Origin of the sequence: Desulfatibacillum alkenivorans DSM 16219 (assembly GCF_900142135.1) — a bacterium.
Classification (GTDB): Bacteria; Desulfobacterota; Desulfobacteria; order Desulfobacterales; family Desulfatibacillaceae; genus Desulfatibacillum; species Desulfatibacillum alkenivorans.
On sequence record NZ_FQZU01000047.1, the window covers coordinates 1 to 42,308 of the forward strand.

The window sequence follows — 42,308 nt, forward strand, 5'->3', positions numbered from 1 at the left end:
GGCGATCTTCTGGCTTGCGCCCGTTGCCGCACCATTGAAACTGTGTAAGAAAGGGCACGGGATCCAAAAGCTCCATGACGGAAACGAATTGGCGCTGTTTTTCCGTCAATGGGTCCAACTCTTCTTCCAGCCATGGAAAAAGAGTGTTTTGTATGCTATGCCACATCCTGGAGAGAGTATGCATGTTCACCTCGTTTCTTAGACCGTGAATCTAATTGAGGGAATAGCATATTCTCTCCACTTATTCAATTATTTCAGTGGATTATTTTCAAGAAAACTCAAGTTCAAACCCCGATTAATTCACACCCACTATGGGGTTTTGCAATTGGCTCTTTATGCATTAAAAAAGCCCGCTTTCGGACGAACCGAAACGGGCTGAAAACAATTGGGCGGGAGAAAGCCTCCCCCGCCCCAAACCATAAGGCATGTTTCCCATCAAACATGACGGATGTTCAGAGTAGGACTCCGGCTTTGGGATCAGACATAATCTCCGCGGCGGAACTTGAATGCCTCCACGCTGGCGTATACAGCCGCCTGATTGACGATCTTGCCCACGCCTTCGTTGGCGTCCACATGGCTTAGAACGCGTTTGGCCGTCGCAGCCTCCAACTCCATTTGGCCCACCATGGAGTCCATGGACTTGAGCGTGGCTTCCGGGTTTTCCAGGGCGGAGGCGTATTGCTCCAGCAAGCCAAGCAATTTATCCGCCTGTTGGGCCGCCATCATCTGATAGTCCGGCCCGGCCTGGACAGGCATAGGCGCCCTCAGGGGAGCCGTTTCTGTCACCTGCGAGGTCTGACTCTTCTGGGCTTGATCCAGAATGTTCCCGAAGCTGCCGTCCGATGTTCCGGACTTGTTCCGCTCCTTTTTGTCCGGCATGAAGTATCCGCCGATTTTTGTTACGTCAACCATGTCCTTCTCCTTCGATAGTCGCTTCCCGGAGGTTCCGGCGCTATCGGCCGGATTGGCTCCTCGCGCCCCCTGCCGCTCCGGCCTGCAGCCCAAGCCGAGCCGGAAGGAAGGGGCCTAGCCCCGGACTTATCCCAGGACTTTTTTCAGCTTTTCCTTTACGGCGTCTGCGGTAAAGGGTTTGACGATATAGTTGCTCACCCCTGCCTGGACCGCCTCCACCACTCTGGTTTTTTGCGCCTCGGCGGTGACCATGACAAAAGGCGTTGCTTTCAACTTTTCGTCGGCCCTGACGGCTTTCAGCAGATCCAGGCCCGACATGTTCGGCATATTCCAATCGCAAATAATCAAGTCAACCGGAGCGGCCTGCAACTGTTTGAGGGCTACGGCCCCGTCCTCCGCTTCCGAAATATTGGTAAAACCGATATCCTTCAGGATGTTTTTTACAATGCGCCGCATGGTGGCAAAGTCATCAACTACAAGCACTTTCAAATTCGGATCCATTGTTTGTTCTCTCCTTTGGAAAAAGTCCACATTCCCGACTTGCCCTTGGCCATCGGTTATGCAAGTTCTGTTCCTCACTATGAGGGGGAAGTAAAATTTCCTTCCGAACAGGTTAATGTGGAAGCGGCGAAGCCTTTTAGATGGATGGAAAAATGGCTGTTTTCCACCTCAAAGAACAGATTCAAGTCATGCGCATTGTTGCAGTCTTCCAAATCCATTCCCTTCCTGGCCACGGGTATGTCCGGAGAGACTTCGCCCGGAAAGGCGCACTCGTTGATCAGGTTGCCCGAAATAATGTTGGCGGCCTCCCGGAACACGTCTTCTACGTCTTTTTGGGTCAATTCCCTGTCTTCTCCAAACATTGCGCTTGCTATCTTTTCACATAACCCGGCGGATCCGGCTATGGTCACTTCCAGCCCGCCGTTTTTCAGGCCCACATTGGCAATGTAGGTTTCGTCTCCCTTGCATTCCAAAGCATCTTTCATGCCAACTTCCTGGGGAAACATGAAGTACATCTGTTCAAAAACGGTCAGGACCACTTGTCTGAGAGTTTCCTCGATAAACTTGTCAGGTTCCATGCTCGCACCTCCGGTATGCGTCTCAATGAGCCGAAACCGGGAAAAAAATTGGGGTCAAATTTTCCCGGCGGCACTTTTTTCCGTGTTGCGTTCAGAGCGCGGCATGCTCCGGCCATGCAGCCGGGTTTCAGGACAAAGAAAAATGCCGTCGCAAATTCTGAAATTGAGGGGCGTTCGGCGCCCCGGCGTCCATCCTTCCTGGGACGAAAAAGGCGCCGGGAGCAAAAAGAGGCGTCATTTCCGATACAAGGTGGGTTGGACGTAGGTAAAAGGATGCTCTATGCCCGTCAGGCTTTCGGCGTGGCCCACAAAAAGGCGCCCGCCTTTTCTCAAGTGCCGGTAAAAGCCGTTGACCAGGGTGTGCTGGGTGGCTTTATCAAAATAAATCATAACGTTCCGGCACATTATCAAATCAAAGGGCTCCAGAAAGGAGGCCTGCTCCATCAGGTTGTGCCGCTTGAAGGTCACCATATTCCTCAAGCGATCCTTCACCTGATAATATCCGTCCCGCCTGCCGAAGCCCTTACGGAAATACCGGCGCAACAGGGTGATGGGAATGCCCTGCACCTTGGACTCGGAATAAACGCCGTCGGCGGCCTGCTTCAGGATGGCCGTGGAAAGATCCGTCGCCAGAATCTTGGCGTCCAGGTACGGCGCGCTGCGAAAATACTCGCTGATGCAAATGGCCAGGCTGTATGGCTCCTCCCCGCTGGAACAGCCTGCGGACCAGCAGCGAATTTTTACCTTTTTCCGGTTCCGTTCCAGAATTTCGGGAAAAACAACCTGCTCCAGGTAATCGAAATGATTTTTCTCCCGAAAAAAACTGGTCTTGTTGGTGGTGAGCGCATCCAGCATTCTCACCAGCTCAACGCCCTCCTGCTCGTTGCGCAAAAGGTTGAAATACTCTTCAAAACTTTGACACCCCGTCGCCCGTAAACGCCTTCCCAAACGGGCCTTGACCAGTTCCTTTTTTCCGTGGTGCAGATTGATGCCGCTTTTGGCGTACACCAAGGTGCTGATGCGTTTAAAATCGTTGTCAGTCAGTTCAAGCGTCAAGATCGTTCCCCCCAAGCGGTTCCATCCTCCAGGCAGGGGGAATTGCTCAGCGGCGTCACGAGGCCGTCAGATAATCCGCCTGGCTTTCCACCAGGCTGAACAAGCCCGCAACGTCCAGAATCATCCCGACTCTGCCATTGGCCAAAATCGCCCCTCCGGCCAGCCCCACTACATTTTTCAGCATGGCGGAAAGGCTTTTAATCACCACTTCCTGTTTGCCGAGGATTTCATCCACCAGGATGCATTTTTGTTTGCCTTCGCTTTCGGCGATGACCACAATGGCGTCCCAGGGATCTCTGGTGTTGGGAGGGAAATCAAACAGCTCGTGAAGCCTGATCAGGGGATACAAACTTCCGCGGATTTTGATCATTTCCCCTTTGTTAACCACGGTGTGGCAGTCTTCCCTGTTGGGCCTGATGGACTCCAGAACGCTGATGGTGGGAATAACGTAAGACTGCTCCCCGGCCTTGACGATGATGCCATCAATTACAGCCAGGGTCAACGGCAACTTAAGCAAAATGGAAGTTCCCTGCCCTTTCCGGGACATGACCTCCACTTTTCCACGAAGCTTGTCCAGAACGCCTTTGACCACATCCATGCCCACGCCCCTGCCTGAAACGTCCGTCACCTTTTTGGCGGTGGAAAAGCCGGGGTGAAAAATCAGCCCGAAAATATCCTGATCGCTCATGCCTTCGGCTGACTGAATCAACCCTTTTTCCATGGCTTTGGCCGTCAGGGCCTCTTTGTCCAGGCCGCGTCCGTCGTCCGTCACCTCGATGATCATGTTGCCGCCCTTGTGATAGGCGTTCAATATGATGGTCCCGGCTTCGGGCTTGCCTGCGGCAAGGCGGTCTTCGGGGATTTCAATGCCGTGATCCGCAGAGTTGCGCACCATGTGGACCAGGGGGTCATAGATCATATCCACCACGTTGCGGTCGATCTCCGTGTCCTCTCCCCTCATTTCCAGGTTGACCTTTTTTCCCGCCTTGGACGCAAGATCCCGAACCAGGCGGATCATTTTCTGGAAGGTGTTTTTCATGGGAATCATGCGCATGGACATGGCGATGCGTTGAATTTCGGAGGTGATGCGCCCCAATTGGGCCAGGTCTCCCGCCAGTTCCCTGTCTTTGCCAGCCGCCATGCCCAGACGTTGTTTGAGGACGGCCTCGTTGATGACCAGTTCCCCCACCATATCCACCATGTTATCCAGCTTCAAGGTGTCCACCTTGATGAAGCCGCCGCCGTTGCCTCCGGCGGCTTTGGCAGGCTGGCGGTCGGTTTTTTGCTTGCGCAGCGCCTGAGCCACGTCTCTGGCTTTGGCCTTTTTTCCTTCTATGAGGATTTCACCGATCTTTTTGCCCTTGGATTCGCCGGCAGCCTGTTTGGCCAGGGCCTCTTCCAGATCCTCGGCCTGAACAACGCCTTTTTTCACCAGCAGTTCGCCGACATCGAGCCCGTCGCCCTCAGGAACATGCTCTCCCTCTACATCCTCCGAAGGCGCATCAGCTCCTTCCGCGATCGTGCGCAGGCGCTCCTGAAAAGGCCCAAGCTCAAGGTATTCCGGCTCCAAACGGCCGGTTTTCAAACGGTCGTCCACGTCGTCTATCAAACGGGTGACCAGATCCACTCCGTCCAGAACAATATCCACCAAACCGGGGCTTACGGAGATTTTTTTGCTGCGGGCGTCATCCAGAACGGTTTCAATCTGATGCGCCAGCTTGTTGATTTCCCTGAGATTTAAAAAGCCGGAGACGCCTTTGATGGTATGAAAGGGGCGAAAGATGGCGTCCACCAACTGAAGGTTGTCAGGCTCCTTTTCCAGTTCCAGAACATGAATTTCAATGCTGGAAAGGTGCTCCATGGACTCCTGAATGAACGACTCGATAAGCTCCCGATCCTGGCTTAAATCCAGGGGAGGGGATTGATCCTCCGTCTCTGCCGGTTCGGGGCCGGAGGCCCAAGGCGCCACGCATTCCATGGTCGAGTCCGTGTACGGGCACTCGCGCAAAAAGGCGCAAAGCCTTTCGATATCGCCTTGATCCTCCTCTACAGCTCTTTGCGTTTCCTGCAAAAGGGAAAGGCCTTTACCCAGTTCTTCCAAAGCCCTGGTCGGAGAGTCCACCTCAAAAAGGGCCATTTTTTCGGCGACCCCTTTCAAACCTGTGCATAGATCCAGCCACGCCTTGGGGGCCGTATCTTCAACAATTTTCTTCACTGCGTCAAAATTGTTGAGGATGTTACCCAAAGCCTGGATATCGTCCGGCTCCATTGTCACAACGCAGAGAGCGCTTTCATCCAGAATCTTTTGAACTTGGTCCCTGTCTTCCACCTCGGCTATTCCTTTCTTAATAAAACTAGCTGATTTTATAATAGATTCATAATTTCATCGGCTATTCTGTCCAAGGGGTACTGCTTTTCCACGGCGCCGGCCTTCCATGCCTCTTTGGGCATTCCGTAAACCACGCAAGAGGCCTCGTCCTGCCCTATGGTCCGGGCGCCCGCCTCCCTCATTTTAAGCAAGCCTTTTGCTCCGTCCGCCCCCATGCCGGTCAGAATGGCCCCCACGGCGTTGGCGCCGGCGTATTGGGCGGTGGAATTGAAGAGCACATCCACCGCCGGCCGCTGATGGCACACCATGGGGCCTGTCTTTACGTTGACGTAATAGCGGGCGCCGCTGCGTTTGAGGAGCATGTGGAAATTCCCCGGCGCAATAAGGGCCCGCCCCGGCAGAACCGCGTCGCCGTCCTCGGCCTCTTTAACGGCTATCTCGCAAAGTCCGTTCAGCCGCTCTGCAAAGGCGGTGGTGAAATTGGGGGGCATGTGCTGCACAACGACGATCCCGGGCATGGTGACGGGAAAACGCGTGAGGACGGCTTTCAGGGCCTCGGTGCCTCCTGTAGAAGCGCCAATGGCCACGACTTTATTGGTGGTTTCGGTCAGGGCTCTGGTGGAGGGTCTTGAAACGGGCGGAGCAGAGGCGGCCTGAGGTCTGGCCGCACTGACATTGACCCTTGCGGCCGCGCGGATTTTGTCGGCCAGTTGCTGTTTCATGTCGCCCACGGAGTATGAGGAGCCCGGCTTGGACAGAACTTCCACGGCGCCGATCTCCATGGCTTCCAGAGCCATTTTCCCCCCTTTGGTTGTCAAAGAACTGACGATAATCACGGGCAGGGGGTAGTACTTCATAATTTTTCTAAGAAAGGTAATGCCGTCCATTCGGGGCATTTCCACGTCCAGGGTGATGACGTCCGGCTTGAGGCTGACGATTTTATCCCGAGCTACGTAGGGGTCGGGCGCCGTGCCCACCACTTCAATCCCCGGTTCTTTGGACAGGGCTTCCGTGAAAATCTTTCGAACCACAGCGGAATCATCAACAACCAAAACGCGTATGTCGCTCATGCCTATCGCCTCTCAGGCCATCTCTCGTTACCAAGGGTTAAAAATCCATGTCATCGCCGTCGTCTTCGCCAAGCGCGTCCAGGGATTCCAGGCCAAGAGCGCGGACCAGGGTGTCCCGGATGACTTCCGGCTTGAACGGCTTCTTTATAAAAGCGGCGGCCCCCAGGCTCCGGAGTTGCTGCAGCTTTTCGTCCCGGCCTTCCGTAGTGACCACAATGACGGGAATTTCGGAAAACATGGGATTTTCTTGCAAAGCGGTTAAAAAGGCTTCTCCGTCCATGACCGGCATGTTCAGGTCGCTGAGGATCGCATCCACCCACTCATTATCCAGGATTTCCAGGGCCGTTTTTCCATTGTCGGCCTCGAAAAAATGCTCCACGTCAAACCCGGACATTTCCACGGTCCGCTTGACAATGGAGCGCATGGATGAGGAGTCATCCACAATCATTAGTCTGAATCCCATAGATCTCCTCGCATCCTACTTGCCTTGGGTTTCCGCAGCGCCTTGCACGCAAGGCCCGCTAACCCAGGTCGATAATATCCTGCACCTTCTGGTACTCATCCAAAAAGCCGGCCATGATGACCTGAAGGTCGTTGATGTCCATGCCGTGCTGTTCCAGAATTTCGTCCCTGCCCCGCACGTGAAGCCCCTGGCGCCCTACTCCGATGCCCAACATAAGACAAATGACGTTGCCCAGATACACCACCTGGGTGACCAGGTCGGACTCATCGCCTTCAGGCGGGGCGTGATGAAAACGGATGGCGTGGACGATTTCCTTGGGAAAGCCCCACAGCTCCCCCATTCTAGCCCCGATTTCCGCGTGATCCAACCCCAGGACCTCCTGCTCGGCTTCGGTGAAGGAATAGCCTTTCTCCCCCACCAGGGCGAACATCTGGTTGAAATACTCATCCACAACAGAATCCAGGATGGTCTTGCCCACGTCGTGCAGCAGGCCTGCGGTGAAAACCGCGCCTTCATCCACGCCCGGAAATCGTTTGGAGATGATCCGGGAAATGATGGCCGTGGATATGGCGTGCTTCCACAAATCGTGCTTGGACAGGGCGTATCCTTCCATGGCGTTTTTGTAGTATTTGACCACGGTTCCGGTCAGAATGATTTCCTTAAGCTGCTTGTTGCCCAGCCTGATGACCGCCTCCCGAAGGGAGCTCACCTTGCCGGGAAGGCCGAAATAGGCCGAGTTGCAGACCTTAAGCACATTGGCCGTAATCGCCTGGTCGTACTGGACCACCTTGACCACATCCATGGCTGATGAGTCCGGCGAGTCCAAAAGGGTCAAGGCCTGGGCGACCACTGTTGGAAACGGAGGCAATTGCTCCAAATCTTTGAGTATGGATTCTATGTCCATTATAGCAGCCCCTCCCCTTTGCCGGAGACTTTCATGATCAGCTCCCCGGTCCCGATATTAAGGCGAATGGTGCGGTTGACCATGCCGCCTATGTCCTCCGCCGCGACCATGACCTTGTTGCGCCAAAACATCTTGCGCAGCGCGGCGTAATTGCGTTTACCGATATTAAAAAAACCGGATTCGTCCATGAGCTGGGCGCCTCCGGCTACCTTGACGATCATGCGCTGCTTTTGGGCGCCCAGTTTGTAGCAGGCCTTGAATAAGGCCGGGATGCCCGTGTCAGCAAACATGGCCGGATTGGCCTTGGCCTTTTCCTGGGAGATGCTGGAGTCGGGAAGCATATAATGCAGCATGCCCCCCACCCGGACCTCAGGGTCCCAAACCGCCAAACCAATGCAAGAGCCCAAAGAGTACGTCACCAGGGTGACATCCGGGTTGTTGCTCACCTTGAGATCGGAGATATCCACGGTAATATTCAAATCATCACCCCGATGATTACTGCTTCCTTTTAGACCGCAAGGCCTCCCTCTGAACCCGGAAGGCGTAAGCCATGATTTCCTCCGTTGTCTGGCCGTCGAACTCATACAGGTTGGTGGCCACCTCGTACTGCTTCGACCCCTGGTCGTATACGGGAATCACCCGGGTCACCGTGCCGAGAATGTCCAGGCAAACAATGGGATAGCGGCTCACTACAAAGCGCATTTCAAGATGCTGCCCTTCCTCCAAGGGGCGGCTGGTGCGAAACTTGAGGCCCGAAGAGCTGATGTCAATGCCGGATCCCACCTCCATGCCGTTGCGGGATTTGTCTCCCAAAAGGCCCAAAATGCGATCCAGCTTGTCCTCCAGATGGAGCAGGAACCGGACCAGATTGGGATCTACGGCGGATTCCCCGGCCTTTTTGGCATCATCAAAGTTTTCCGAAATCAGGCCTCGATTCGTGTTTTCGCTCCAGTTTTCCTTTTCCTGGTACTGGGCCTGAAACTCGTCTTCGGTTAAGATGCGAAACGTCACGTTTCCTTTAAAAGGAACGCGCACATAGTCTCTTTTTTCGGATGCTTCGATATTGTTCATGGCAATCCTTCTCCTGATTATTGCAGTGTCATAACCATGGAAGCAACAAGCGTGCCATTAATGAACGCATAAAAAAGAATGGGATTGGAGTGCGGAAGCAGTGAAAAACATGAGAGCTCCGAGAAAGGAATCTCATAAACAACTATCTGTTTTAATGGCAAATTTAACTTAGCAAAAAAAGCAGTTCCAAGGCCTTCGCCGCCTTGCCCTGAGCCGCCGGATTAACAATGGCTGCGGAGAAGACCAGGCCGAAGGGAACGCCTGTATTATTTTTGACGATATTGCAGGAGGTTTATGTTTTCCGTGGTTCCTGTTTTTGCGGACTCGTTCCAAAGTTTTGGAGACGTCCGAATTGTTAATGAGAAACGGATTTGGAAAACAAATTAAGGACGACGACTCCCGCTACTATCAATGAAAGACCTATTATTGCAGGAAGATCTAACGCCTGACCAAAAAAAATCCAGGCGATAAGCGCAATAAGCGCAACCCCGCTGCCTGCCCAAACGGCATAAGCTATGCCAATAGGAATGGTTTTAAGCGTAAGCGATAAAAAGTAAAAAGCCGACATATAACCTATAGTAACGATAACCGACGGCCACAACCGCGAGAATCCCTCAGACGATTTGAGCGCCGATGTAGCGATTACCTCACTGACAATAGCTATGGTTAGAAATATCCATTGATACATTGTTTGATCCTTCTTTTTTGACGCCCAACAGCGGCAATAACCACATATGTTTTTGGGGCCATCCTGCAACGCTTCCTTCAACGCACTTTTTATATTTAATAACTATCATAAAATCAGATGGTTATATAAAAAAAACCAAGAACGCAACCGGATTAACGGGCGATTAAAGTTGTGTAAGGGGCGGACCTGCCAGGCCGACCCTTCTCCAACCTTGCCGCATTTCCATTCGAATGTCAAAGGCCCTGCCCAACACAGGGACTGGGGGAAAGCCCAAATCCGTAATAAAATTTGAAAAGTATGGAAGCATGCAACACCTTTTTCCGGTAGGCGTACGGAAAGGCAGCCCATTACAAAATGGAGCGCCGGCCATGCGGTTGATGGGGGATATTATGGAGTGACTACAAGGAGCTTGTGACCTTGCCCTGGGCCGCCAGGTCCAGAAAGGCTTCAGCGACGACCGGGTCGAATTGGGCGCCTGCATTTTTTTTGACGATTTCACAGGCGGCGGCGTCATCCACCTTTTTCCGGTAGGCCCTGTCGGAAGTCAAGGCGTCAAAAGCATCGGCGACTGTCATTATGCGGGATAAAAACGGGATGTCCTCTCCCCCGACCTTGTTGGGATAGCCCTCGCCGTCCCACCTTTCGTGGTGGTGGAGAATGACCTGGGTTTCCTCTTTTAACAGGCCCATGTGTCCGACGATATTGGCGCCGATTTCAGGATGGGTTTTGATGATGCGGAATTCTTCCTCGTCCAGTTGGGCTTCTTTGAGCAGTATCTTGTCCCGCACGCCTATTTTTCCGATGTCGTGGAGCTTGCCGGAAAAATCCAGGAGGTCCAATTCCCTTGCTGAGCATCCCAGGTGTTCGCCTATGATGCAGGATATATCGGCCACGCGTGCCGAATGCTGCTTGGTGTAGGGATCGCGGGCTTCGATGGCTTCCACGAAGGCGTACAGGGTGGAAAACAAATTCTGGCATAGGTTTTCGTACAAGGCAGTGTTTTCCACGACCAGAGCCGCCCGCTTGCCCAGAAAGGACAGGTAATGCAGGTCCTGTTCGGAAAATCCGTTCCCCGGCCCGGTCTTGCATACGGTTATGGCGCCGAGAGGTTTGTCCTTGATGTTGAAAGGAATGGCAACCGCTGCATGCAAAGGCGTGATCAAGCCGCTGGCCGGGTCTTTCCCCCAGATCGCCGGCCCGGCCTTGTCCAGGGATTGCTTAGCCAAAGCGTCCAGAAAGTCCGGGACGTCCTCATTGTCCAACTCCTCCGTCACAGCGTGGTGGGCCAGGGGGTACAGGCTTCCCGTGGAGTCGTCCAGCAATTGAAAGTAGCAAAGGTGTCCGCCGCTGATTTCGCAGGAAATGTTGGTCAACTGGTCGAAAAGCTCTCCGCTGTTTTTCTTCCAGTCAACCTTGCGGAGGATGAAGTTTAACTTCTCCATCTCCTCCACGGTGGCGGCCAGTTCCATATTGATTTTTTCCAGCTCTTTTTTCCGGGCGTGCTGGCTTTTCAAGAGAAGGTTTTCCACCATAATCTCTTTTTGAGCCATGACCTTTTCGATGATAAAATCCACGTCGCGGATTTTAAAAGGCTTGACGATGAAGTCGGAAACCCCGGTTTGCAGGGCCATGATGGTGCTTTCCATGGAGGGATAAGCCGTCATGACCACGATGGGGATGGTGTTATCCATCTCCAGGATGCGTTTGGAAAGGGCGATGCCGTCCATGCCGGGCATGGCCAGGTCGGTGAATAGAAAATCGGGTTGTTCCTTGGAGAAGACATCCAGGGCCGAAGGCCCATCGGAAGCGGTGACTATGCTGTATTGGTCGCTGTGTTCAAAATACGTCTTGAAAACGTTCAGAACGCCGGGATCGTCGTCCACGGCGAGGATTTTCAAGTAGTCATGCATGCTCATCAATGCCTTTAAGGATTTCGCTTTTCAGGGCGACGAATTCCTTTTCACTCAGAAGGCCTTCCTTGCGCCACCGGGTGAGGTTTTCCAGGCGTTCGTATTGATTGGCCTGGTCCCTGGCGGACTCCATAAGGTGGAGTCCGGGCAAATGGGTGGCGAAAAAGTTAATGCTTCCCGAGTTTTCAACGATTTCGGAAGATTCCTTAATGCCGGGAGATTCCTGGGATTCATCCTGTTTGACCAGTTCCCGGTACGCCTCCTTCAGCTTCCACATTAAGTGCTTGTTTTCGCGAACCAGACTGATTTTATCAGCCGCGTTGTTGAAACAGATCTCCATCTCCTGGAGCTTGAAAGGTTTCCGGATATAGTTGTAAGCCCCTTCCTTGATCGCCTCAATGGCGCTCTCCAGGGTGCCGTGTCCGGTCACAATAATAACCACGACGTCGGGGTTGGACTCCTTGGCGCGGCTCAACACCTCCAAACCGTCCACGTCAGGCATCATGAGGTCTGTGATGACAATATCGGCCGGTCTGTCCCCAATGGCTTCCACGGCTTTGCGGCTGTCCGTGAAGGTTTCCACCTCCACATTATCCCGCCCCACCAGTTCCGCCAAAAGAGCTCCAACAGCCCGGTCGTCATCAACAATGACGCATCGAATGCTCTGGTCCCCAAAATCCGTGATCATCTTGCAAGGCCTCCCTAAGTCCAAGGATCGGTTCGTTAAAATGCTATCGTGTCCTTTGTACACAAAAAACCGTCCTTATTCCAGCACTACTTTTTCGCAAACTGAAAGCCGGATCCACAACCGGCCCCTGAAAAGTTCGGAAAACCAGTATGCAATTGGGAATGAGCCTGATTTTTCAGGCTTTGGCGTCAAACAAGATTCCCACCAACTCTTCCATCTTGGACATCAGGTCCAAAATGCGCTCAGACGGAATCTCCCGGATAACCTCGTCCGTGTCCTTATCGACGACGGTGACGGTCATACGGCCGGTTCCTTCGTGAACCCCGTACTCAAACCCGATATTCGACATGGAAGCATTTTCGGCGGTGTGCGCCTTTAAAACCTCCAGCATATCTTTAAGCAAATCCTTATTAGGCTCTTCAGTATCGTTTTGAGCCATTTCCGGCGGCGCTTCCCTGACAGGAACCGGTTCTTCCTGCTTCCTGGAGACTTCCCTCACAGGAGGGGGAGCGGTTCCGGCTTGCAGCCCGCGTTCGGCCTGCAAGACTTCCTTCCTTGGAGTAACCGCTTCCAGAATCATGATATAATCCTCCTTCCCGACCGACAGGCGAAGAGACGAGCCATACAAAACCTCATCCCACTTGCGAGTCCACAAATCGTGCAGCCCGCGGTCCGTTATTAAACCTGTATCCCCTGGACATTTTACGTTTTTCCTGCATGTCCAGGATCCCGGACTTGGCCGCGTCGTACCTCGCCCTTACCCGGGACAGGCATTTTTGTTCGTCCGCTATTAGCAGCGAGACGATCTCTTCAATATGCTTGATGGATTCTTCTACTCTTTCCTGATCCTTTTCGGACAGGCAGTCCATGCGAAGAACAAACATGGCCTGTTCAATTTTTTTATCCAGGATGTTGACTCGTTTTATCACTTCCCGGCGTTTTTTTATGCCCACGGGAACTTTGGAGAAGTCCTCCTCGTCCAGCGCACTGTTGATTTCGTGGGTGGCCTCGGAGTATTTCCCCAAAAGCCCGGCTTTTTGCTCCGTCAGATTGCAGAACTCATCCGGAGACGAAGGCGCCGCGAGGTCTTTACCGCATCGGGAATTATTTGGCGTATGCATCATGGTCCCCTCGCTTTCTATGCGTGAAGGAGTTGTTTATGCGCAAACCAGGGACGCCGGCTTTCTCTGCCAGGCGGGAGTATGCTCCGGCAAAGCTCCGGCCCGGGACTCGCCGTAGAAGATTTCCTTCCAGGCGGAGCCCAGTTCTTCCAGGATGGTGATGGCTTCGTCAAAAGCAGTCAAATCCCTGTGGATGTCCCCCTCGGTGAGACGCCTGACAACGTAGTCGTAGATAGCCTTCAGGTTCTTGGCGATATCTCCGCCCTTTTCCATGTCCAGGGCGCTGTTCAACTCCCCGATGATCAACATGGCTTTGGAAAGGGCCGCTGATTTGGCTTCGTAGTTGTGCTCCAGGTAGCGTTCCTTGGCCATTTTCAGATTGAAAATAGCGCCGTCGTAGCACATGATTACAAGCTTTTTAGGATCGGCGGTTTCTACATTGGTCTTTTTGTATGCGCCTATGTTATTCCCGTACATCGGTCACTCCTTCTTTCCACATTGTTGGGCTTGGCCCTATATGATTGCCATCTGTATACCTTATCGGCTCCACGCCTGCATTTCTTTAGCATTCAGCCCAACCGGGCGGCCTGTTCTTTTTAACGAGACAAAGAGCTTAATTGCGAGGTCAGCCAGTCGCCCTGGTTCTGTATTTCAGAAAGCGCCAACTCCATGGCGATGAACCGGTTGATCATGGTCTGCATCCTGGCGGTCAAACGCGTTTCCATTTTTTCGATTCTCTCGTCGTAGCTGTCTATTCTGTCTTCCAACGACTCGGTTTTGGCGGTCAAGTAGCCGTCCACATCGTCGGTGATTGAAAACAAGGTTCTATTGAACAGTTCAGCAATGCCCAGAGTGAGTTTGATGTTGCCGACCTCCACGCCGCTGTCCGTTCCCGTGTATTTGATCACCAGGCCGTCCACATTGGGTTCGTCGTCATCGCCGGTAAGCACCTGGCCTTTGCCGGTGGCCGACTCCCCATTAATGGTTCCGGCCACGTCCTGGCCGTTATCCACGGTCTGATCGCCGGTCCAGAACAGGTTTGCGGTCTCGCTGATTTCAAAGGTATTGCCGCTGCCGTAGTAGTCATGGGTGATGACCAACTCGTTGGAAGCGGAAACCGACGCCGTGACTTCCAGGGCGTAGCGGCCGGTGGTTCCGCCGTCGTTGGTGGACTCCACCGTGCCGAAATCCAGGCCCCTTCCCGTGGGCTCCTCGATGCTCAGGGACAGGCTGCTGTTGCCGGAGGTCCGGTCCGTGACGACTATGCGGCCTTCGCTGTCCATGCCTGCGTTGACTTCGTCCCCGAACACGGATTCGATTTCCGCCAGAAAATCCTGGAGGGTGTCCGTGGTGACGTCGCTGATGGTGTAGGACCCCTGGACAGTGGTTCCGCCCCGGGTGGTTCCGGAAAAATTGATGATGTCCCCGTCCACCAGGGAGGCCCCGTCTATGGAATCCCAGGTCACGGAGGAGGACGCAGGAGAGGCGCCCGATAAAACGGCGTTTTCCGAAGCCAGGGTCTGAGTGTATTCCGTGTCGAAATCCGTGTTCAAGGCGTTGACCGCGTCGGACAAGGTCATGCCGGACGTCAGATCAACGGTGGAAACCTTGTCTCCATCCGTCACCGTAATGGTTTCGCCGGCGCCCAAGGTTCCGGCGTAGGAGTTCTCGCTGGTCGCCGTGCTTTGGGCGGCGGCCTGGGTGATGAATACGGCGTAATCCCCGGAATTGGCGTTTCGGTCGGAGGTCACATAAGTCAGGGCGCCTGTGTCCGTGGTTCCCCGGGCGACGAAAAGATCCCGGATTTCATTGAAATTCGTCTCCAGATATCCCCGGAGCACTCCTTCGTCGATGCTCAGTTGGCCTTCGGTGTCCACGCTGACGCCCGCCAGGCCCAGGGTGGAAAACTCGCTGTTGACGCCCCAGACCGACTCCACCAAAACGGAAGTCAGGTTCCGCTTGATGGAGGAAAGCGTGCCGTCCCCAAAAAGAGGTCCGCCGGTGGTGTCGTTCTCCTCGTCGTAACTCTGCTGGTCGGAAATAAAGGCGGCCACGTCGTTGTAGGCGTTCACCAAGCCCTCGATCTTGGAAACGATGGAGTCGTAATCATGCCCGATGGTCAGGGAAATGGTGGTCTCCGCATCCGCCTTTTTCAGGTCAATGGTGACGCCGGCCAGCACGTCGTCAATGACGTTGTCCGAACTGGTCACGGTCACGCCGTCGATGCTGACTTCGGCGTCCGATCCGGCCACAAGCTGCCGCTCGCGGACGGTATCCAAAGCGGAAAAGGCGCCGAAATCCAGGGAGGAGTTTCCGTCCGCCAAATTGCTGGACAGGCTGACGCTCAGGCTGCTGGCGCCGGAAATTTGATCCGCCACTTCAATATTGCCGTCCGAGGTGATGTAGGCGTTCACGTCTCCGAAAGCGGATTCCACGGCGTCCAGAAAATCCTGAACCGTGGAGGAGGCCGTGATGGTGAAACTGGTGTTTACCGCGCCGCCGGAATGGTCCGTGCCGGTGATGTCTATGGAGTCCCCGGCCGTAAAGGTGTTGTACCCGTCGATCTCGCTCAATAGGGTGGATGCGGTTATCACTGATCCCTCGGAGGTCATGGCGTTGGCGCTGGTGGTTCCGGTCACGCTGGACACGCCTTTTTCCAGTACGCCTATTGTTTCCAGGATGTTCTGATCATCGGTAAAATCCTGGGTCCCGTCGATCTGCAACCGGTACTGATTGTTTCCGTCGTCGTCCGTCTGGCTGACGATGGAGGCGGAGACCCCGGCGATGCCCGCGCTGTTGATCTTGTTCTTGATGGTTTCCAGGGAGTCGGTGGACAGGTCGATGGCCACGGCGGTCCCGCCTATGGTCACGCTGCCGGACTGATTGGCCGAAAGCCCGAAAACGCTTTTGATCGCCTGGGTGGAACTGTCGAACTGGTCCGACTGGGCGCCTCCGGTAATGGAGGTTTTAACGCTGGAGACGGAATCCACGAACCCGAATTTTTCAATAAGATCCGCAGCGGATCCATTGGCGATGCCCATGCCGTCTTCGCCGGTGGCCTCGCTGGTGATGACCAGACGGGTGTCATTGGTTCCGTAGCTGACGATGCTGGCGGTGATCCCCGAAGGATCGGACCCGGAATTGGCGTTGTTGATTTTGTCGCGCACGTCCTTGAGGGTGTCGGAAGCCGTGATGCCGACCACCTTGCCGTTCAGCAGGATTTCCCCTTCGTAGGCCGAGCCCAAAGCGGTGCTGGAGTCCGTGAAGGACGTGGAGGACAGCTTCTGCGCGGTGGCGAGCTTCTCCACCTGGATGTTGTATGTGCCGGACAGAGCCGTGGACGACGTGGAAACGGAGACCAGGTCTTCAGCGTCCACCGTACTGGAATCCGTGGACATGGTGGAGGAGTAGTCGTAAAAGTCATCCGCCTCCGTAAGGTTTTCGGCGGCGGTTTTCAAGGCCAGAAGCCGGGTGTTGAGGGAGCGCCATTCGCTGAGTTCATCCTCCACTTCCGACTGTTTGTTCGACATAAGGTCAACCGTGCCGTGCTCCACTTCCATGAGCGAGTCGACCATGGTGCGCCAATCAAAACCGCTGGCAAGGCCTGAGACTGAAGTTGTGCTGGACATTATCCGACCCTCCTCCGTTGAGAATCCGGGTTATTTCTAATTCAAAATCCGGGGGAGGGAAAAAAATTCCCGGCGTCCCCGAATTAAAGGTGTAAACCTATATATTCTATCGGAAAATCTTTCCGATTTCTTAAGGCTTTTTAAGGGTTTTGCAAAAAGCGGGCCGCAACGAAAAAAGCCCGCCCCCTGAGGATTTACGGGGGCGGGCTGGTTTGTCGAAGCTCTGGATCAGCTTATCCGATGAGCTGAAGCACTGTCTGGGGCGCCGAGTTCGCCTGGGCGAGCATGGCAGTACCGGACTGCATCAGGATCTGATTTTTGGTGAACGAGGTCATTTCCGCGGCCATGTCCACATCCTGGATGACGGACATTGCAGCAGTGTTGTTCTCGATGGCGATGTTCAGGTTGGCGTAGGTGTAGTCCAGCCTGTTCTGGATGGCGCCGATGTCCGCCCGGGAAGAGTTGAGGGCGGTCATGGCGTTATCGATCAGGTCCATGGAAGACTGGGCATCAGCCAGGGAGGACAGGTCCACGGCGCCAACGGACAGGCCCGTGGAATCCATGGAATCCAACTGAAAACTGATGCGGTAGTCCCCGGTGTTTTTCTCGCCCACCTGGAACGTGGCGTCGGCCACGGACATGGTCATGACTTCGCCACATTCCACCGCACTGGTGGCCAGGACGGCGGAATCGGCAGCCGTGGTGGTCTTAAAGGACACGCCAAAGGTGTTGAAGTCGTAGGTGTCCCCGCCGGATCCCACGGTCAGGGTCTGGGTTTCCACCGTGCCGTTGCCGGTGTACACCATGGTGATGACCGAGGCGCCTGCGGAGGTGAAGCCGATAGTTTCTTCATCCTTACCCTTGAAAGCACTCACGTCAAGTTCGTACACGTTGCTGATTTTACCCACACTGGTGGCGTCAGCGCTTACCAAGCCCTTGGTGCCGTATCCCGTGAGCAGGGAGGAGCCCTGAAAGGTGGTGGTTGTGGCGATCCGATCCATTTCTTTAAGCAATTGATCTGCTTCCGCGTTGAGGTCGCTCAGGTTCTGTTCGTTGTTCTTGGAGGAGGCCTGGGTGGCCAATTCCTTCAAACGCACCAGAATGGAATCGATCTGCTCCACGCCGCCTTCCGCGATCTGCAGCAGGGAGTTGGCCTGGGTGGTGTTGTTGGCGGCGACCGCCTGTGATTTTACCTGCGCAGCAAACTTGCGGGACATGGAGAGGCCCGCTGCGTCGTCCTTGGCGCGGTTGATCCGTAAACCGGATGACAACCTCTCCAGGGATTTGGAAACCTTGGAATCGGTGATTCCAAGCTGCCTATGCGCACCTATTGCCGAAATGTTGTTTGCGACTCTGAGACCCATATTAAAATTCCTCCTTGAAAATGGCCGCCGGATTCCTCAAACCGTTGGCCTTTTCTGACTTCCTTGCCAGAAGTCCATAGATTTGCAAATACCTGATCCAGTTCATGCTGCTTCGACACACCTCCTTTCCGAAACTTCTAGTTTTTCCTCATTATTATTATCGTCATTCTATTTTTTTTACTTAAGGCATTTCTTGCTTTAACCTTTGTTTTTTTTGCCTATTTTTACCGAATTGACTAGCTTGATTATTATCGAATCCTGTCCTGTTATTTTACTCTTCACTTGTTGGGTGGGCCCGGACGCACTCCGGGCCCTGAGGTGAAAGTGAGAGTAAAAGGAAATGTAGTTATTGTTTTTTGGGACCCGGAGATCCGGGTCCCATTAAGTGACTTTAATCCTAGCCGATGAGGCTGAGTATGTTCTGGGGGGCCGAGTTCGCCTGGGCGAGCATGGCGGTGCCGGACTGCATCAGGATCTGGTTTTTGGTGAAGGTGGTCATTTCCATGGCCATATCCACATCCTGGATGACGGACATTGCTGCGGTGTTGTTCTCGATGGCGATGTTCAGGTTGGCGTAGGTGTAGTCCAGCCTGTTCTGGATGGCGCCAATGTTGGCCCGGGAAGCGTTCAGGGCGGTCATGGCATTATCGATCATATCCATGGAAGACTGGGCATCAGCCAGGGAGGACAGGTCCACGGCGCCCACGGACAGGCCCGTGGAATCCATGGACTCCAACTGAAAACTGATGCGGTAGTCCCCGGTGTTTTTCTCGCCCACCTGGAAGGTGGCGTCGGCCACGGACATGGTCATGACTCCGCCACATTCCACCGCACTGGTGGCCAGGACGGCGGAATCGGCAGCCGTGGTGGTCTTGAAGGATACGCCAAAGGTATTGAAGTCGTAGGTGTCCCCGCCGGATCCCACGGTCAGGGTCTGGGTTTCCACCGTGCCGTTGCCGGTGTACACCATGGTGATAACCGAGGCGCCGGCGGAGGTGAAGCCGATAGTTTCTTCATCCTTACCCTTGAAAGCACTCACGTCAAGTTCGTACACGTTGCTGATTTTACCCACACTGGTGGCGTCAGCGCTTACCAAGCCCTTGGTGCCGTATCCTGTAAGCAGGGAGGAGCCCTGAAAGGTAGTGGTGGAAGCAATCCGATCCAACTCTTTGAGTATTTGATTTGCTTCCGCGTTGAGGTCGCTCAGGTTCTGCTCGTTGTTCTTGGATGCGGCCTGGGTCGACAGCTCCTTTAAACGAACCAGAATGGCGTCGATCTGCTCTACGCCGCCTTCTGCGATCTGCAACAGGGAGTTTGCCTGAGTGGTATTGTTGGCTGCAACAGCCTGGGAGCGAACCTGGGCGTCGAACTTGCGGGCCATGGACAGGCCGGCGGCATCGTCTTTGGCGCGGTTGATGCGAAAGCCTGACGAAAGCCTTTCCAGTGATTTTGAAACTTTGCTGTCGGTGACGCCAAGTTGGCGGTGAGCGTTTACTGCGGCGATATTGTTAGCGACTCTGAGACCCATGATAAATCCTCCTTGATTTAAAGGGCCGGTATGTATCCGGCTTTTTCTTTTTGTATTCGGCTTCCGTGCCGAAGTTTTTTCTGAAAATTAAGGTTGGCGCTTGTTCAAGGTTAATCCGTTAGCCTTTGGAAGTATCACCTCCTTTATTTTCGTTTTCCCTATGTCTTAGTAACTGTATCGGTATTGGGTCCCAGAACTTTAAATAAATTTTTCACCTTAAAAGCAAAAACCTTCCCGGGTGGAAAGGTTTTTGCTAACATCTTATTATTAATAGATAAAAATCAATTCGCCTCCGTAAGAGCCTCTACGCCCATGTCCAGAGCCTCGTTTAAGGAAAGGCATAACTGCCCAAAAGCGCCCATAAAAAACTCGGCCAGCTTCAGGCGGTAGGCGTTGCCCCAGTCCTCGTCATCGAACCGGTCCTCAGCCACCTCCCACTCCATGACCAGGGGGAGAATCTCCGTATGAAAAAGCTCCTGGAGAGAAAAGATAAAAGGGGACATGGTCAACTGGGATATAATGGAATCCACGGACTCCATGGCGTGGCGTACGCCGGAGCGGAGGACAAAGTCCATGTCATCGTCCAGGGCTTCCAGGCGTCGAAGCAACGGGTTGACGATTTCAATGCCTTTTTTGCATTGGGCGATGGCCTCTTCGCTGTTTTGCTTCCAATCCTTGAGCACATGGATATTATCCTTGGCGGGGTTGGAGCCCTTTGCCTGGGAAACAATGGACAGGGCGTTTTCCCTGGGAGCGAACTCCTCCGTGCAATAGGACTCTATGGCCTGGGAAAAAGGCATGATCTTGGTTCCCACGATCCGGGCGCCTCCCTCGGTGGCGTTGACCACGGTCCCGTCGTAGGTTGCAAAGCGGGTTTCGTAGTCCTTCATGCATTTGTACCAGATCTCGCAGGTGACCACGTCCTCGCCCAGGTTGCCCGGAACCGTAAAGGTGTTGACGTTGAACGTGCTTTGTTTGGCGCCGAATGCATTGCCCGCGGCGTGGGTGAGGCCGCCGGGAGCCTGAGCCAGGTCGTTGCCTACCAATATAATAGGGTCGCATCCCATAAGCCGGGCCAATTCAAAGCCTGCTATGGCCGTGGAAAGCCCCATGTCGATCACGTCCTTTTCCATGCCAAGGTCCAGGAAAAACTTGTATCGCCTGGTCATGAAGAGCTTAGGCCCCTTGTGGGCGTGAACCGAACTGGGATGGGCGAAGGACGGAACCAGGTGGATGGTTTTCTCCATGTTGTTCAGGCCGACGAAAAACTTGTTGATGCCCGGCGTTCGCTCAATGGTGGTGGCGAAATGAGGATAAATCCCCTCGTCCTGCAATATTTTCAGGGAGGCGTCCACGCTGATGATGACCGCCTTGTTGTTGATCAGCTTGAGTTGGTGCACATTCTTCTTAAGAGACGGCCCGGTGGCCACGATGACGGCCGGACGATTTTTAAAGGCGTTTTCCACGCACCGCAGATTGGGGGATTTATCGTACAGATCCAGGTTGCGGAAAAAATTCTCATAGGAAGCCAGGGTGTCGTACGGCTCGTTGCCTCTCAGGGAAATCCAGAGGTCTCCCATGTCGGCGATGGCCGTTCGGGCCGCGTCATAATAGTCCGGGTCGATTTCCAGGGAAGCGGGCCAGGGAACCCAGCGGAGGGCCTTGAAATACCTGTAGCACAGATTGTCCATGGCCGCCTTGACCTGGGTGAACAGGTCGTCCTCCGGGCTTTCGCACAGAATGCGAATATTCGGGTTGGAAAAAGGTCCGGAAAGATCCGTAACCTCCATGGCCATTTTCAGGCATTCCATGTCCTTTTCCACCACCAGGACCCTTTTCAAGCGGTCCGAATCCTTCATGAGCTGATCCAGAAACAAAAGCTGGTATCCAAGCCCCACGCCGAAAAGGACGACAAAAGGCGCCCTTTCCAGGGAAGCGCCTTTGAAAACCTCCTTAACATGAAGGAGCGGGTCCATGGAATCGTCATAGAACATGACGTTTTTCTCCGGCGTGGACCAAGCCAAATTGGGAGGCCCGCTCCCTTTGGGAGAAATTAAATGATAGGCGCCCGAGCCGGCCCCTGCCAGGCGCTTGGCCATGTCGGGATATCTTTCCCTGAGGATCTTCAGGTTTTTGACGAATGTAGGGTTCATGATTCCTCCTGACCGGAAACCAGGCAGACCGCGCCGTTCAGCAAAAGAAAGCGTTCCTCCAGTTGTCCCGTTTTTTCCATGGCTTGCGCCACGGTCTCCACCTTGGCCATAAAATCCATACCCGGTTCGAATGCGGCTTCCTTGTCGCCCTTGACCAGGTATCCCAGGTCCTCCAGGCACCCCAGGGCGCCGTGAACGACGCCCAAGGCCGATAAAATGAAAAACCGCGCCGCCTGGGCGAGCAAAAAGCTCATGTCCCGCTCCAGGACCTTTTGGAGCAGGTCCGCGGCTTCATCCACATCCTGGGCGCTCAAGCAGGCCAGGGCTTTGTGGACGAAGAACGCCTTTTCCTCCGCATCGTTTTCAAACCCTTCGTCCGAATCCAAATCCAGCGCTGCCAGGGTTTCAAACTCATTGTTCCTTATTAAAAAGGATGCGTAGGCGTTCAACACCGCAGGGGCTTTGCAGCCGCGATCCAGCATTCCGGTATAATTTTTCCGGGCGAATTCCGGATCCGTATCCTCCATCATCAAAGCCAGCCGCAGGACCAGCCGCCAGTTATCCGACTCGGTGGGATGCTGTTGATTGAGTATCTTAAGCCAATGCAGGCTTTTTTCTTCGTCTCCTATGGAGGAAAAATCCTGCACCGCCGTGGTGACCGTGGCCAGGGAGGGATTCTCCTCCGCCAGATAGGCGGCCTCCTTCCTCAATACCCTGCGCTCCCGGCCGTATTCATCGTGGATGACGTCCAACTGCCCCGGCGGAACGCTTTTCACTTTAATCTGCAACGCGTTCAGAGAATCGGCCACGGTCTCGGCCGCCCTGCCATGAAACCGGATTTCAGGCTTGCGGGGAAAAATCCGGATGGCGGAGGTTTGGGGAATGAAGTTGTCCGGCAGGCCGGAGATAATCAGCCAGTCGGTGGTTACATCGGTCCTGCCTATGGACAGTTCGTAGGCCACGGGCGTCTTTTCGGACAAAAGGGCCTTCAGGAACAGCAGATTGATCCTGTGAAACGGGGACAACTGCTCGTCAGCATCCAGAAAGAATACATAGTCCCCGGCCGCCTGGTCCATGGCGAAATTCCGGGCTGCGGAAAAGTCGTCCTCCCAGGCGAAATCGTAAACCCTGGCGCCCATGCCGGCGGCCGTTTCCTTGGTATTGTCGGAAGAGCCGGTGTCCACGACCACCACTTCATCCACTAAACCGAAAACGGACTGCAAAGCCCTAGGCAGGGATTCCTCCTCGTCCCGGACGATCATGCATAGGCTGAGCATGATGGGCTTTTCCTCCGTGGCTTCCATGCTCATAAGAAAAAAGTCGATGCCCGAGCGTACGGTGTCATCCAGATTTTTGGCCTTGAGGGCGTTGTTAAAGGATTCCCGGGCTCTTTCGCGCTGGCCGTTAACCAGGTACATCTTGCCCAGGTTGAATAAGGCGTCGGCGTCGTCCTTATCCAGTTCCCTGGCCTTTTCATAATAGGCCATGGCTTCGTCCAGCCTGCCCCGCATAGTCAGGACGGCGCCGCACACCTGGGCCAGGCCCGGGCTTTGCACAAACCACTGCTCCGGCACAAGGGGAATCAGTTTTTCAGCCGTTTCAAAATCCCCCGTCAGCGTCAGGTAATTAAAGGCGTAGGAAAGGATTTCCGTGTTGCCCAGGCCCTGCTTCATGCCTTCTATTATTCCGGGAATATGAGCTTTTCTGATTAACAGATACATGGATGGCGGCCACACAAAACGGGGCCCGAAACGGGTGTCGTCATAGTACTTTTGATGCCCGTATTTGAACATGTCCAGGTACGAAGGCTTTTCCGGAGGATCGGGCCTTTCCTCGGGAGGAACGGAAAGCGTGACAGGCGCCAGTTTCAGTTTGATGGCCGGCGGCAAGCCCTGAATATGGAAAACATTTTCCATTGCGTCGGACGTCAGAAGGCTGAGTTTTTTCTTGGAGAACTCAGCCCTGGGAATCAGCCTGGGCTCCTGCGTGATAACCGTGGAAATGTGCTCGCCCGGATGATCGTATACATTCCGGGTTCCGGCCCATTCATACCGGCTTAAAATGCGGGCCGGCAGGCGTTTTTTTACGGTGGCCAGCAAGGGCGTCTTCTGGGCGGTCTTTAACAGCTCCACCGCCTTGTCCAGGCCTTGGAGATCCAGGATTTCCGATTTTCCGGCGAATAAAATCCATTCCGCCCTGACATGCCTTAAGTCAAACTTGATTTGATCCCCTTCCCGGATGGCGACAACCTTGCCAAGATTGATATCATGCCCGGGATCTCCCGGATGATGAAGCCTCAACTCCAGCACGGGCTCCCCCCATGAGGGAAAGTCGTACCTGTCAGGAACCGTGACCACGCTCAAAACCGTGGGATATTCGTGGGTGTTTTTCATGGCTGTCTCCAATAGTTCAGGGAGTCCCTTTCGGATCTCAAAACCCCGAACCAGATTTCGTCCTGATACTCTCCGTAAACCAGGGATTGCTCCCGCCAGCGGCCCTCCTCCTTCATTTGGAGGCGCCGGGCGCCCTCAAGGCATGCGATATTGCCTTCCAAAACGCCCATGTACAAACGCCGAAGGCCCAAGACGTCAAAGGCGTAGGGCACAATCAGGGAAAGGACCGCATGGGCGCAGGCGGGGCGGGCGTGCTTCTTGGAGCCGATCATCAGGCCGATGTCCGCCGTACCGCTGATCCAATTAATGGCGTTCAGGGTCACATTGCCGATGTGCTTGTCCCGGTCTTCCTGATTAACAATGGCAAAGGCCGCGCCGGAGGTGGAGCCATGGAAGCGGGAGACGTACTCGGACAAATCCTCCAGAGTGCAGGGGAATTTACCCACCGTAAGAAAGGCGTTTACCTCGGGATCGGAAATCCATCCGAGATATCGTGCGTTGGCATCTTCCGGCATCAGTTTTCTCAGCCCATATCCGCCCAGACGCATTATGACGGGTGCGTTATCCATTTTCCTCTCCTTGGGAGCCCTTGTCGCCGTTATGAAATATCCTGCCCCAATTTAATGTGGTTCTGGAAAGACCGCCGCATCGGCAGGCCTGCTCATCCCCGGGGCCGTAATTAAGATCCACCAGTCCTTTTTCGTGAAAACGGCGGGCGTAATCGGCCGTGCGGTCGAAACTCAAGCCAAGGTCCCGGCTGATCTCCAGGACTGTTTTATCGCCTTCGAAAGCCAGCAGAATCTGCTCGATGGTGTCGTCCTTGTTCAAATCTTCGTACAAATCGTATTTTGATAAAAAAAGGTTGCCCGTGTACTTGCGCACGGGACGCCAATTGGACTCCGTCATTTCAACGAAGCGCTTGCACACGTCCAGGGTTTCCTTGACCATCTCCATGCTGATGATGTCCGGGGAATCGTCGCTGGTGTGGTATTCCGGATACGGCCACCGGGTGAGGGAAATGCAGGGGATGTTTATGCCCGGACCGTTGATGTTGATTTCGTCATTGCAGATGACCTTGCGGAACGGCCCCACGCCGTAAGGCTTCCTGACCTCCGCCACGGCCAGTTCCATGAATTGGTCCACAAAGGAATCCCCCTGGCGGGAGCGCTGGATTTTAAAGTGGTTTTTATTCCCCACCATTTCAAGAAAAACCGCGCCTTTGATTACGGGAATCAAAGCCGGATTTTTGAAAAAATAGCACAGGGAGCCAATGTTCTCGGGATGGGCGATCAGCCTGTACGTGTAATGGAGGTTGGGCTGTTGCGCCAGCCATTGCATGAGCACCAAACCCAGGGCGACGCCCGCCAGCCCGTCGTTCACCTGGCCGGGGTGGCATAAATGGGCGGAAAACAAAATGGAGTCCGGGGAGTTTCCGGGAACAACCCATTCCCCAACCTTCATGGCGCCGGGCTCCAGGGCAGTGTCCACAACCACTTCAAACGGACCGCCGCCCAGATTCTTGACGGCATTATGGGGCAGGCAAAAGCTCCAGTCCGCCTTATAATAATGATACGCGTAAGGAATGGCCGCGGGACGATCCGGATTCGTGTTAACGCGCTGAAGCAGTTCCTCTTTGGTCAGGGTTCCTGTGAACGGCGCTGAATAGGAAGCCAGATAAAGGGGATGGCGGGAAAAGTCGGCGATTTTTTCGCCCGAAGCGTCCTTTACATAGGCCTCCCGCACCACCCACTTTTTGGGGATGGTCCAGGTGAAAACCTCGGTTCCGCTTTCCACGGCATGCACCTTCATGGGTATGACATTACCCAAATATTCTAATGCCTTATCGTAGTCGTCGGAAACCAGGGTCCGATCCAGCATGTGGAGGTCGCGGCAGATTTCCATGACCTTGCAAACCTCTGGATCGCCGGACCAGTCCCCTCCCCTCATGGCCAGATCAAAGGAAGGCTTAAAATCGAATTTATATTGATCAGACATGGCAGCAACCTGCATTGGGGTTTTGCATGGCTATCCAGTCCCGCACCCACAGGCCCAGAAGAATTTCGTCCTGAAACCCGCATTCCATGCGCCATTGGTTTTTCAAAACGCCCTCGCGGGAAAAGCCCGCTTTGATAAAGGCTTTTTCCGACCCTTTGTTGTCCGCATAACAGCCTGCCTTGACCTTGTTCAGGTTCAGGACGTTGAAGGCGTAGGCGGAAACAAGCGAAATGGCTTCGCTCCCTACCCCTTTGCCCCAATAGCCTTTTTCGCCTATGAGCAGGCTTATGTCGCCGAATCCGTGTATCCAGTTGATGGGCCCCAGCTTGATATTGCCGATATGGCGGTCGTTCTCCTGGTCGCAGATAGCCAGAAAAATCTCGTCCCGGCTGCCGTCCAGAGCCCTCACATAGGCGGTGATCTGCTCCACGGACAGGGGAAAATACCGAACCTCCAGAAACCGGGTGATCTCGTAGTCGTTCATCCACCTATAGTAATTTTCGTTTACGTCCGACTCCCGGACTTCGCGCAGATAAATTTTGCTTCCTTTAAGGAACTTGGGTATGCGGTTCATGCTTTAGCTCCCTTGGCGTCGTATTGGGCGTGAAAGGTCATGGCGGCTTCCAGCCGAGCCATGGGCGTAAAAAATCGTTGTCCGGTTTTTACGGCGGAGGTCATATCCTGGCCCGCTTCGTCCAGAACCCGGCCTATAATCAGGCTTCCCTGAGGCGTTGCAATGTACACCCCGGTGGAATTGATCCGATAAACCAGCCCGGTCATAAACGGATGAAACGGGCCGTCTATTGTTTCGATCCGGGCTTGCTTAAGGCGCACCAATCGGCCGTCCAGTTCGGTGGAGGCGCCGGCGTAAGGATCGTCAAAGGCGTTAATGAACAACGCCAGGTCCCTGGTGTTCCAGGACCAGTCGATCCAGCCTTGTTTGATGGTGTTAAGCCTTGGAAAGTACATGGAATACTTTTCCGGAACCGGAGACAGGACAAAGTCCTCGCCCTGCTCCGCCCTGTCCATGAATTCCTTCAAAAAAGCCAATTCTTCCTTATGGGCGGCGTTAAAATAATCCTGGGGAATGCGGGCGGAATCGGGAAACCGGTATTCTCGGGAAAAGACGATCTCACCGGAGTCAAACTCCCCCTGAACCATGAATTCGTTGATCACCTGGATATTACAGGCGCCCAAGCGGTTTTGCCGGAGTATCTGCCAGGTGTAGTGGGCGCCGCCGCGATACCGGGGCAAGGGAATGCCCATGAAGTCAAACAATTTGCCGTCAAAGCGATCGATGGTTTTACGGGTGAAGGTCCAAACCTCGCCAAAGCCGATGCCCATGGTCAGGCTGGTGGCGCCTTCCAGAAACACGGAATCCGTATTGACGTCTTCGGGCATGCGCCATGGGATGGCAGCGCCGTCCAGCTCCCTGGCCAGAGTGGCGCCGCCCGGCATGATTTCCTTGGAGTGCCGGGGGCTTGTAAAAACCACGACTTCATACTTTCGGGCTTGCAGTTCCTTGGCGAAGCCCAGCATGGTTCCGCCGCCGCCCATCAGGTACACTGTTTTGATGTTGTTCAGCTTCATGGCTTCCTCACGTATGCAGCCGGATGGGTATGCCGGCGTTGCTGATCCGGGAGCGGGTTTGCATGGGATTTTCGTCTTTAAAGCAAAAGTACGTGCCTGCGGAAACCGCATGCGCCTTGCCCACGAGAAAGCCGTCCACAAAATGGCTGGCAAGGCCGCAGCCGCCCGAGGTGATTACCGGAATGTCCACGGCCCCGGCGACTTTGGCCGTGAGCTCCAGGTCCAGGCCTTTGCGGGTTCCGTCCCGGTCAATGGACGTTAGCAGAATTTCGCCCGCTCCCCGGCGTTGGGCTTCCACAGCCCAGGCGACGGGATCCAGGCCCGTGGCCGTTTTGCCGCCTCGGGTGAAAACCTCGTAAGCTCCGTTGGGATGCTTTTTATAATCGATGGAAACGACGATGCACTGGGCGCCGAACATGTCCGAGCCCTGATTGATAAGCCCGGGAATCTCCACGGCGCCCGTGTTGATACTGACCTTGTCCGCGCCATGATTGAGCAGCCTGCGGCAGTCTTCCACGGAACGCACGCCGCCGCCTACCGTGATGGGCATGAATATTTCTTCGGCGGCCTTGGCGATGATGTCCGTCAGGGCGTCACGGTGTTCGATGGAGGCGTCCAGGTCCAGAAAGACGAGCTCGTCTGCAGCCTGCGCCTGATAGATCTTGGCCTGAGACACGGGATCGCCGATCTCCGTGCTTGGGCCGAACCCAACAGTGGCGACCAGCACCATGCGCTTGACCTTGCCAATGGAGGCGGCCCGCATCTGCAGCTTGGGTATGAGGCGTTTTTTGAGCATCCCTTCTCCTACCTCACAACGTGGGGGCTATCCCCCGATGTCCATCAATGCCAGGACAAAAAATTCTCGATGATCTTCAGCCCGAAATCCTGGCTTTTTTCCGGGTGAAACTGGGTTGCAAATATATTGCCCCGCCTTACGGCGGCCGTAACCTTTCCGCCGTAATCGCACCACGCATCCACGTGGCCGGGATCGGTGCATTCCATGTGAAAGCTGTGCACAAAATAAAAATCGGGCGACTGGGGCAAGCCTTTCAGCAATGGACTATCGGGCGAATACCGGATATTGTTCCAACCCACATGGGGGACTTTCAAACCGGGATCCTCCGGTTTGATCCTGACCACCCGGCCGGGAATCCAACCCAGGCCTTCATGCTCGCCGAATTCCTCCCCCCATTCCGCCATGACCTGCATGCCCAGGCAAATGCCCAAAACCGGCCTTTTTTCCTCCAAAACCAAGCGGTTAAGAACCTCCTGAAATCCCAGTTCCTTCAAGTTCTTCATGCAGTCGGGAAAAGCGCCCACGCCCGGCAGCACGATCTTGTCCGCGTCATCCAGATCGCGGGGATCGGCGCACAACTCCACGTCTGCGCCCATGTATTCAAAGGCGTTAAACACCGAAAGCAGGTTGCCCATTCTATGGTCTACAATTCCGATCATTTTACGGCTCTTGCTTTCCCTTCCCGTCTAACGTTGATTCCTGGTCTTCCAGCGATCCAACTGGCCCTGAGCGTCGCCGCGCGGCATGGCGCCGTCACGGCGCCAAACGTCGTAATCATGGGCCTTCCGGCCTTCGGGAGTCTCCGCCGGGTCAAACTCAAAAGGCGACACCATATGGCTCATGGCCACGTCCAGAAACTCTTCTTCGGTCAGGCCGACGTGCTCCAAAAACAGGTCCAGGCTGGGCGGCCGCTTGCCTTCGTACTCCTTGACGATTTCCATGGCTTTTTCCCGCTTCAGGCGATGGTTTCGAATATCGATGGAGCATAGGTGGGAAGCCCTGGAATAGCCGCGCTTGATGTACTTGATATAATCGCGCACGCCCTGGAGGTAGCATTCGATCTTTTCGTATTCATATCCCGGAGGAACGCCTTCCACCTGATCCCCTTTCCAGCCCAGTTCCTTGGTGATGACGGCGGACTGGGTTTTGACGTCCCAGGGAACGAAAGAGCCCAGGCACACGGAGCGGTAATTGATTTTCCGGAGCATTTTCAGGGGCGGATATTTGAACGGGAGAAGATCCCGTTCATCCACGGCGCCTTCCAGGCGCACGAACATATCCTCGGCGGTAACGCCCAGGTTAATGTACCGGTTGAACCTCTTCTCATCCACTTCCTCAGGCTGATCATAGCTGTAATAGGCTGTGTACTCCGCGGAAGGCTCGCCCCAGAAAACCAAAGGCACGTTGTGGCGGATGGCCACCCACATGGGATAGGCGAAAATGCCCGTGTGGCAGTGCCAGCAAAAATCGCCCTTTTCCAGAAAGCTCTGGAGCATGAGCTTTTGCACCACCTTCCAGTTGGGGGTGAATACGTGCATGTCCACGCCCAGAATTCGTGAGACCCTCTGGCGGTTTTCCAGTAAGTTGGGACGGTAAAAGCCGTGGTCAAAACACACCACCAGGGGTTTGAGGCCGTATTCCCTGACCAGGTAATACAGGGTCCAGGTGCTGTCCTTGCCGCCGGAGTACGGCACAATGCAGTCGTAATCGTATTGATCGCGATACTGATTCACCAGGGCGTCCAGTTCCTTTTTCTTTTCGTCCCAGTCTATGTTCTGCTGTTTGTACTCATGGCCCCGGCACACGTTGCAGACCCCTTCGTCATCAAAGACGATGGTCTCGTGGGTTTCGGGCAGTACGCATCTGCTGCATCGTTTTAAATTGTCTTTCACGATCAGTTCCTCTCTTGTCCGGAAATCACGCCGTCGCCAACTCCCACTGCATGGGCTCGCCCCGGGAGATGTCCCTGGCCGCCTTCTTGCCCAAAATTTCGGGCAAATGCTTTGGCGGCAATCCGTAACCCGGCCTGATGGAGCGTATATTTTTTTCGGTAAAAACCTCGCCGGCCTTTACGTCCTCGACTACAAACAACGAACGCCTGAAAACCAGGCTGTTTTGCTCCTTGTCCGTTGGGCCGAAACAAACCCGGCCTATCATTTTTTCCACGACCCGCACAGACTCCACCATGGCTTTGAATTCAGCAGGCTCCAGGGAGAAGCTGGAATCCGGCCCGGGAACAGCCCGGCTAAGGGTGAAATGCTTTTCGATGATGCACGCGCCCAGGCTGACCGCCGCAACGGGAGCTGCAATGCCCAAGGTGTGATCGGATAATCCCGCGGGCAGATTGAAAACCCGCGCCATAGCCGGGATGGCCGCCAGATTCATGTTTTCGGGCGGCGCCGGATAGGCGCTGGTGCATTTTAAAAGGGCGATTTGATCCGTCCCTCCCGTCCTGGCCGCGTTCACGGCCTCCTCGATCTCTCCCAGAGAGCTCATGCCCGTGGATATGATCAAAGGCTTGCCTGTGGCGGCCATTTTTTGAATCAGGCCAATATCCACGATTTCAAAGGACGCGGTCTTGTGCAGTATTGCGCCCATGTCTTCCAGAAAATCCACGGCCGTGGAGTCAAAGGCTGTGGAAAAAAAGTCCAGGCCAAGGTCATCGCACAGCTTTTTGATTTTCGGCTGCCACTCCCAGGGGGTGTACGCCTGGCCGTACAAGTCGTACAGGGTGGTTCCGTCCCAGGGCGTTCCCTTGACCAGAAAATGCTCCTTATCGCTTTGTATGGTCAGGGTGTCCGGGGTGTAAGTCTGGACCTTAAGTGCGTCGGCGCCGCATTCCTTGGCTGCGCGCACGATCCTTTCGGCCTCCTGGAAATCATGGCCGTGATTGGCGGACATTTCGGCGATGATATATACGGGACGCCCTTTGCCAACCAATCTATCGCCTATTTGGATTTCAGTCCCCGCCATGTTCCTCGTCCTCGTAATAAAGCTCCAGGCGCATGTAGACCTTCTTCCCGTCCACGATCATATAAGCGCCCGGGTACGGCTCAAAGGTGCGCGCCCGGATGACGTCCACCAGCTCCCTGGCCGTATAGAGTTTGTTGGGCTTGATTTCTTCGATGGTTTTCAGGTCCGCCGCCTTATGAAAGGTCCCCGATCCGGCCACCACATGGTCAATTTCCACGTCTCCTGCCAGGAATTTGGGCCATGTTTCCTCAAACAGGTCCAGACAGGCCTGTTCCAGCCTGCGATACAGGGTTTTGCCGGTGTCTATGGGCCTGACTTCCACGAATCGCTGGGCTATGGTGCGGCCCGTGTCCACTCCCTCGTCGATATAATGAACGGTGACCCCTGCGGGAGATCCCTCCACAATGTTCCACACATTGGGGTGAGCCCCCCGATTGAATGGCAGCAAAGCGGGATGCACGTTGATGCAGCCCTCGGGAAAGATGTCCAGGAACTCTTTTTTGAGTATGGTCCCAAAATAGGCCGACACCCCCATATCAGGATTTAATGAGCGAATGGCGTCCAGGGCCTCGGGATCGCGCAGCATGGAAGCGTCGAAAATCCGGCCTTCGTCCAGGCCCAGGGTTTCCAGCAATTCCTTGCCGAACTTGCGCTCCCCGGGTTTATGAAGGACCGCGCCCACAATTTGAGCGCCGCTTTCCCTTAAAAACGCCGCCGTACGCCATCCCACCCAATTATTTCCTAAAAACAGTATTTTCATATTCGGCTCCTGAACAGGCTCCCAATTATTGTTCCATCATGATGTTAACCGTTCTTTTCGCACCCAGGCCGTCCGTAATGGCCTGTCCGGCCTTGCTCATTCTTTCCAGGCGGTCTTTGAACTCCATAAGGTGCTTGATTGTGCCCCAAATGGTGAATTTGGTGACGCCTGCGCGCCAGCCCAGATTTATCCCCGCTCCTCTGCCGTGCAGTTCGGCGGCGATGTTTTTTTGATTATCCGCCAGCACAATGTATATTCCCGGCAGGCCGCTGGCGGCCATTTCCCAGCAGGTGCTTCCGGCGGCCGAAACGGCGAAATCGGCCCAAGCCATGAGCTCCGCCATGTTTTTTGCGTCCCGTATCAATTCCACGCCGGGGGCGTCTTTTAATTCCTCTTCAAGGCTTTGGATATGGGGATTGCTTTGCCCGGCCAAAACCTTGGCGTGCAGGTTAAAGCCCGTGTTTAGCTTTACGGCGCGAATCGCCTTTAACGTGGTGTTGTGCGGGTCGGCGCCTCCCAGGGTGATCAGTATATTGGCTGCCTTCTGCGGCGGCCTTCTTTGCATCTTCGAGCTTTCCCAGAACTCCTTGCGTAAAAAGGCGTATTCAGGGCCAAGCAAAAGGCGCGTATGCACCTCGCGGTCGCGAAACATCTTCTCCTTGGCGTGAAGATTGGGGTTGACCACGATGTTGGCATGGTAAAACCGGCAATCCTGATTGTCGTCCACAACCAGCGTCTTGATGCCTTGATCCATCAAGAGCTTTTGAAAGTCCGCGGTAAAATGGTAACCGTCCAGCGCCGCCCAGACGGCTTGCTTGCTCTTTAGCAGCGCCGCAGTTTCGTGAGCGTCGTCCATGCTTCCCCTAAGGGAACGAATGGCGTTAACGGGCAAGCCTTCCTCCGCCAGACGCGCCAGAGGAGCGCCGGTGCAGGCAAACTCCGCCTTGCCGCCCAGGGACTCCCATGCCTGGGCCAGTCCAATGCAGCGCATGACGTGTCCTGTGCCCATGTTTGGGCCTGCGTCAGCCCGGATAATGAGCAGTGGTTGCTTTTCGTTCAGGTTCAAGTTTCTAAAAATCCTTCTTTGCTACGCCTTGCGAAAAACAGGCTCCACGGGTTTGCCTTCCAAACGCTCTTCCACGTCGTTCTTGTCTATGGCTTTCGCCAGGATTTCCATGGCGGCCCTGTATGCTCTCAGGGTGTGTTCGATGTCCGCATGGGTGTGGGAGAAGCACATGTTCTGCCCTCCGGAAAAAAGCACGCCCCGCTTGAGGCATTCCTGTTGGAAAAGGCTCTTTAACAACAAGGACTCCTCGCCGGACTTCTCCTTGAAAGTCATAAGGCTTCTGGGCTCATAGCCAATGCAGTTTATATGGTCCTCCAGGCCGAATTCCCGGGCGAGAACCGTGGCTCCGTCCATGAGAATTCCGCCCAACTCCCACAAATGGGGAAAGATGTTCTTGCTCCTGATAACCTCTATGGTTGCTTTGGCTGCGGCCAGGGAAACGGCCTCGCCTCCAAAGGTGAAGGAAAAGAATATCTCGTCAAAAAGCTCCATAACCGGCCTGCGGCCGACTACCGCGGAAATGGGAAAGCCGTTGGCCATGGCCTTGCCCACACAAGCCAGGTCGGGAGTCACCCCAAAGTATTCCTGGGCGCCGCCCAAAGCCAGGCGGAATCCGGTGATGACCTCGTCAAAAATCAACAAGGCGCCATTCTCATGGGCCAGGTTTTTAACATCCTGCAAATATCCCTCGTAGGGGCGGACAACGCCCACGGGCTCCATGATGACTGCGGCTATCTTGCCGGGAAACTTCTCAAACAGGGATTTCAGGCTGTCCAAGTCATTGTACGCAAAGCCCTTGCTCAGGGCGGCGGTGGTTTCGGGCACGCCCCGGTTGCGGGTGGTGGTTCCGATGTACCAGTCCTGCCAGCCGTGGTATCCGCAAAAAGCAATCATGTCGCGATTGGTGTAGGCCCTGGCCGCACGCACGGCGCCGGCCGTGACGTCCGAACCGTTTTTGCCGAACCGGACCATCTCCGCGCAGGGGATGATCTCCGTCAGCATTTGGGCGACTTCCACTTCCAGAGGATGAGGCAGGGAAAAGGCGATTCCCTCCCGGGCCTGGGCTGTTGCAGCTTCGGTGACTTCGGGATAGTTGTGCCCCAGGATGATCGGCCCCAACGCCATGGGAAAGTCGATAAACTCATTGCCGTCCACGTCCCAAACATGGCTGCCCTTCCCTTTTTGCAAAAACACGGGCGCCGCCCCCCTGACAAACTGGGTGGGGCACTTGGAAAAAGTCTGGCTGGCGGAGGGTATGAGCTTTTTCGCTTGTTCCAGCATGGCTTCGGATTTATCCAAAACCAGCTTTTCGCCCGGCATGGGGTCTTCCTTGACCAGGGTTTTATAAAAACCCTCATTGCGTATTTTACCGGCGTTAATGTCTATCAATTGAGGCTCCTTTTGTAATAGATCCAAAACCTGTTCCAGGCCGAAGCCGGAGGCGCCCAACCTGGCGTACAGCTCCCGGACGAATTCCAGGTCCTGGGGCTCGTCCACAGTCAGCCGCAAATCCTTGTAAGCCAGCTCCGTCTCGTTCTCCACATTGACGCGAGAGAAATCCGGAGAATTGCGGATGAAAGGCGTTACATGCTCTCTATCCCCCGGCAAGGTCGCGGTTTTCCACGCCGTCTCCAGCGCTTCCATGGAGAAAACCTCCACGTCCAGGCCGTCGGGATAGGTGTAAACCAGGATATTGGCCGCGTAATCGCATTTGCTTTGTTGATAGGCGGCGGCCACTTTGTCCACAACCGACGGGTCCAGGCAGGGGCAATCGCCGGTCACCCTGACGACCACGGACGCCTGATGCTCCTTGGCGGCCTGATAAAACCTGTCCAACACGTCGTCCTCGCTGCCCCTAAAACACGGGATTTTTTCCCTGGAGCATAACTCGGCCACCGGATCGTCCCCCGGCCTTGTTGATGTGGCGACAAGGGTTTTGTCCACCAGCCGGGCGCTTTGCAGGCGGTTTACCACATGCAAAAGCATGGGCTTGCCGGCGATGTCTTCCAACACCTTGCCCGGCAGCCTTGTGGAGCCCATGCGGGCCTGTATCACGCCTAAAATCATGAGCCGGTTTCCTCCATGGGTCTGGCTATCCGCCCTTCCAGGGAGGAGCGTTTCGCGGCCAGGATAATTTGCAGGATGCGTTTCCCTTCCCTGAAATCCGTCGCGGCCGGGCTTCCGGTTTTGATGCAGGAAATGAAATGGCGCATTTGCTCCACATACATGAGGTTGATGTCGTAGTCCTTGGGCTGAGGATACTCCCGCCATGAATTTTCAACGGCCAGAAACAACCGGATTTTTCCCTGGTTGAAATCCCAGGTCATGGTTCCTTTTTCTCCAAAAAACTCGTAAGTGCGCTGGTACGCCCTCTGGGTGTAATCCAGATGAACTTCGGCCATGGCCCCGGAAGCAAACCGAATCAGCACCTCGGCCGTGTCTTCGGTCTGGATGTCCAGGCTGCTTATTTTGTCCGAAAAGCAGAACACATCGAGCGCTCCGCCTAAAAACCAGGCCATGTATCCCAGTTCGTGGGAGTCCAGAAGAACGCCCCCTCCCAAATCGGATCGCGCGCTGTATCCGTTGCGGAAATCCTCGTAGGGATGCCAATCAGGCAGATATTGGCCGAACTGGCAGCGGGCGGAGGTAATTTTCCCCAAAACCCCGGAGTCGAAGATCTCCTTCATTTTTATAAAGATGGGGTGAAACTTGAAATTGGAGCCCACCATGTTCACCAGGCCGCGTTTTTCCGCCTCCTGGACCAGGGCGGCCACGTGGCCCATGGTGTGGGACAGGGGCTTTTCCACAAAACAGTGGCAGCCGGCGGCAAGGCAATCCATGGCCTGTTGGGCGTGCATGCTGTTGGGCGAGCATACCAGGGCCGCGTCCGGCTTTTGCTCCAGGGCCTCCTCCAGATTGGAAAAGCCTTTGGCTTCAAACTCCTCCCGCGCCCTTTCCAGGCGTTCGGGAGTGGGGTCCATAGCCAAAAGATCTTCCTCGCCCAGGCGCTTTAGATTGCCCAGGTGCCGCCTTCCTATGGAGCCGCAGCCAATGACCAGAATCTTCATGCGCGCCCTCCCTGTTTAAGGATTTCCAGCAGCGTCCGGCTTACCTTTGCCGCCTGCTCCCTGGTGAGGGAGGCGAACATGGGCAGGGACAGGGTTTGGTCGTAATACTCCCAGGCATTGGGGCACGTGGAGGAGTCGTACCCCAGCATTTGATAATACGGATGGGAATGCACGGGGATGTAATGAACCTGTGACCCGATGCCTTTGTCGTGCAACTGCTGCATGACCTGGGTGCGTTCCAAGCCCAGGCCTTTAAAATCAATGCGCACCGGATACAAATGGTAGGACGACTTATAGCCTTTGGGTTCCTGGGGCGTCTTTACAAAAGGGCTGTCTCCCAGGTCCTCCTCATACCATTTGGCGGCCCGCCGCCGGGCCTGGACGAATTGTTCGATTTTTTTCAGTTGAGACAGGCCCAGGGCGCAATTCAAGTCCGGCAGGCGGAAGTTAAAGCCAAGCTCCAGCATTTCATAGTATCCGGGCACATTTTGCCCGGCATATTTTGCCCATACTTCCCGTTTTCTGTAGAGTTGAGGGTCCTTTGTAATGCCGTGAGACCTGAAAAGTTTAAGCCGGTGATAGAGCTCCCTGTCGTTGGTGACGATCATGCCGCCTTCGCCGGTGGTGATGTGCTTGACCGGATGAAAGGAAAACACAGCCATGTGGCTGTGGCGGCAGGATCCCACTTTGACGGTCTCGCCGGTTTCCGGATCCTCATAAGTCGCGCCCAGTGCGTGGCATGCGTCTTCGATGACCACCATCCCGAATTTCTGGGACAGGGCGTAAATCTCAGGCATGTTGCAGGGAAGGCCCGCGTAATGGACCGGAATGACTCCCCGGAGAGGAGCGTTAAGGTCCAGATGCTCCCTGAGCTTTTTGGGATCCAGGTTGACGGTTTCGGGATCAATGTCCAGAAACACGGGGTCCGCCTTGCAATATATGGCGCTGTTGGAGCTGGCCGCAAAGGTGATGGGCGGCACAGCCGCCGTGTCTCCGGGCCCCATGCCGGAAACCCGGGCGGCCATGGCCAGAGCGGCCGTGCCCGAGTTGACGGCTACGGCGAAGTCCGCCCCGGTATAGGCGGCAAAGGCCTCTTCGAACTCTTCCACCTTGGGGCCCTGGGTCAGCCAGTCGGATCTCAGCGCACGGACCACCTCCTTGATGTCTTCTTCATCCACCACCTGGCGTCCGTAAGGTATAAATGCGTCTTCCATGACCATGCTCTTTCCAATGTTTGCGCCCTTAAGCGGCGCATAGGAGGTTAGCCGGCGCTCACCACATCCTGGGGGGCGCGCACGGGCACAGACAATTCATCCCGGATGATTTTTTTCAGGTCTTTTTCCGTCAGCCACTGGGCGTTGGTATTGCTGGAATACACAAAGCCTTCGGGAACCGCCTGGCCGGAGGAATAATCCCCCTTTTCCCACCAGGAAAGGGCCGGCATGATGACGTACATGCCTTTGTAAGCAATGGTGTTGCGTCCGTCTTCCTCGGTGATCATGGACTCGTGGAGCTTTTCGCCCGGACGGATGCCAATGAAGTCCACCTTGCAGCCGGGCGCCACGGCTTTGGCCAGGTCCATGACCTTCATGCTGGGGATGATGGGCACAAAAATCTCGCCGCCCTGCATGTGGGTCAGGCCGTTGACCACCAATTCCACGGCCCTGTCCAGGGTGATCCAGAAACGGGTCATGCGGCTGTCCGTGACGGTGACCTTGCCGGTCTTGGCTTGCTCCAGAAACAATGGGATGACGCTTCCGCGGCTGCCGATGACGTTTCCGTAGCGCACGCAGGAGAAGCAGGTGCCCCGTTCGCCGGTGTAGGAATTGCCCTGGATGAAAATCTTTTCGGCGCAGAGTTTGGTGGCGCCGTAGAGGTTCACCGGGTTGACCGCCTTGTCCGTGGAAAGGGCCATGACTTTTTTAACGCCGGCGTCAATGGCGGCGTCGATGATGTTCTGCGCCCCTATAATATTGGTCTTGACCGCTTCCAAGGGGTTGTATTCGCAGGCGGGGACTTGCTTAAGAGCCGCGGCGTGCACCACGATGTCCACCCCTTCCATGGCCCGGCGCATACGTTCCTTGTCCCGAACGTCCCCGATGAAGTAGCGCAGCTTTTCCTCGCCAAACTCCCGGCGCATTTCGTGTTGTTTAAGTTCATCCCGGGAATACACCCGGATTACCCGGGGATTGTATTTGGCCAGGATGGAGCGGCAGAAATGCTTGCCAAAGGAGCCCGTGCCTCCGGTGACCAGAATGCACTGGTTATCCAGGTCCAAAGGCCCTTTGCCGCCCGAACCTTTGGACAGCATTTGCTTGGTCTGACGGATGCTCTGGTTTTTCTTACGAATAAGATCCTTGATTTTGAGAAAATTCTTAAGGTCCCTGTCCGTATACCTTCTTTGCCCGCCAGGGGTTCGGACCGGCTTGATGAGGTCGGAAAATTCGGACTCCCAATACCTGACCGTGGATCTGGGAACATCCAATTTTTTGCTCAACTCATGAATTTTGTATTCCATTGCGTCACCATTCTTCTTTTGGCCCCGGAAACGGAGCCATGCCCCTTGCGGGCGGTTTTTAAGATGCCTTCGATGTCAAACCTTAGGTTCAACTTCGAGATTTACTTTGAAGTTTGGCTTTGCAATTGATGTGCCATGGTTGAGGGCTTTTTAAGGACCTGACGCAAAATTCCAGCCGCCGGCTTGGGTGTAAAAAATTTCTTTATGGAAAATACATAACATGGTACAGTGTATGCAAAAGGTTGGGACCCAAGTATTTACGGTGGGAAAAAACGCACATTCCGCCGGGGGGGGGTCAGAGTCGATCCCTTTGTTTTGACAGGGCGACAAACTTTTGACGCCCAAGCCCAAAGATACGGGATTTTTTAATCCTCGTCATTTTTTTCATGTTTCAGGAAAATTCTCATCTTTTTTCCTCAAGTTTTCTAACGGGGTTCCGATGAGATGACTGAGGTGAAAGGAAATGACGATTAATACGTATCAAGTACATAATGTGTTGAGGGCATACGGCAGGCAGCTAAGCACAGGCAAGCGCCTGGCCCGCCAGACCGCCAAGGAAACTCCGGCGCCAGCGGATAAAATCACCATTTCCACAGAGGCCCGGAAGAAATCCGTTGTCGATAAAGTCACTTCGGATATCATCGACCGCATTTACCATGAGGGACCCAACGAAACCCTTGAAAAGGAAGTGTTCAAGGAGCTTGAGGATGAATTCGGGAATCCTCTCTCAATCGGACGCAAAGGCACCGAGATGGTCTTCAGGGCTATCGGAAAGCGGTTGGGAGAAGATATCCAGGAATTGTCGCAAGAGGATTCCGATCGGTTGAAAGCTCGACTGGAAGAGATCACTCGGGACAAGGTCCAGCAGAACATGCTTCAGTAGGTTATAGGGAGTCCGCCATGAAAGTAACAAACAACAATTATGAGATAAGCAAGTATCTCAACGAAACAGCTACCAGGGAAAGCCAGAAAGCCGCGGAGACCGACGCCAAGTCCAATCAGACCCAGGCCGCTGGAGCGACGGGACAAGACGTGGTCGTCGAGTTGTCTCAAACATCTCAGGAGGTTCAGATGGCTCGCGAAGTGATCGAGCAGCAGCCCGACATGCGGGAAGAAAAGGTAGCTGCGTTGAAAGCGCAAATGGAAAGCGGCTCTTACGAGGTAAATCCGGAGAAGATCGCCGAAAAAATGCTCCGTATGTTTATGGACGAAACCGGCTGATTCACCGCCTCGGGAGTACGCTCCCGGAACATCGTCCATTAAAGATAAAACCACGGGCGACAAGCGTGTTATTCCGCTTGCCGCCCGTGGTTTTTTATTGACAGGCAAATTTCAAGCATACATATGTAAATATTTGATTTTAATAAATTTAACCTTTTGATTTCCTGCGCCGCACCACCCGGCGCTTCTTCTTCTTGGGCGCCGCCTCCACCGGACCGCCGGAAACCGGCTGCACATGGCTGCATGTGGCCCTTGGGCATTTGAGAATGGCGTGCCCTTCAATGGCCTGGGCCTCCACCAAAAAGGAGTTGCTGCATAGCGGACAAGCTATATGATGGGGCTTTCCCCAACTGATGAACTGGCAGGACTTGGACGTGCAGGCAAAAAAGATTTTCCCCATGGAGGTCTGCTGTTCTTTGACTTTGCCCTCCCCGCACAGGGGGCAGGTCATGGCCAGGGCCTCCTCAAACTGGGCCACCCTTTCCATAATGTCCGCTTCATTCATCTCGGGCGGTTCGGGCGCCTCAGGCTCAGGCTCAGTCTCCGGTTCAGGCTCAGGCTCAGGCTCGGGCTCTTCCTCTTCCAAGGCCTCATCCTCTTCAGGCAAAGCCGCAACAGCTTCCAACTCCGTAGGGGTCTCGTCCTCCACGGGAGCTTCCTCTTCATGAGAAGCCTCCTCCTCCGCAGCGTCTTCCTCCCCAGGGACTGATTCTTCCTCAACTTCGGTTTGAACATCATCCACTACATCCGGAGCAGTCTCCTCGGTTTCAACAGCCGAAGTTAACGCATCTTCAGGAGCTTCAGGGGCCGGGGCCTCTTCGGGCGGCGCTTCGGGAACGACTTCTTGCGGCGGCGGGGGCTCATCCTGCTTTTGTTCCGGCGTTGGAGCGCCGAAATTATCCATGGAGTACGCAGCGGCCTCGTTTTGACGGGCCTGCGCCGCCCGGGCGGCGCTGATCTTGCGAAGAGACGCCAGGCGCTTTTTCGCCGTATCCTGTGCCTGAGGCTTGGCGGGGGCCGCGGTTTTGTCCTTTCTGGCGGCCATCCCATGCATGGTCAAAGCCTGATCAAACTGGTCCACTGCGTGGTCCAAACCTTTTCTGCCGGAGGTCACCTCCTGCACGGTCTGAATGAAGTAGGCGACCAAAAGCATGCCGGGCATTTGAGGAAAAACCTTATTGAGAGCGCCGACCATTGTGAACACGTCGCTGGAGGGCTCCAGGCCTCCGCCGTCATGCGTCTGAAAATATCCCTTTTCCTCCAGTTGCCCCAGGCTTTCTTTTATGAAGTCCTGGGACTCCAGGCCAACGTCCAGCATTTCCCGGGAGAGGGTCGTTTTGGTGTGCAATTTGGACGGATCGTCTTTGGAGTCTTCCTGCCGCTCTTCAAGCAAAGCCAATGCAGTTATGGCTTCCAGCGTGAGAGACAACCCTTTCAAACCAACCCGGGAGCCAATCAGGCGTTCACAATGGTTTTGCAAAACTTCATCGAATCTGGGCTTAACATTGGTGTAGTCCATTATCAATTTTCCGTTTAACCGTTTGCGGCGCTCTGGTTTCGGGTCAAACCTCCAAGAACATTCAATTATACTTTAGGATCAAATCATTCCCTGGCCCAAACCCTCCCCGCTGTTTGCACTTAATGCATCCATAGTCATTTCAGCCACATCAGGCAGGCCGTCAAAAGGATCCTGAGACGAATCCTCAACGCCTGCCAGCGCCTCCATGGTCATTTCAGACACGTCGGGCAAACCGCCCAAGGGATCGGAATCGCGGGAAGAATCGTCCGAAGCCTCGCTCAGGGCGTCGGCGGTCATTTCAGACACGTCAGGCAGGCCGCCCAAAGGATCGGAATCGATGGAAGAATCTTCCGAAGCCTCGCCCAGGGCGTCGGCGGTCATTTCAGAAACGTCGGGCAAACCGCCCAATGGATCGGAATCGACGGAAGAATCCTCCGAAGCCTC

40 protein-coding genes are annotated in these 42,308 nt (G+C 54.8%); 2 read left to right on the forward strand and 38 right to left on the reverse strand.

What is annotated here, in order from left to right; genetic code table 11:
- The 36 genes from BUE18_RS28360 to pseB form a co-directional block, all read right to left on the reverse strand.
- On the reverse strand, positions 1-184 hold a 184-nt coding region (locus tag BUE18_RS28360; RefSeq protein WP_211482838.1), incomplete at its 3' end, for a hypothetical protein.
- Positions 185-477: 293 nt separating this feature from the next.
- Positions 478-912 (reverse strand): hypothetical protein, encoded by a 435-nt coding sequence (locus BUE18_RS23780; protein ID WP_073478654.1) that lies wholly within the window; start codon positions 910-912, stop codon positions 478-480.
- Positions 913-1,038: 126 nt separating this feature from the next.
- Positions 1,039-1,413, reverse strand: a complete 375-nt coding sequence (locus BUE18_RS23785; protein ID WP_012609803.1) for a chemotaxis response regulator CheY — start codon at positions 1,411-1,413, stop codon at positions 1,039-1,041.
- 77 nt (positions 1,414-1,490) lie between these two features.
- Positions 1,491-1,991 (reverse strand): chemotaxis protein CheX, encoded by a 501-nt coding sequence (locus tag BUE18_RS23790; protein WP_073478655.1) that lies wholly within the window; start codon positions 1,989-1,991, stop codon positions 1,491-1,493.
- Between the two features lie 234 nt (positions 1,992-2,225).
- Positions 2,226-3,047, reverse strand: coding sequence for a CheR family methyltransferase (locus BUE18_RS23795; protein WP_139264890.1), 822 nt, complete (start codon positions 3,045-3,047; stop codon positions 2,226-2,228).
- A gap of 55 nt (positions 3,048-3,102) precedes the next feature.
- A complete protein-coding gene (locus BUE18_RS23800) occupies positions 3,103-5,376 on the reverse strand; it encodes a chemotaxis protein CheA (protein WP_083611262.1) in 2,274 nt (757 codons plus the stop codon).
- Positions 5,377-5,411: 35 nt separating this feature from the next.
- Positions 5,412-6,446 carry a protein-glutamate methylesterase/protein-glutamine glutaminase gene (locus BUE18_RS23805; RefSeq protein ID WP_073478658.1) on the reverse strand — a complete coding sequence of 345 codons (1,035 nt, stop codon included), beginning with the start codon at positions 6,444-6,446 and terminating at the stop codon, positions 5,412-5,414.
- A 37-nt stretch (positions 6,447-6,483) separates the two neighbouring features.
- The gene (locus tag BUE18_RS23810; protein ID WP_073478659.1) at positions 6,484-6,909 is read right to left on the reverse strand and encodes a response regulator; all 426 of its coding nucleotides are present in this window, start codon (positions 6,907-6,909) and stop codon (positions 6,484-6,486) included.
- 58 nt (positions 6,910-6,967) lie between these two features.
- Entirely contained in the window at positions 6,968-7,813 is an 846-nt protein-coding gene (locus BUE18_RS23815; protein WP_073478660.1) for an HDOD domain-containing protein, read from the reverse strand.
- Complete coding sequence (locus BUE18_RS23820; protein ID WP_073478661.1) at positions 7,813-8,292, reverse strand: chemotaxis protein CheD; 480 nt, start codon at positions 8,290-8,292, stop codon at positions 7,813-7,815. Before BUE18_RS23820 ends, BUE18_RS23815 begins: the two co-directional genes overlap by 1 nt.
- Before the next feature lie 16 nt (positions 8,293-8,308).
- A complete protein-coding gene (locus BUE18_RS23825; RefSeq protein WP_073478662.1) occupies positions 8,309-8,884 on the reverse strand; it encodes a PilZ domain-containing protein in 576 nt (191 codons plus the stop codon).
- A gap of 355 nt (positions 8,885-9,239) precedes the next feature.
- Positions 9,240-9,572 (reverse strand): SMR family transporter, encoded by a 333-nt coding sequence (locus BUE18_RS23830; protein WP_073478663.1) that lies wholly within the window; start codon positions 9,570-9,572, stop codon positions 9,240-9,242.
- Positions 9,573-9,970: 398 nt separating this feature from the next.
- Positions 9,971-11,488 carry an HD domain-containing phosphohydrolase gene (locus BUE18_RS23835; protein WP_083611263.1) on the reverse strand — a complete coding sequence of 506 codons (1,518 nt, stop codon included), beginning with the start codon at positions 11,486-11,488 and terminating at the stop codon, positions 9,971-9,973.
- A complete protein-coding gene (locus tag BUE18_RS23840) occupies positions 11,475-12,170 on the reverse strand; it encodes a response regulator (protein WP_012609792.1) in 696 nt (231 codons plus the stop codon). The genes BUE18_RS23835 and BUE18_RS23840 overlap by 14 nt, the downstream gene beginning before the upstream one ends.
- 175 nt (positions 12,171-12,345) lie before the next feature.
- Positions 12,346-12,750, reverse strand: coding sequence for a flagellar protein FlaG (locus BUE18_RS23845; protein WP_073478665.1), 405 nt, complete (start codon positions 12,748-12,750; stop codon positions 12,346-12,348).
- A 52-nt stretch (positions 12,751-12,802) separates the two neighbouring features.
- The gene (locus BUE18_RS23850; protein WP_139264892.1) at positions 12,803-13,294 is read right to left on the reverse strand and encodes a hypothetical protein; all 492 of its coding nucleotides are present in this window, start codon (positions 13,292-13,294) and stop codon (positions 12,803-12,805) included.
- A 33-nt stretch (positions 13,295-13,327) separates the two neighbouring features.
- On the reverse strand, positions 13,328-13,768 hold the full coding sequence (fliS, locus tag BUE18_RS23855) for a flagellar export chaperone FliS (RefSeq protein WP_012609789.1): 441 nt from the start codon (positions 13,766-13,768) through the stop codon (positions 13,328-13,330).
- Positions 13,769-13,887: 119 nt separating this feature from the next.
- Entirely contained in the window at positions 13,888-16,920 is a 3,033-nt protein-coding gene (gene fliD / locus BUE18_RS23860; RefSeq protein WP_073478666.1) for a flagellar filament capping protein FliD, read from the reverse strand.
- Between the two features lie 233 nt (positions 16,921-17,153).
- Positions 17,154-18,284: a flagellin N-terminal helical domain-containing protein gene (locus BUE18_RS23865; protein WP_073478667.1), complete on the reverse strand. Its 1,131-nt coding sequence runs from the start codon at positions 18,282-18,284 to the stop codon at positions 17,154-17,156.
- 397 nt (positions 18,285-18,681) lie between these two features.
- Entirely contained in the window at positions 18,682-19,812 is a 1,131-nt protein-coding gene (locus BUE18_RS23870; protein ID WP_073478668.1) for a flagellin N-terminal helical domain-containing protein, read from the reverse strand.
- 281 nt (positions 19,813-20,093) lie between these two features.
- Entirely contained in the window at positions 20,094-21,965 is a 1,872-nt protein-coding gene (locus tag BUE18_RS23875) for a motility associated factor glycosyltransferase family protein (protein WP_073478669.1), read from the reverse strand.
- Complete coding sequence (locus BUE18_RS23880) at positions 21,962-24,358, reverse strand: glycosyltransferase family 2 protein (protein WP_073478670.1); 2,397 nt, start codon at positions 24,356-24,358, stop codon at positions 21,962-21,964. The genes BUE18_RS23875 and BUE18_RS23880 overlap by 4 nt, the downstream gene beginning before the upstream one ends.
- Positions 24,355-24,927 (reverse strand): GNAT family N-acetyltransferase, encoded by a 573-nt coding sequence (locus tag BUE18_RS23885; RefSeq protein ID WP_073478671.1) that lies wholly within the window; start codon positions 24,925-24,927, stop codon positions 24,355-24,357. Before BUE18_RS23885 ends, BUE18_RS23880 begins: the two co-directional genes overlap by 4 nt.
- Positions 24,920-26,353 (reverse strand): DUF4910 domain-containing protein, encoded by a 1,434-nt coding sequence (locus BUE18_RS23890; protein ID WP_073478672.1) that lies wholly within the window; start codon positions 26,351-26,353, stop codon positions 24,920-24,922. Before BUE18_RS23890 ends, BUE18_RS23885 begins: the two co-directional genes overlap by 8 nt.
- Complete coding sequence (locus BUE18_RS23895) at positions 26,346-26,927, reverse strand: GNAT family N-acetyltransferase (RefSeq protein ID WP_073478673.1); 582 nt, start codon at positions 26,925-26,927, stop codon at positions 26,346-26,348. Before BUE18_RS23895 ends, BUE18_RS23890 begins: the two co-directional genes overlap by 8 nt.
- The gene (locus BUE18_RS23900; RefSeq protein ID WP_073478674.1) at positions 26,924-27,943 is read right to left on the reverse strand and encodes a hypothetical protein; all 1,020 of its coding nucleotides are present in this window, start codon (positions 27,941-27,943) and stop codon (positions 26,924-26,926) included. Before BUE18_RS23900 ends, BUE18_RS23895 begins: the two co-directional genes overlap by 4 nt.
- Positions 27,944-27,950: 7 nt before the next feature.
- Positions 27,951-28,739, reverse strand: a complete 789-nt coding sequence (hisF, locus tag BUE18_RS23905; RefSeq protein ID WP_073478675.1) for an imidazole glycerol phosphate synthase subunit HisF — start codon at positions 28,737-28,739, stop codon at positions 27,951-27,953.
- Between the two features lie 44 nt (positions 28,740-28,783).
- Positions 28,784-29,398 (reverse strand): imidazole glycerol phosphate synthase subunit HisH, encoded by a 615-nt coding sequence (gene hisH / locus BUE18_RS23910; RefSeq protein WP_073478676.1) that lies wholly within the window; start codon positions 29,396-29,398, stop codon positions 28,784-28,786.
- Positions 29,399-29,425: 27 nt separating this feature from the next.
- Positions 29,426-30,631 (reverse strand): N-acetyl sugar amidotransferase, encoded by a 1,206-nt coding sequence (locus BUE18_RS23915; protein WP_073478677.1) that lies wholly within the window; start codon positions 30,629-30,631, stop codon positions 29,426-29,428.
- A 25-nt stretch (positions 30,632-30,656) separates the two neighbouring features.
- Positions 30,657-31,712 carry a pseudaminic acid synthase gene (pseI, locus tag BUE18_RS23920; protein ID WP_073478678.1) on the reverse strand — a complete coding sequence of 352 codons (1,056 nt, stop codon included), beginning with the start codon at positions 31,710-31,712 and terminating at the stop codon, positions 30,657-30,659.
- Positions 31,699-32,472 (reverse strand): methionyl-tRNA formyltransferase, encoded by a 774-nt coding sequence (locus BUE18_RS23925; RefSeq protein ID WP_073478679.1) that lies wholly within the window; start codon positions 32,470-32,472, stop codon positions 31,699-31,701. The genes pseI and BUE18_RS23925 overlap by 14 nt, the downstream gene beginning before the upstream one ends.
- A 25-nt stretch (positions 32,473-32,497) precedes the next feature.
- A complete protein-coding gene (pseG, locus tag BUE18_RS23930; RefSeq protein WP_073478680.1) occupies positions 32,498-33,538 on the reverse strand; it encodes a UDP-2,4-diacetamido-2,4,6-trideoxy-beta-L-altropyranose hydrolase in 1,041 nt (346 codons plus the stop codon).
- A 21-nt stretch (positions 33,539-33,559) separates the two neighbouring features.
- Entirely contained in the window at positions 33,560-35,605 is a 2,046-nt protein-coding gene (locus BUE18_RS23935; RefSeq protein WP_073478681.1) for an aminotransferase class III-fold pyridoxal phosphate-dependent enzyme, read from the reverse strand.
- Positions 35,602-36,606 (reverse strand): Gfo/Idh/MocA family protein, encoded by a 1,005-nt coding sequence (locus tag BUE18_RS23940; protein ID WP_073478682.1) that lies wholly within the window; start codon positions 36,604-36,606, stop codon positions 35,602-35,604. The genes BUE18_RS23935 and BUE18_RS23940 overlap by 4 nt, the downstream gene beginning before the upstream one ends.
- The gene (gene pseC, locus BUE18_RS23945; protein WP_073478687.1) at positions 36,603-37,820 is read right to left on the reverse strand and encodes a UDP-4-amino-4,6-dideoxy-N-acetyl-beta-L-altrosamine transaminase; all 1,218 of its coding nucleotides are present in this window, start codon (positions 37,818-37,820) and stop codon (positions 36,603-36,605) included. Before pseC ends, BUE18_RS23940 begins: the two co-directional genes overlap by 4 nt.
- A 47-nt stretch (positions 37,821-37,867) precedes the next feature.
- Positions 37,868-39,124, reverse strand: a complete 1,257-nt coding sequence (pseB, locus tag BUE18_RS23950; RefSeq protein WP_073478683.1) for a UDP-N-acetylglucosamine 4,6-dehydratase (inverting) — start codon at positions 39,122-39,124, stop codon at positions 37,868-37,870.
- Positions 39,125-39,587: 463 nt separating this feature from the next.
- On the opposite strand from pseB, the gene BUE18_RS23955 reads away from it, so the two are divergent.
- Positions 39,588-40,007: a DVU0524 family FlgM-associated protein gene (locus BUE18_RS23955; protein WP_139264896.1), complete on the forward strand. Its 420-nt coding sequence runs from the start codon at positions 39,588-39,590 to the stop codon at positions 40,005-40,007.
- A gap of 17 nt (positions 40,008-40,024) precedes the next feature.
- Positions 40,025-40,345, forward strand: coding sequence for a flagellar biosynthesis anti-sigma factor FlgM (gene flgM, locus BUE18_RS23960; RefSeq protein WP_073478685.1), 321 nt, complete (start codon positions 40,025-40,027; stop codon positions 40,343-40,345).
- A gap of 148 nt (positions 40,346-40,493) precedes the next feature.
- On the opposite strand, the gene BUE18_RS23965 is transcribed toward flgM, so the two are convergent.
- Together BUE18_RS23965 and BUE18_RS28100 are read right to left on the reverse strand one after the other, a co-directional pair.
- Positions 40,494-41,864 (reverse strand): RING finger protein, encoded by a 1,371-nt coding sequence (locus BUE18_RS23965; RefSeq protein ID WP_073478686.1) that lies wholly within the window; start codon positions 41,862-41,864, stop codon positions 40,494-40,496.
- Positions 41,865-41,942: 78 nt separating this feature from the next.
- On the reverse strand, positions 41,943-42,308 hold a 366-nt coding region (locus BUE18_RS28100), incomplete at its 5' end, for a hypothetical protein (protein ID WP_170868451.1).

Bases quoted from the DNA above. Each gene is read 5' to 3' on its own strand.
- BUE18_RS23780 (WP_073478654.1), bottom strand. From the start codon at position 912: ATGGTTGACGTAACAAAAATCGGCGGATACTTCATGCCGGACAAAAAG.
- BUE18_RS23785 (WP_012609803.1), bottom strand. From the start codon at position 1,413: ATGGATCCGAATTTGAAAGTGCTTGTAGTTGATGACTTTGCCACCATG.
- BUE18_RS23790 (WP_073478655.1), bottom strand. From the start codon at position 1,991: ATGGAACCTGACAAGTTTATCGAGGAAACTCTCAGACAAGTGGTCCTG.
- BUE18_RS23805 (WP_073478658.1), bottom strand. From the start codon at position 6,446: ATGAGCGACATACGCGTTTTGGTTGTTGATGATTCCGCTGTGGTTCGA.
- BUE18_RS23810 (WP_073478659.1), bottom strand. From the start codon at position 6,909: ATGGGATTCAGACTAATGATTGTGGATGACTCCTCATCCATGCGCTCC.
- BUE18_RS23815 (WP_073478660.1), bottom strand. From the start codon at position 7,813: ATGGACATAGAATCCATACTCAAAGATTTGGAGCAATTGCCTCCGTTT.
- BUE18_RS23825 (WP_073478662.1), bottom strand. From the start codon at position 8,884: ATGAACAATATCGAAGCATCCGAAAAAAGAGACTATGTGCGCGTTCCT.
- BUE18_RS23830 (WP_073478663.1), bottom strand. From the start codon at position 9,572: ATGTATCAATGGATATTTCTAACCATAGCTATTGTCAGTGAGGTAATC.
- BUE18_RS23835 (WP_083611263.1), bottom strand. From the start codon at position 11,488: ATGAGCATGCATGACTACTTGAAAATCCTCGCCGTGGACGACGATCCC.
- BUE18_RS23840 (WP_012609792.1), bottom strand. From the start codon at position 12,170: ATGATCACGGATTTTGGGGACCAGAGCATTCGATGCGTCATTGTTGAT.
- BUE18_RS23845 (WP_073478665.1), bottom strand. From the start codon at position 12,750: ATGATTCTGGAAGCGGTTACTCCAAGGAAGGAAGTCTTGCAGGCCGAA.
- BUE18_RS23850 (WP_139264892.1), bottom strand. From the start codon at position 13,294: ATGATGCATACGCCAAATAATTCCCGATGCGGTAAAGACCTCGCGGCG.
- fliS (WP_012609789.1), bottom strand. From the start codon at position 13,768: ATGTACGGGAATAACATAGGCGCATACAAAAAGACCAATGTAGAAACC.
- fliD (WP_073478666.1), bottom strand. From the start codon at position 16,920: ATGTCCAGCACAACTTCAGTCTCAGGCCTTGCCAGCGGTTTTGATTGG.
- BUE18_RS23865 (WP_073478667.1), bottom strand. From the start codon at position 18,284: ATGGGTCTCAGAGTCGCAAACAACATTTCGGCAATAGGTGCGCATAGG.
- BUE18_RS23870 (WP_073478668.1), bottom strand. From the start codon at position 19,812: ATGGGTCTCAGAGTCGCTAACAATATCGCCGCAGTAAACGCTCACCGC.
- BUE18_RS23875 (WP_073478669.1), bottom strand. From the start codon at position 21,965: ATGAACCCTACATTCGTCAAAAACCTGAAGATCCTCAGGGAAAGATAT.
- BUE18_RS23880 (WP_073478670.1), bottom strand. From the start codon at position 24,358: ATGAAAAACACCCACGAATATCCCACGGTTTTGAGCGTGGTCACGGTT.
- BUE18_RS23885 (WP_073478671.1), bottom strand. From the start codon at position 24,927: ATGGATAACGCACCCGTCATAATGCGTCTGGGCGGATATGGGCTGAGA.
- BUE18_RS23890 (WP_073478672.1), bottom strand. From the start codon at position 26,353: ATGTCTGATCAATATAAATTCGATTTTAAGCCTTCCTTTGATCTGGCC.
- BUE18_RS23895 (WP_073478673.1), bottom strand. From the start codon at position 26,927: ATGAACCGCATACCCAAGTTCCTTAAAGGAAGCAAAATTTATCTGCGC.
- BUE18_RS23900 (WP_073478674.1), bottom strand. From the start codon at position 27,943: ATGAAGCTGAACAACATCAAAACAGTGTACCTGATGGGCGGCGGCGGA.
- hisF (WP_073478675.1), bottom strand. From the start codon at position 28,739: ATGCTCAAAAAACGCCTCATACCCAAGCTGCAGATGCGGGCCGCCTCC.
- hisH (WP_073478676.1), bottom strand. From the start codon at position 29,398: ATGATCGGAATTGTAGACCATAGAATGGGCAACCTGCTTTCGGTGTTT.
- pseI (WP_073478678.1), bottom strand. From the start codon at position 31,712: ATGGCGGGGACTGAAATCCAAATAGGCGATAGATTGGTTGGCAAAGGG.
- BUE18_RS23925 (WP_073478679.1), bottom strand. From the start codon at position 32,472: ATGAAAATACTGTTTTTAGGAAATAATTGGGTGGGATGGCGTACGGCG.
- BUE18_RS23935 (WP_073478681.1), bottom strand. From the start codon at position 35,605: ATGATTTTAGGCGTGATACAGGCCCGCATGGGCTCCACAAGGCTGCCG.
- BUE18_RS23940 (WP_073478682.1), bottom strand. From the start codon at position 36,606: ATGAAGATTCTGGTCATTGGCTGCGGCTCCATAGGAAGGCGGCACCTG.
- pseC (WP_073478687.1), bottom strand. From the start codon at position 37,820: ATGGAAGACGCATTTATACCTTACGGACGCCAGGTGGTGGATGAAGAA.
- pseB (WP_073478683.1), bottom strand. From the start codon at position 39,124: ATGGAATACAAAATTCATGAGTTGAGCAAAAAATTGGATGTTCCCAGA.
- BUE18_RS23955 (WP_139264896.1), top strand. From the start codon at position 39,588: ATGACGATTAATACGTATCAAGTACATAATGTGTTGAGGGCATACGGC.
- flgM (WP_073478685.1), top strand. From the start codon at position 40,025: ATGAAAGTAACAAACAACAATTATGAGATAAGCAAGTATCTCAACGAA.
- BUE18_RS23965 (WP_073478686.1), bottom strand. From the start codon at position 41,864: ATGGACTACACCAATGTTAAGCCCAGATTCGATGAAGTTTTGCAAAAC.